General features: G+C 58.8%; 60 protein-coding genes (2 of these 60 only partly in view). 32 read left to right on the top strand and 28 right to left on the bottom strand.

The features are described from left to right. The 3 genes in view from GH975_RS01155 to GH975_RS01165 are tightly spaced (at most 43 nt apart) and all read right to left on the bottom strand, a layout consistent with a single transcriptional unit that may run on beyond the window. Positions 1 to 585 carry the 5' portion of a TonB family protein gene (locus tag GH975_RS01155; RefSeq protein WP_153712745.1) on the bottom strand. It extends 252 nt beyond the left edge of the window, so only the first 585 of its 837 coding nucleotides appear in the window; it begins with the start codon at positions 583 to 585; its stop codon lies beyond the left edge, outside the window. Continuing rightward, a complete protein-coding gene (gene gshB, locus GH975_RS01160; RefSeq protein ID WP_153712746.1) occupies positions 582 to 1,526 on the bottom strand; it encodes a glutathione synthase in 945 nt (314 codons plus the stop codon). The genes GH975_RS01155 and gshB overlap by 4 nt, the downstream gene beginning before the upstream one ends. 43 nt (positions 1,527 to 1,569) lie before the next feature. Then, complete coding sequence (locus GH975_RS01165) at positions 1,570 to 2,349, bottom strand: 16S rRNA (uracil(1498)-N(3))-methyltransferase (protein WP_153712747.1); 780 nt, start codon at positions 2,347 to 2,349, stop codon at positions 1,570 to 1,572. Between GH975_RS01165 and GH975_RS01170 the strand changes: the two genes are divergently transcribed. Next, the gene (locus GH975_RS01170; RefSeq protein ID WP_153712748.1) at positions 2,348 to 2,935 is read left to right on the top strand and encodes a tetratricopeptide repeat protein; all 588 of its coding nucleotides are present in this window, start codon (positions 2,348 to 2,350) and stop codon (positions 2,933 to 2,935) included. The genes GH975_RS01165 and GH975_RS01170 overlap by 2 nt on opposite strands. A gap of 8 nt (positions 2,936 to 2,943) precedes the next feature. Further along, positions 2,944 to 3,819 (top strand): DMT family transporter, encoded by an 876-nt coding sequence (locus GH975_RS01175; protein ID WP_153712749.1) that lies wholly within the window; start codon positions 2,944 to 2,946, stop codon positions 3,817 to 3,819. Here the strand turns inward: GH975_RS01175 and GH975_RS01180 are convergent. Next, complete coding sequence (locus GH975_RS01180) at positions 3,816 to 4,415, bottom strand: HNH endonuclease (RefSeq protein ID WP_153712750.1); 600 nt, start codon at positions 4,413 to 4,415, stop codon at positions 3,816 to 3,818. The genes GH975_RS01175 and GH975_RS01180 overlap by 4 nt on opposite strands. A gap of 253 nt (positions 4,416 to 4,668) precedes the next feature. On the opposite strand from GH975_RS01180, the gene GH975_RS12210 reads away from it, so the two are divergent. Next, positions 4,669 to 4,800: a hypothetical protein gene (locus GH975_RS12210; protein WP_272482787.1), complete on the top strand. Its 132-nt coding sequence runs from the start codon at positions 4,669 to 4,671 to the stop codon at positions 4,798 to 4,800. An 8-nt stretch (positions 4,801 to 4,808) separates the two neighbouring features. Here GH975_RS12210 and GH975_RS01185 read toward each other — a convergent pair whose 3' ends face one another. Further along, positions 4,809 to 5,453: a GntR family transcriptional regulator gene (locus tag GH975_RS01185; protein ID WP_153712751.1), complete on the bottom strand. Its 645-nt coding sequence runs from the start codon at positions 5,451 to 5,453 to the stop codon at positions 4,809 to 4,811. Between the two features lie 99 nt (positions 5,454 to 5,552). Between GH975_RS01185 and dctP the strand changes: the two genes are divergently transcribed. Genes dctP through GH975_RS01215 form a run of 6 tightly spaced genes read left to right on the top strand, consistent with a single transcriptional unit; the run spans position 5,553 to position 11,920 of the window. Next, entirely contained in the window at positions 5,553 to 6,536 is a 984-nt protein-coding gene (gene dctP / locus GH975_RS01190) for a TRAP transporter substrate-binding protein DctP (protein ID WP_153712752.1), read from the top strand. Positions 6,537 to 6,584: 48 nt separating this feature from the next. Continuing rightward, positions 6,585 to 7,100, top strand: a complete 516-nt coding sequence (locus tag GH975_RS01195; RefSeq protein WP_153712753.1) for a TRAP transporter small permease — start codon at positions 6,585 to 6,587, stop codon at positions 7,098 to 7,100. Continuing rightward, positions 7,100 to 8,416, top strand: coding sequence for a TRAP transporter large permease (locus GH975_RS01200; protein ID WP_153712754.1), 1,317 nt, complete (start codon positions 7,100 to 7,102; stop codon positions 8,414 to 8,416). The genes GH975_RS01195 and GH975_RS01200 overlap by 1 nt, the downstream gene beginning before the upstream one ends. Further along, complete coding sequence (locus tag GH975_RS01205; protein ID WP_153712755.1) at positions 8,413 to 9,180, top strand: maleate cis-trans isomerase family protein; 768 nt, start codon at positions 8,413 to 8,415, stop codon at positions 9,178 to 9,180. The genes GH975_RS01200 and GH975_RS01205 overlap by 4 nt, the downstream gene beginning before the upstream one ends. Beyond that, positions 9,177 to 10,427, top strand: a complete 1,251-nt coding sequence (locus tag GH975_RS01210) for a malonyl-CoA decarboxylase (RefSeq protein ID WP_153712756.1) — start codon at positions 9,177 to 9,179, stop codon at positions 10,425 to 10,427. Before GH975_RS01205 ends, GH975_RS01210 begins: the two co-directional genes overlap by 4 nt. Further along, positions 10,424 to 11,920, top strand: a complete 1,497-nt coding sequence (locus GH975_RS01215; protein ID WP_153712757.1) for an AMP-binding protein — start codon at positions 10,424 to 10,426, stop codon at positions 11,918 to 11,920. Before GH975_RS01210 ends, GH975_RS01215 begins: the two co-directional genes overlap by 4 nt. Here GH975_RS01215 and GH975_RS01220 read toward each other — a convergent pair. Beyond that, positions 11,917 to 13,173 carry a cytochrome-c peroxidase gene (locus GH975_RS01220; RefSeq protein ID WP_153712758.1) on the bottom strand — a complete coding sequence of 419 codons (1,257 nt, stop codon included), beginning with the start codon at positions 13,171 to 13,173 and terminating at the stop codon, positions 11,917 to 11,919. The genes GH975_RS01215 and GH975_RS01220 overlap by 4 nt on opposite strands. On the opposite strand from GH975_RS01220, the gene GH975_RS01225 reads away from it, so the two are divergent. After that, positions 13,163 to 13,636 carry a tetratricopeptide repeat protein gene (locus GH975_RS01225; RefSeq protein WP_153712759.1) on the top strand — a complete coding sequence of 158 codons (474 nt, stop codon included), beginning with the start codon at positions 13,163 to 13,165 and terminating at the stop codon, positions 13,634 to 13,636. The genes GH975_RS01220 and GH975_RS01225 overlap by 11 nt on opposite strands. A 30-nt stretch (positions 13,637 to 13,666) precedes the next feature. Here GH975_RS01225 and GH975_RS01230 read toward each other — a convergent pair whose 3' ends face one another. The 6 genes from GH975_RS01230 to GH975_RS01255 are packed head-to-tail and all read right to left on the bottom strand — an operon-like array spanning position 13,667 to position 19,148. Then, positions 13,667 to 14,731, bottom strand: a complete 1,065-nt coding sequence (locus GH975_RS01230; RefSeq protein WP_153712760.1) for a TRAP transporter substrate-binding protein — start codon at positions 14,729 to 14,731, stop codon at positions 13,667 to 13,669. Positions 14,732 to 14,784: 53 nt separating this feature from the next. Beyond that, the gene (locus GH975_RS01235) at positions 14,785 to 16,074 is read right to left on the bottom strand and encodes a TRAP transporter large permease (RefSeq protein ID WP_153712761.1); all 1,290 of its coding nucleotides are present in this window, start codon (positions 16,072 to 16,074) and stop codon (positions 14,785 to 14,787) included. Beyond that, on the bottom strand, positions 16,068 to 16,583 hold the full coding sequence (locus tag GH975_RS01240) for a TRAP transporter small permease (protein ID WP_153712762.1): 516 nt from the start codon (positions 16,581 to 16,583) through the stop codon (positions 16,068 to 16,070). Before GH975_RS01240 ends, GH975_RS01235 begins: the two co-directional genes overlap by 7 nt. A 38-nt stretch (positions 16,584 to 16,621) precedes the next feature. Further along, positions 16,622 to 17,092: a flavin reductase family protein gene (locus tag GH975_RS01245; RefSeq protein WP_153712763.1), complete on the bottom strand. Its 471-nt coding sequence runs from the start codon at positions 17,090 to 17,092 to the stop codon at positions 16,622 to 16,624. Beyond that, a complete protein-coding gene (locus tag GH975_RS01250; RefSeq protein WP_153712764.1) occupies positions 17,089 to 17,991 on the bottom strand; it encodes an aldo/keto reductase in 903 nt (300 codons plus the stop codon). The genes GH975_RS01245 and GH975_RS01250 overlap by 4 nt, the downstream gene beginning before the upstream one ends. Next, on the bottom strand, positions 17,991 to 19,148 hold the full coding sequence (locus tag GH975_RS01255) for an LLM class flavin-dependent oxidoreductase (protein WP_153712765.1): 1,158 nt from the start codon (positions 19,146 to 19,148) through the stop codon (positions 17,991 to 17,993). Before GH975_RS01255 ends, GH975_RS01250 begins: the two co-directional genes overlap by 1 nt. A gap of 62 nt (positions 19,149 to 19,210) precedes the next feature. Between GH975_RS01255 and GH975_RS01260 the strand changes: the two genes are divergently transcribed. From GH975_RS01260 to GH975_RS01290, 7 genes are all read left to right on the top strand, one after another. Beyond that, complete coding sequence (locus GH975_RS01260) at positions 19,211 to 19,864, top strand: GntR family transcriptional regulator (RefSeq protein WP_153712766.1); 654 nt, start codon at positions 19,211 to 19,213, stop codon at positions 19,862 to 19,864. Between the two features lie 15 nt (positions 19,865 to 19,879). Continuing rightward, positions 19,880 to 20,947, top strand: a complete 1,068-nt coding sequence (locus GH975_RS01265; RefSeq protein WP_153712767.1) for a Gfo/Idh/MocA family protein — start codon at positions 19,880 to 19,882, stop codon at positions 20,945 to 20,947. After that, positions 20,944 to 21,912, top strand: coding sequence for a YeiH family protein (locus tag GH975_RS01270; RefSeq protein ID WP_153712768.1), 969 nt, complete (start codon positions 20,944 to 20,946; stop codon positions 21,910 to 21,912). Before GH975_RS01265 ends, GH975_RS01270 begins: the two co-directional genes overlap by 4 nt. Before the next feature lie 72 nt (positions 21,913 to 21,984). After that, complete coding sequence (locus tag GH975_RS01275) at positions 21,985 to 22,845, top strand: formate dehydrogenase accessory sulfurtransferase FdhD (protein WP_153712769.1); 861 nt, start codon at positions 21,985 to 21,987, stop codon at positions 22,843 to 22,845. Continuing rightward, on the top strand, positions 22,842 to 23,444 hold the full coding sequence (gene mobA / locus GH975_RS01280; RefSeq protein WP_153712770.1) for a molybdenum cofactor guanylyltransferase MobA: 603 nt from the start codon (positions 22,842 to 22,844) through the stop codon (positions 23,442 to 23,444). Before GH975_RS01275 ends, mobA begins: the two co-directional genes overlap by 4 nt. Next, entirely contained in the window at positions 23,435 to 23,926 is a 492-nt protein-coding gene (mobB, locus tag GH975_RS01285; protein ID WP_153712771.1) for a molybdopterin-guanine dinucleotide biosynthesis protein B, read from the top strand. The genes mobA and mobB overlap by 10 nt, the downstream gene beginning before the upstream one ends. Beyond that, a complete protein-coding gene (locus GH975_RS01290) occupies positions 23,923 to 25,176 on the top strand; it encodes a molybdopterin-binding protein (RefSeq protein WP_153712772.1) in 1,254 nt (417 codons plus the stop codon). Before mobB ends, GH975_RS01290 begins: the two co-directional genes overlap by 4 nt. On the opposite strand, the gene GH975_RS01295 is transcribed toward GH975_RS01290, so the two are convergent. The 4 genes from GH975_RS01295 to GH975_RS01310 form a co-directional block, all read right to left on the bottom strand. Next, positions 25,177 to 25,653 carry a DUF6505 family protein gene (locus tag GH975_RS01295; protein ID WP_153712773.1) on the bottom strand — a complete coding sequence of 159 codons (477 nt, stop codon included), beginning with the start codon at positions 25,651 to 25,653 and terminating at the stop codon, positions 25,177 to 25,179. It abuts the gene before it with no gap. Then, positions 25,650 to 26,357 (bottom strand): biotin/lipoate--protein ligase family protein, encoded by a 708-nt coding sequence (locus GH975_RS01300; protein WP_153712774.1) that lies wholly within the window; start codon positions 26,355 to 26,357, stop codon positions 25,650 to 25,652. The genes GH975_RS01295 and GH975_RS01300 overlap by 4 nt, the downstream gene beginning before the upstream one ends. Further along, complete coding sequence (locus tag GH975_RS01305; RefSeq protein WP_211365860.1) at positions 26,354 to 27,166, bottom strand: Mrp/NBP35 family ATP-binding protein; 813 nt, start codon at positions 27,164 to 27,166, stop codon at positions 26,354 to 26,356. The genes GH975_RS01300 and GH975_RS01305 overlap by 4 nt, the downstream gene beginning before the upstream one ends. A 72-nt stretch (positions 27,167 to 27,238) precedes the next feature. Then, positions 27,239 to 29,215, bottom strand: coding sequence for a 4Fe-4S binding protein (locus GH975_RS01310; RefSeq protein ID WP_153712776.1), 1,977 nt, complete (start codon positions 29,213 to 29,215; stop codon positions 27,239 to 27,241). A gap of 133 nt (positions 29,216 to 29,348) precedes the next feature. Between GH975_RS01310 and GH975_RS01315 the strand changes: the two genes are divergently transcribed. From GH975_RS01315 to GH975_RS01350, 8 genes are all read left to right on the top strand, one after another. Continuing rightward, a complete protein-coding gene (locus GH975_RS01315; RefSeq protein WP_153712777.1) occupies positions 29,349 to 29,927 on the top strand; it encodes a DUF3305 domain-containing protein in 579 nt (192 codons plus the stop codon). Next, complete coding sequence (locus tag GH975_RS01320; protein WP_153712778.1) at positions 29,927 to 30,649, top strand: DUF3306 domain-containing protein; 723 nt, start codon at positions 29,927 to 29,929, stop codon at positions 30,647 to 30,649. The genes GH975_RS01315 and GH975_RS01320 overlap by 1 nt, the downstream gene beginning before the upstream one ends. 84 nt (positions 30,650 to 30,733) lie before the next feature. Then, positions 30,734 to 31,348: a TorD/DmsD family molecular chaperone gene (locus tag GH975_RS01325; RefSeq protein WP_153712779.1), complete on the top strand. Its 615-nt coding sequence runs from the start codon at positions 30,734 to 30,736 to the stop codon at positions 31,346 to 31,348. 312 nt (positions 31,349 to 31,660) lie between these two features. Then, complete coding sequence (locus tag GH975_RS01335) at positions 31,661 to 34,546, top strand: formate dehydrogenase subunit alpha (RefSeq protein ID WP_153712781.1); 2,886 nt, start codon at positions 31,661 to 31,663, stop codon at positions 34,544 to 34,546. A gap of 15 nt (positions 34,547 to 34,561) precedes the next feature. Further along, complete coding sequence (gene fdh3B / locus GH975_RS01340) at positions 34,562 to 35,170, top strand: formate dehydrogenase FDH3 subunit beta (RefSeq protein ID WP_153712782.1); 609 nt, start codon at positions 34,562 to 34,564, stop codon at positions 35,168 to 35,170. An 89-nt stretch (positions 35,171 to 35,259) separates the two neighbouring features. Continuing rightward, positions 35,260 to 36,432: a formate dehydrogenase subunit gamma gene (locus tag GH975_RS01345; RefSeq protein WP_153712783.1), complete on the top strand. Its 1,173-nt coding sequence runs from the start codon at positions 35,260 to 35,262 to the stop codon at positions 36,430 to 36,432. After that, complete coding sequence (locus tag GH975_RS12215) at positions 36,429 to 36,557, top strand: hypothetical protein (protein WP_272482788.1); 129 nt, start codon at positions 36,429 to 36,431, stop codon at positions 36,555 to 36,557. The genes GH975_RS01345 and GH975_RS12215 overlap by 4 nt, the downstream gene beginning before the upstream one ends. Next, complete coding sequence (locus GH975_RS01350) at positions 36,541 to 36,783, top strand: sulfurtransferase TusA family protein (RefSeq protein ID WP_153712784.1); 243 nt, start codon at positions 36,541 to 36,543, stop codon at positions 36,781 to 36,783. The genes GH975_RS12215 and GH975_RS01350 overlap by 17 nt, the downstream gene beginning before the upstream one ends. Here GH975_RS01350 and GH975_RS01355 read toward each other — a convergent pair. The 5 genes from GH975_RS01355 to GH975_RS01375 are packed head-to-tail and all read right to left on the bottom strand — an operon-like array spanning position 36,780 to position 40,190. Further along, the gene (locus GH975_RS01355) at positions 36,780 to 37,577 is read right to left on the bottom strand and encodes a substrate-binding domain-containing protein (RefSeq protein ID WP_153712785.1); all 798 of its coding nucleotides are present in this window, start codon (positions 37,575 to 37,577) and stop codon (positions 36,780 to 36,782) included. The genes GH975_RS01350 and GH975_RS01355 overlap by 4 nt on opposite strands. A 9-nt stretch (positions 37,578 to 37,586) precedes the next feature. After that, positions 37,587 to 38,297 carry an ATP-binding cassette domain-containing protein gene (locus tag GH975_RS01360; RefSeq protein ID WP_153712786.1) on the bottom strand — a complete coding sequence of 237 codons (711 nt, stop codon included), beginning with the start codon at positions 38,295 to 38,297 and terminating at the stop codon, positions 37,587 to 37,589. Continuing rightward, on the bottom strand, positions 38,290 to 38,985 hold the full coding sequence (locus GH975_RS01365; RefSeq protein WP_153712787.1) for an ABC transporter permease: 696 nt from the start codon (positions 38,983 to 38,985) through the stop codon (positions 38,290 to 38,292). The genes GH975_RS01360 and GH975_RS01365 overlap by 8 nt, the downstream gene beginning before the upstream one ends. 6 nt (positions 38,986 to 38,991) lie before the next feature. After that, entirely contained in the window at positions 38,992 to 39,282 is a 291-nt protein-coding gene (locus GH975_RS01370) for a hypothetical protein (RefSeq protein ID WP_153712788.1), read from the bottom strand. After that, the gene (locus GH975_RS01375) at positions 39,282 to 40,190 is read right to left on the bottom strand and encodes an SPFH domain-containing protein (protein WP_153712789.1); all 909 of its coding nucleotides are present in this window, start codon (positions 40,188 to 40,190) and stop codon (positions 39,282 to 39,284) included. Before GH975_RS01375 ends, GH975_RS01370 begins: the two co-directional genes overlap by 1 nt. A gap of 70 nt (positions 40,191 to 40,260) precedes the next feature. Here GH975_RS01375 and yjeH point away from each other — a divergent pair, with 70 nt between their 5' ends. Further along, on the top strand, positions 40,261 to 41,514 hold the full coding sequence (gene yjeH / locus GH975_RS01380) for an L-methionine/branched-chain amino acid transporter (RefSeq protein ID WP_153712790.1): 1,254 nt from the start codon (positions 40,261 to 40,263) through the stop codon (positions 41,512 to 41,514). Between the two features lie 258 nt (positions 41,515 to 41,772). Here yjeH and GH975_RS01385 read toward each other — a convergent pair whose 3' ends face one another. The 4 genes from GH975_RS01385 to GH975_RS01400 form a co-directional block, all read right to left on the bottom strand. Beyond that, entirely contained in the window at positions 41,773 to 42,009 is a 237-nt protein-coding gene (locus GH975_RS01385) for a hypothetical protein (protein ID WP_153712791.1), read from the bottom strand. A 176-nt stretch (positions 42,010 to 42,185) separates the two neighbouring features. Next, positions 42,186 to 43,577 carry an adenosylhomocysteinase gene (gene ahcY / locus GH975_RS01390; RefSeq protein WP_153712792.1) on the bottom strand — a complete coding sequence of 464 codons (1,392 nt, stop codon included), beginning with the start codon at positions 43,575 to 43,577 and terminating at the stop codon, positions 42,186 to 42,188. A gap of 10 nt (positions 43,578 to 43,587) precedes the next feature. Further along, a complete protein-coding gene (gene metK / locus GH975_RS01395; protein WP_153712793.1) occupies positions 43,588 to 44,748 on the bottom strand; it encodes a methionine adenosyltransferase in 1,161 nt (386 codons plus the stop codon). An 82-nt stretch (positions 44,749 to 44,830) separates the two neighbouring features. Continuing rightward, positions 44,831 to 45,052 (bottom strand): YgaP family membrane protein, encoded by a 222-nt coding sequence (locus tag GH975_RS01400; protein WP_211365822.1) that lies wholly within the window; start codon positions 45,050 to 45,052, stop codon positions 44,831 to 44,833. Positions 45,053 to 45,254: 202 nt separating this feature from the next. Between GH975_RS01400 and tkt the strand changes: the two genes are divergently transcribed. From tkt to GH975_RS01425, 5 genes are read left to right on the top strand one after another with little or no spacing between them, the layout of a single operon-like run. Continuing rightward, positions 45,255 to 47,249, top strand: a complete 1,995-nt coding sequence (tkt, locus tag GH975_RS01405) for a transketolase (RefSeq protein ID WP_153712794.1) — start codon at positions 45,255 to 45,257, stop codon at positions 47,247 to 47,249. Further along, entirely contained in the window at positions 47,246 to 48,271 is a 1,026-nt protein-coding gene (locus tag GH975_RS01410; RefSeq protein WP_153712795.1) for a type I glyceraldehyde-3-phosphate dehydrogenase, read from the top strand. Before tkt ends, GH975_RS01410 begins: the two co-directional genes overlap by 4 nt. Positions 48,272 to 48,276: 5 nt before the next feature. Beyond that, complete coding sequence (locus GH975_RS01415; RefSeq protein ID WP_153714751.1) at positions 48,277 to 49,425, top strand: phosphoglycerate kinase; 1,149 nt, start codon at positions 48,277 to 48,279, stop codon at positions 49,423 to 49,425. A gap of 26 nt (positions 49,426 to 49,451) precedes the next feature. Next, positions 49,452 to 50,516: a class II fructose-bisphosphate aldolase gene (gene fba / locus GH975_RS01420; protein ID WP_153712796.1), complete on the top strand. Its 1,065-nt coding sequence runs from the start codon at positions 49,452 to 49,454 to the stop codon at positions 50,514 to 50,516. A gap of 3 nt (positions 50,517 to 50,519) precedes the next feature. Beyond that, positions 50,520 to 51,437: an alpha/beta hydrolase gene (locus GH975_RS01425; protein ID WP_153712797.1), complete on the top strand. Its 918-nt coding sequence runs from the start codon at positions 50,520 to 50,522 to the stop codon at positions 51,435 to 51,437. On the opposite strand, the gene serA is transcribed toward GH975_RS01425, so the two are convergent. Further along, complete coding sequence (gene serA / locus GH975_RS01430) at positions 51,434 to 52,663, bottom strand: phosphoglycerate dehydrogenase (protein WP_153712798.1); 1,230 nt, start codon at positions 52,661 to 52,663, stop codon at positions 51,434 to 51,436. The genes GH975_RS01425 and serA overlap by 4 nt on opposite strands. A gap of 68 nt (positions 52,664 to 52,731) precedes the next feature. Next, the gene (gene rpiA / locus GH975_RS01435) at positions 52,732 to 53,403 is read right to left on the bottom strand and encodes a ribose-5-phosphate isomerase RpiA (protein ID WP_153712799.1); all 672 of its coding nucleotides are present in this window, start codon (positions 53,401 to 53,403) and stop codon (positions 52,732 to 52,734) included. Positions 53,404 to 53,465: 62 nt separating this feature from the next. On the opposite strand from rpiA, the gene ilvA reads away from it, so the two are divergent. Beyond that, positions 53,466 to 54,983, top strand: coding sequence for a threonine ammonia-lyase, biosynthetic (gene ilvA / locus GH975_RS01440; protein ID WP_153712800.1), 1,518 nt, complete (start codon positions 53,466 to 53,468; stop codon positions 54,981 to 54,983). Here ilvA and GH975_RS01445 read toward each other — a convergent pair. Continuing rightward, on the bottom strand, positions 54,972 to 55,307 hold the 3' portion of the coding sequence (locus GH975_RS01445) for a LuxR C-terminal-related transcriptional regulator (protein ID WP_153712801.1). Its footprint extends 315 nt past the window's final position; only the last 336 of its 651 coding nucleotides appear in the window; the start codon falls outside the window, past its right edge; its stop codon occupies positions 54,972 to 54,974. The two genes, ilvA and GH975_RS01445, sit on opposite strands and share 12 nt — an antisense overlap.

Consider the following 55,307-nt stretch of genomic DNA (forward strand, 5'->3'; position numbering starts at 1 on the left):
CCGTGTGCCGATGGTTTCGATGCGCTGGCGCCAGCGGTTAATGTACCCGGCCTGAGCGCTTTTGAAGGTCGCGACCTGTTGGCTATCGGCGTCGCCCATGCCACGCAGTTGCTCGGATAACAGGTCGTAGTCGGCCAGCACTTTTTGCTCGGCCTGGCTTTTGGCGGCGGTTTCGGCTTGGCTGTAAACCATCCACAGGTCGCCGGCACCGGTTTGGGTTTCAGCGTCGCCGGCGCGGGCCATGACACCGGCACTTTGCGCGCGGTCCGCGCCGCGATCACGACCATCAATATCGGTCGCCTCGGCGTCGGGTTCGGCGTCGCGGCCAATGTCGCCGCTGCGTAGGCGCTGATGGGTGGTCAGCTCGCCGCCACCGAGCTGTTGGGTGATCGACTGGAAACTGGCGTCATCGGGTCGTTGGTCGTGGCTGGGGTTGGCAATGGTAACGGCCATGTCGGCCCAGCGCAGGCTTTGAGCCGGCTTTGGATCGACCAAAAAGGGTACAATTAATGCGGCATGGGCGAGCGCGGCGATGCCCAGCCCGGCCCAGAGTGCTTTGTCAGTGTGCTCGATACTTAGGGTCACAGCAGTCCTGTTACCACCTCCAATAAATCACTCGCCAGGTCGCTGCCGGTGGCCGCATCGATCTCGCGCATGCACGTCGGCGAGGTCACATTGATTTCAGTCACTCGGTCGCCGATCACGTCCAGACCTACTAAATATAGTCCGCGTTCGCGAAGGTGCGGGCCAATGGTATTAGCCAGCGCGCGATCGCTGTCCGACAGGGGCTGGGTGACGCCACGGCCGCCGGCTGCGAGATTGCCGCGGGTCTCGCCTTGGCTGGGGATGCGGGCGAGGCAATGATCCGCCGGTTCGCCGTTAATCATCAGGATGCGTTTGTCACCCTCGACAATCGCCGGCAGGTATTTTTGCACCATGATGCTGTGGCGACCGCTGTCGGTCAGGCTTTCGATGACCGCACCCAGGTTCATGCCGTCCGCGCCAATGCGGAAAATTCCGCGTCCGCCCATGCCGTCCAGCGGCTTGAAGATGACGTCGCCGTGGTCTGCGTAAAATGCGCGCAGCTGGTCTTCGTTGCGGCTGACCAGCGTCGGCGCCATCAGGTCGGGGAACCAGGTCGCGAACAGTTTTTCATTGCAGTCGCGCACCGAGCTTGGGCGGTTGATGACTTTGACGCCCTGATTTTCTGCGATGTCCAGGATTTGGGTGGCGTACAGGTACTCGCTGTCAAACGGCGGGTCGGTTCGAATAAACAGCAGGTCCAGGTTACCCAGCGGCTTAAAGCTGGCGTCGCCGAGGGTATAAAAATCTTCGTTTTGGTCGCGCACGGTTAATGTCGCGCTGCGGCCGATGGCGATGCCGCGATCCAGCGACAGGTCCGCCGGGGTCAGGTAGTGCAGTGTGGCGCCGCGTTTTTGGGCCGCCAACAGGATGGCGAACGAAGTATCTTTATAGGGTTTGATGCCCTCGATCGGGTCCATCAAAATGCCAATGTTGAGGCTCACGCGCGGCTCCTAGCCTAAGGTAGTGGAGCGAGCAGAATACACCCTAGCCGAGGTCTCCGTAACGGCTTTGACAGAGGCTTGCGACGGTAACGGCTGCGGTTTCCGCGCGCAGTATGCGTGACCCCAGGCCAATGCCCTGATAACCCTGGGCTTGGGCCCATGCGATTTCGTCGTCGCTGAGCCCGCCCTCGGGCCCGATCAGCGCGCGCAGCGAACCGGGGCACTGGCTGGGCCAGGCCTGGCCCTGACCGGGTGCCAACACCAGCCCCAGAGTCGGCGCGGTGATGCTTGCCAACTCGGTGAGTTCAGACAGCGGTAAAAGCTGAGGCAGCACGGCGCGTTTGGACTGTTCGCAGGCGCTGACAATGATGCTGTGCCAGCGCGCCTCGCGCTTGCTGTGGCGCTCGGCGGACAGGCGCGCTTCGCTGCGCTCGCTGATAATCGGTTGAATACGTCGCGCGCCCAGCTCGGTGGCTTTCTGCAGCGCCCACTCGAAGCGCTCGCCTTTGGTCACCGACAATTCCAAGGTCAGGTCCAGCGGGCTTTCGTTGTCGACCCTAAGCACCGGTTCAAGCGCCAGAGTCAGGTCGCGCCGGCCGCGCTCGCTGACGCTGGCGGGCCACACGCTGCCGCTGCCATCGAACAATTCAAGGTGTTGGCCTGGCTTCACCCGCAGCACATTGAGCAAATAGTGAGCGTCATCGCCGCTCAGTGTTAGGGCGCTACTGTGCTGGGGGGCAGAGTGTGTAAAGATTCGAGGAATTCGGTTCATGCGCGAAACCTGCCACTGTGCCGGCATAAAAACAACACGGAGAAACCTCATGCGATTGTTAATGGCGCTGTTGATGACGGCCAGCGTGTCGGTTCATGCTGATTTGGGCGAGTTGATTCAAGCCTATGACCAAACCAGCTGGCAGACCCAAGATGCGGGCGCCAAGTTGAGCGAGTTAGAAGGCCATTTGGCGGCCGTCAACGCGATGGACGACTCCAGTGAAGTGTTGATGTGGCGCGGCGCAATCGGCGCGTCGGTGGCACGTGAAAAAGGCGGCGTCGGCGCGCTCGGTGCGATCAAGGCAGCCAAGAAATCTCTGCTGGCATCGCTGGAGGCGGACGGACAAAACCATATGGCACGCGCCATTTTGGCCAATTTGTTGGCCAAGGCGCCGGGCTGGCCGCTGTCGGTCGGTAATAAAAAAGAAGCCGCGGCGCTGTTTCAATCGGTCCTCAAGGCACAGCCAGACAACCTCATTGCGTTGCAGGGCTTTGGCGATCTGATGTTGGCCAAAAAGCAGCCGGACGAAGCCCGCGGTTACTATGCCGCGGCATTGCAGGCGGCGCCGCGTGTCGGTCGTGAGATGGCTGACATAGCCCGCCAGACCCAGATCAAAGCGCAGCTTGATGCACTCTAAGGTTGGCCATGCGACCCCACGATAAGTCCCTGTTTTTACTGACCGTATTGATTTGGGGTTCGACCTGGTACGCGATTAAATTTCAACTGGGCACGGTCGACCCGATGGTCAGCGTGGCCTGGCGTTTTTTGGCGGCGGCGGCGCTGATGCTACTGGGGTGTCGGCTGTTCGGGCTGTCGCTGCGGCTGCGTGGGCGTCAGCACCTGTGGGTGTTGGCTCAGGGTGTGACCTTATTTTCGGTCAATTACGCCCTGTTCTATATCGCCACCGGCTACCTGACCAGCGGCCTGATCGCGGTCATGTTCAGCACCATGGTGATCTGGAACGCGTTTGGCGCACGGGTTTTCCTCAAGGTCCCGGTGCCGCTGCGGGTCGTGGTCGGCGGCATTGTTGGGTTTTGTGGGTTGTCACTGTTGTTTATGCCCGACATCTTCAATCTGGCCTATGGGCCGGCCGAGGTCGGCGCGCTGCTGATTTGTGTGGTCGCGACCGTTTGTGCCAGCACCGGCAATATCATCAACGCACGCAATCAAAAGGCCGGGATTGGGCTGATGGCGGGCAATGCCTGGGGCATGCTGTATGGCGGCCTATTTACGCTGGCGCTGTGCCTGTTTTGGGGCAAACCCTTGGTGTTTGATTTCCGGGCGGACTATGTCGTCAGTTTTGCTTATTTGGTGGTATTCGGATCCATCGTGGCGTTCGCCGCCTACATGAAAATCATCCGCGACTGGGGCGCCGAACGTGCGGCCTTTTCAACCTTGCTGTTTCCGGTCGTGGCCTTGGCCATCAGCACCGTCTTTGAAGACTATCAGTGGACGCTGGAAGCCGTGATGGGCAGTGCACTGGTGGTATTTGGCAATTACATGGCGCTGCGCAAAGTCTAGGCCGTAATGGTCGGCTCGTCGCACTCTAGGGCGCCATCCCAATACAGGTAATCGGTCCAGCTGTGGTGTAAAAAATTCGGTGGGAACGAGCGCCCGTGTTGCTGCAGTTGCCACACCGTGGGCGCCTTGGCCGGGGTAATCGGGTGCATGCCAATTTTGTGCGGCAGTTTGTTGGCTTTGCGCCGGTTGCACTGTTGGCAGGCCGCCACGATGTTATCCCAGCTGGTTTTGCCGCCCAATGAGCGCGGAATGACATGATCAAAGGTCAGGGCCTTGGGCGGCAATCGCTCGGCACAGTACTGGCAGGTGAAGCGGTCGCGCAGGAACAAATTAAAGCGGGTAAAGGCGACGCTGCGTGATTGCGGGGCGTATTCGCGCAGTGCAATCACCGACGGCAAGGTCAAGGTGGTAGAGGGGCTGGCGACCTGATCGTCGTATTCTTCGACCACGCTGACTTTATCCAAGCACACCGCCTTAACCGCATCCTGCCAGCTCCACAGTGACAGCGGATAGTAGCTCAGCGGCCGAAAGTCGGCGTTCAACACCAGCACCGGCGAGTGCTGCCCCTTGTCGGGGGTGGGTAAGGCAACGTTCATAACTCAGTCCATCCAAGCGGTCTGCGAAAATAAGTGCGCTGTCTCTTTGTACACCATTTCAGTCGATTGTTTCAGCCTGACGACGATCGGCACAGGGTCGTTAGGGTGGGGCGCTATTTATGGATTAGTTTTTCTAACCCCGAAGGGACGAAATGTCTTTAGTCAGAATCGCGCAGTGTTCCTATAGTGAATCCACAAGAGGCGGCCAGTCGCCCCTCACCTTATTGACGCCAACGTGGCGGGAGTAAAGACCATGAAAAATTCATCTGTGACTATAGCTTGGTTTGAAAGCATGAGTGGCGCTTTGGCGGCTGCGTTTGGTTTCGGTGGGGTGGTAGCCGCACCGCGCAAGCAGCCTAGCCTGCACACCCAGTGGTTCGTCTAGTTTAGGGCTTATAGCTGCGCCATCAGGTCGGCAAAGCGTTCGCCCTGAACCGACACATGCGCCTTGGATAGCCGTTCAGCCGTCGCCGCGTCGCCGGCGACAATGGCCTCGATAATCGCGCTGTGTTCGCCTAACGATTGATTCATGCGTCCTCGGACGCGCAGTTGCAGGCGCCGGTACGATTTCAATCGGTGGCGAATTTGGCGGGTCTCATCCGCCAAAAAACGATTGCCGCATCCGTTATAAACAATTTCGTGAAAGTCCACGTTCAAGGCGTAATACAAATCCGGGTCATTGTTTTCGATCGCGGCATGACAGGCCTCGTTGGCTAGTTTGAGGCGTTCGATGTCCGCCGTGCGCATGCGCCGCGATGCTAACCGCGCACACATCCCTTCCAGTTCCGCCATCACTTCGAACATTTCAATCAGCCGTGTAATCGACGGGGCCGAGGCAAAATAGCCGCGCTGGCCATCCCGCTTTTCAATCAGATCCGATGCTGCCAAGCGTGCGAAGGCTTCGCGCACCGGGGTCCGCGACACGCCGAATTGCTCGGCGGCGGCGGTTTCGTCAATGCGCTCGCCACTTTTGATCGTGCCGGTGACGATGCGTTCTTCTAATGCCTCGAAAATTCGATCGGTGGCGTTCTTGCTCATCCGGTGGGGTTCCTATTGACTCGGGCGCTTTGAATACACTAACTTCATTTGTGCATACAAAAAAGCGTGCACCGAATAATTATAAAGAAGGAGTGTCTCATGAACACGAAAAAACTAGTGGCTGCAATGTTGGCTGCCGGCCTGGCCTCGTCCAGCGCCCTGGCGGCGGAACTGCGTTTGTCGCACCAATGGTCAACCAAAGACGTTCGCCACAAAGTCGCGCAAATGGTCGCCGATCATGTCAGCGCTGCGAATGTTGATTTGGATATCAAAATTTTCCCCGCTAAAGCCTTGTTCAAGCCGCGCGAGCAGTACAAGCCGCTGAGCCGTGGCCAGCTCGACATGACGGTGTTACCGCTGAGTTACGCCGGCGGTCAACAACCGGCGTATAACCTGACGCTGATGCCGGGTTTGGTTAAAAACCACGACCACGCAGCGCGCTTGAACGAATCGCCCTTTATGGACGCGATTGAAGAAGTGATGGCCGAAGACGACGTGATGGTGCTGGTCCACGGCTACCTGGCGGGCGGTTTTGTCGGTCGTGAAAAGTGCATCACCTCACCGGACGATATCAAGGGCCTTCAGACCCGTGCAGCGGGTAAAGCTTTTGAACAAATGCTGGTCGGCGCAGGCGCATCGATTGCATCCATGGCGTCCAGCGAGATCTACAACGCCATGCAAACCGGTGTGTTGGATGCGGCTAACACCTCATCATCGTCGTTTGTGTCATACCGCGTCTACGAGCAGGTCAGCTGCTACACCCCAGCCGGCGATACCGCGCTGTGGTTTATGTACCAGCCCTTGCTGATGAACAAAGGTGCGTTTGACGGTTTGAACAGTGCCCAGCAATCCGCACTGCGTGAAGGCGCGGCCAAAGCCGAAGCCTATTACCTGGCTGAAGCGAAAAAAGAAGACGCCAACTCGGTTGACGTCTATCGCAAGGCCGGTGTTCAGATCAAAGAAATGAGTCAGGGCGAGTTCAACGCCTGGCGTGATCTGGCTAAGGAAACGTCGTACAAAATGTTTGTTGAAGACTATCCGGAAGGTCAGCGCTTTTTGGACTTGGCGCTGGACGTCGAGTAGGTCCTACGGCGGGGTGCGTTCTGCGCCCCGTTTTTTCTGGAGAACGGCATGCGATTTTTCGTCACTTGGGTCAACCGAGTTAATCAGGTCGTCGGCGTCACGGCTGCGATGATGGTGGTAGTGGCGGTTGCGATTACCTGCCAAATGATTTTTATACGCTATGTATTGAACGGCTCGACTGCGTGGCAGACCGAGACCGTGATCTATCTAATTTTGGGCGCGACCATGCTGGGTATGGGCTATGTCCAACGCCTCAGAGGTCACGTCAACGTGGATTTGGTGGCCGTTATGTTGCCCCCGAGTTTGCGCAAAGGCCTGCTGATTGTGGCCGCCTTGGCCAGCATCGTGGTGGTCTCGATCATGGCATTTTATGGCTACGAAATGGCCCACATCGCCTGGGCTAAAAATTGGACCAGCGATACCGTCAATGCGGTCCCGCTGTGGATCCCATACAGCGTCATGCCGATTGGATTTGGGTTGTTTGCGCTGCAGTTGGTGGCGGACTTGATTGATACCGTCGATACGCCCGCCGAGGCGATTGAGTTGGCCGGAGGAGGCCACTAATGGATCCGTTATTGCTAGGGTTGATCGTCGCGGCGGTCACCATATTTGTATTGTTTTCTGGCGTCGCGGTGGCCAATGGCCTGCTGATTGTCTCGACCATATTTTTGCTCGTTTTTGACGGTGTGCGCTCGCTCGAGCTGATGCCGGAAATCTTATTTGGCAAGCTCGACAATTTCGCCTTGTTGTCGATTCCGATGTTTATCTTGATGGGCGCCTCGATTGCCTCGACCCGCGCCGGTGCTGACCTATATGAGGCATTGGATAGGTGGTTGACGCGCATTCCCGGTGGATTGGTGATCAGTAACTTGGGCGCCTGCGCGCTGTTTGCGGCGATGTCCGGTTCGTCGCCGGCGACCTGTGCGGCGATTGGTAAAATGGGCATCCCCGAGATGCGCAAACGCAACTATCCCGACACGGTGGCGACCGGCTCGATTGCCGCCGGCGGCACGCTGGGCATCCTAATCCCGCCGTCGGTGACCATGATTGTGTATGGCATCGCCACCGAAACCTCGATTGGGCGCTTGTTCCTGTCCGGTGTCGTGCCGGGCCTGTTGCTGGTGGGCTTGTTTATGGCCTGGTCGGTGTATTCGACCTGGAAGCAGGGCGGCGTCGACGCCCTGGGCGGCCGCAGCTTTACGTGGAAGCAACGCTTTGAGGTATTGCCGCGTGTGTTGCCATTTTTGGCGGTCATCGTCGGAGTTCTGTACGCGCTGTATGGCGGTGTCGCGACGCCGTCGGAAACCGCGGCGGTGGGTGCGCTGCTGTGCTTGCTGCTGGCGATCATTATTTACCGGATGACGGACTTTTCGCAGCTGTGGGTGATGTTGCGCGACTCGACTAAAGAGTCGGTGATGATCCTGTTAATCATCGGCGCCGCCGGCGTGTTTAGTTACATGCTGTCCAGCCTGTTCATTACCCAGGCCATTGCCGAGTGGATCGGCACGCTGGACGTCAATCGCTGGGTGCTGATGTTGTACGTCAACCTGTTCTTGCTGGTGGCGGGCTTCTTCTTGCCACCGGTCGCGGTGATTTTGATGGCGGCGCCGATTTTGCTGCCGATCATTTTGGCGGCCGGCTTTGACCCTTACTGGTTCGCGGTGATTTTGACCATCAACATGGAAATCGGTTTGATCTCGCCCCCGGTTGGTTTGAACCTCTATGTGATCAACGGTATCGCGCCGGAAATTCCGCTGAAAACAATCCTTAAAGGCTCGGCGCCCTACGTGGGCTGCATGGTGCTGGCGATTTTGATCCTCAGCGTGTTCCCGGGCATCGTGACCTGGTTGCCGGATCTGATGATGGGGACCGCGGTATGAGCAAGCGCAGTTACCGTATCGGTCAAATTGTGCCCAGCTCCAACGTCACCATGGAGACCGAAATACCGGCGATTTTTCGTCAGCGCGAAGGTCAGTACAGCGAGCGGTTTACCTTTCATTCATCGCGCATGCGCATGAAGCACGTGACGCCTGAAGCCTTGGCGGCGATGGACGTGGAAAGTGACCGCTGTGCGCTGGAACTGAGCGACGCCGCGGTCGACGTCATGGGCTATGCCTGTCTAGTTGCGATCATGGCCCAGGGGCTGGGTTACCACCGCGTCAGCCAAGCCCGGTTGGAAAACCAAGCCTTGAGTAACGACAGCGCGGCACCCGTGATTACCTCGGCCGGTGCGCTGGTCGATGGACTGCACGCCATGGGCGCGAAAAAAGTCGCGATCATTACGCCGTATATGAAGCCGTTGACGGCCAAGGTGGTGGCGTACCTGGAACACGAGGGGATCGAAGTGCAGGAGGCGCTGTCATTGGAAATTGCGGACAACCTTGAAGTGGCTGCACAAAACCCGCTGCAGCCGCTGGCGCTGGCGCAAAAGCTGGCGTTGAACAATGTTGATGCGATCGTCGGTTCGGCGTGCGTGCAAATGCCGTCACTGCCGTCGATCCAACTGATCCAAGATAAAACTGGGGTGCCGACCCTCAGCGCGGCGCTGGCGACTGGGGCTGCGATGATGCAGGCCTTGGGATTGGCCGGTGCGGTACCGGGGCTGGGTGCATTATTCGAAACCTGTCGGGCGGACGTGGCATGAGCCCAACGATTTCGGGGCTGCTGAACCAGATCTCGCGCAAGGCGCGGGAGCTGTTGGAAAGTCGTGAAGGGACCGCGGTTGAGCGCCTGTTGCAGCGCTGTCACGAACTGGTCTCCAGTCGCGGCGAAGCCAGCGGCCTGGCCCTGGCCAGTGACGTGTTTGAAGCCTATGCCGCCTTTGATGACACCGAGCGGTTGGAATTTTGGTTGGCCACGGAGGCCCAGCTGGGCGTCGACCGCAGCGCCTTGTTGGGTGCGATTGACGATTATCAGGCCGACCCTGAGGCCGATCCGGTGTGGGTCCACAACGCCAGTGAGCCGCGTCGCCAAGAGCTGTTTCGGCGGTTGAATTCGGCCCCGGACGGCACCGTGTCCTTAATCCGCATGCGCGAGTCCTTGCGCGGGCTGGCGCTGCCGGCGGCCACTGCAAAGCGCATTCACTCGGATTTTGTGCATCTGTTTTCAAGCTGGTTTAACAAGGGCTTTTTGGAGTTGCGCCAAATCAGCTGGCAAACCCCGGCGGATGTGCTGGAAAAGCTGATTCGGTACGAGTCGGTCCACGAAATTCAGGGCTGGGACGATCTACGCCGGCGCCTGGCCAAGGATCGCCGCTGCTTTGGATATTTTCACCCGGCGATGCCGGACGAGCCGCTGATCTTTGTTGAAGTGGCCTTGGTCAAAGGCATGTCAGGGGCAATCGAGCCGTTACTGAGTGCCGGCGAAATCGATCCCGAGGACGCTGATACCGCGGTTTTCTATTCGATCAACAACTGCCAGGCCGGCTTGGCTCAGGTGTCCTTTGGCAACTTTTTGATCAAGCAGGTGGTCGAGGTGATGCGCCACACCACGCCGCAAATCAAAACCTTTGTGACCTTGTCGCCGATTCCGGGGCTGAAACGCTGGGTCGACAGCGACCCCGAACGTTGCGCGCGTCAGCAAGCTGGCGACGAGCCCTTTGTGGGGCTGTGCATCGAGTACCTCACCAGCTTTGAACGTGGCCGCTTGATCGACCCGGTGGCGCGATTCCACCTGGGCAATGGGGCGCGTTTGGAGCGCATCAATCTATCGGCCGATTCAAGCGAGGCTGGCCAATCACGCAGCTTTGGCGCCATGGTCAACTACCTCTACGAAGCGGACACCATTGTTAAAAACCACGAGGCGTTAATGGCCCGTGGCGAGGTCGCGGTGTCGCCTAAATTGAAATCCCACCGGCGCGCGCCGGTGGCTGCGTTAAGGACCAAAACATGAGCTCAAATTTATTTAGTCACATCGAAACCGCGCTGGCCCGTGACCCGGATTCGGTGATTCTGGAAACCCTAGATGGTACTGAAACCCGTGCCGAGGCGCTGTTGGAAGCGGTCGATCGGATGGCCAGTTTGCTGGCCAGCTTGGGCTTGAAGCCGGGCGAGCGATTGTCAGCGCAGGTCGACAAGGATGCCATGAACGTGGTGCTGTACCTGGCCTGCTTAAAGGCCGGTGGTGTCTACTTGCCGCTGAACTCGGGCTACACGGACAGCGAAATTGAGTACTTCTTGAGTGACGCCGAACCCGTCATTCACGTCTGCACGACGTCGCGTCAAGCCGGTGCCGAGGCCATTGCCGCGCGTCTGGGCGGTCTCCAGGTCCAGACTTTGGATTTGGACGGCGGCTCGCTGCGGGCCGCGTTCGAGGCCCACACAGGGCGCTTTGGTGCCACGGTTGCGCGTGCGCCATCGGACTTGGCATCGTTTTTGTACACCTCGGGGACCACGGGCAAGCCCAAGGGCGCGATGCTGACCCACAACAACCTATTGTCGAATGCGCAGATGCTGACCCAGGCCTGGGATTACAGCACCGAGGACACGCTGTTGCATGCGCTGCCGCTGTTTCATGTGCACGGCTTGTTCGTGGCCTTGAACTTGGCTTTGGTCAACGCGGCCAAGGTGATTTTGCTGCCGAAATACGAGGTTGAGGCGGTCTTGCAGGCATTGCCGCGGACCCGGGTGATGATGGGCGTGCCGACTTACTACACGCGACTGTTGAGTGAGGCACGTTTTGACCGCGCGTTGACTGGCCACATGCGATTGTTCATATCCGGCAGCGCGCCATTGTTAGTGGAAACCTCGGATCAGTTTTTCGAGCGCACCGGCCAGCGCATTCTGGAGCGTTACGGCATGACCGAAACCGGCATGAGCTGCTCCAATCCGCTCAATGGAGATCGCCGGGCCGGTTCGGTTGGGCCCGCGCTACCGGGCGTTCAGGCCCGTATTGTCAGCGAGGATGGCGCCCCCAGTGCGGCCGGCGAAATTGGCTCGCTACAGGTTAAGGGCGATCACGTGTTTGCCGGCTACTGGAAACTGCCGGAAAAAACCGCGTCGGAGTTTACCGATGACGGGTTCTTTGTGACCGGTGATTTAGCGACGCTGTCCGACGACGGCTATGTATCGATCGTCGGCCGCGGCAAGGATTTGATTATTACCGGCGGGCTCAACGTCTACCCCAAGGAAATCGAGGACGTGTTGAATGACATGCCGGGGATCAAAGAGAGTGCGGTGATTGGCGTGCCGCACCCAGACTTTGGTGAAGGCATTGTGGCGGTCTTGGTGGCCGAGGATACGCTCGATTTAGACGCGGTCAAAGCGGCCTGCCGTGTCGCCATGGCGGCGTTTAAATTGCCGCGAACGTGGCACATTGTTGACGAATTGCCGCGCAACACCATGGGCAAAGTGCAGAAAAATCTGCTGCGCGAGCGCTTTGGTTAGTCTTCCGAATCCAGCAGCCCCAAAAAGGCAATCAGATCGTCAATGTCTTGGGCCGATAACCCCATCGGCTCGACTTGGATAGAGTCGCGCAAACGCGCCATTTCCCGGGCATTTTCGAAACCGATCCAGTCAATCCGTTCAAGGTGCGCAGCGTCGGCCAAGATGGCCTGGCTGCGATCGTAGCGATCCAGCGCCGCGCGCGGATCGTTATGGTGTTCGATTATCCCGCGCAGCGTTGCATAGGCACCGTTGTGGCCGTAGGGGGCGGTTTTTCCGACGTTGCGTAGCGAGGGTACCCGAAACGCGTAGCGGTCGTTCCAGTCATTGGAGTGGGCCATGCGCCCCAAATCACGGGCCACCGGGTCCCAGGGCCGCGTGCGGCCGGGGCCCATTGGTGGCAACCCCAGCGAGACAAAGGACTGGTTGGTCATCAATGGCCCGGAATGGCACTGGGCACAACTGCCGTCTTGATAAAACAATGCTAGGCCGCGTTGCTCACTGTCGCTTAACTGGACCGCCTGGCCGCGTGCAATGCGGTCGATCGGGGCATCGAGCGTGCGAAATTCAAGGTTGATAAAGTCGCCAATGGCATTCGCCAGGTGGCTGATATCGACATCCCGGCGCCGCGTTAACTCGGGGTACGCGGCTTGCAACAGCTCCCAGTAGTAGTCAAACCCAATAATGCGCTCGACGATCACCGGCCAGGCCCAGTCAATGCGTTGGCGGGCGGCGCCGATGACTTCGTTTTCACCGGTGTTGCCGGCCATTTCAAACTGCGCCGTCAGCGGCAATACGGCCTGGGCGGCCAGCAGGGAATTAAGCCCCTGCGGCAGGCGGTCCTCGGCCGGGCTGTCAAAGCCGCTGGGTGCCTTGGGGTCAATCGACAGCCGGCCATCCCAAAACATCTGGGTCACCGAGCGGTGCCCCAAATTCCACAGCGGCGGGGCGTGGCGCGGCACGCGTTTTTTGATGCCGGCGTTGGCGGTCCGCTTGGGGCCCTCGCCAATGCCGCCTTCGCCAACGCTTAACGACACGCCGTCGGCGCTGCCGAATTCGGGCAAATGACAGGTTTGGCAGCTGATGTTGAAATTACCGCTGAGGACGGGATCCTTGAACAACTGACGCCCCAGCTCGACCCGGGCCGGGTCGACGGGCAAAAAGTCATCCGCCGACAGCGGCGCCCAGGGCACGCTGGTGGCGAAGGCTGGTAAGCTGGTGAGCAACAAAAATAAAGGGGTCCACATGCGTTTCATTCCAGTCCTAGCACTAGCCTTGTCGTTTCTCGCACACGCAGGCGACGTTGAGGATGCAAAAAATATGATGGAACGCGGCGAGTATGCGGCCGCGTTTGTGCAGCTGTATCCCATGGCCCAAACTGGCAATGCTGACGCCGAAGAATTGATCGGCAGCATGTATGCCTTGGGGCTGGGGGTCGAACGCGACGATATTCGCGCGTTTGAATGGTATTTGCGTGCCAGTATGCGCGGCCATGCGGGCGCCCAAAGCGGCATCGGGTGGTATTACGAAGTCGGCCGAGGCCTGACCGGTATTGACTTGGTTCGTGGCTATGCCTGGTACACCATTTCCGCCATTGGGGGCGATCCGGATGCGGCAATTAGCCAAGAAGAAATTGTTAAAAAAATGAGCCCGGCTCAAATTGAGCAGTCCCAGAAGCTGGTCAAAGACTATCGGGCTCATCTGTTTCCTTTCGAATAACCCAGGCCGCCCGAGGGCGGCCCGGTCGCCTTACATCAAGTCGCGCGCGTACTCGGCGTCAAACTTAGCTTCGGCGTCTTTGGAGGCCTTTTGGAAGGCATTGAAGAAACGCTCGCCCTCGCGCACGTTGCCTTTGAACCAGTCATAAACCGGTGCCGCGGCCGCTGCTAACTGCGCTTTTTCAGACGGAGTGGGCACGTACAGTTCGCCGCCGATTTCCTTGAACTCCTGGTAGGCCTGGATCGACTTACGCTTGGGGCTGGCGAAGGTCGCCTGCTGCAGTGCGGCAAAGCCATCGACCATGACCCGGCGCAGGTCAGTCGGCATGTTCATGAACACTTCGTTGTTCATCATCCACAGCGCTGCCATGTAGGCGTGGCCGTCCAGCGTCACGTACTTCAAGCCGGCTTCGGGGAATTTCATGCCCATGATGTCGGTGATGCCGTTTTTAGAGCCCTCGACCACACCGGTCTGGAAGCTAGAGAACAGCTCAGGCCAGGGGATCGGAGTCGGGCTGGCGCCCAAGGCCTTGACCAGTTCCTGGGGCAAGTCCGCAACGACGGTGCGAATTTTCAGGCCTTCAAAGTCAGCCGGTGTACGCAGGGTGCGCTTGGTGTTAGCAAAGTTACGCCAGCCGCCGGTGTTGCCCACGGTCATCAAGCGCACCACGTTGTCCGAATCCGACAGCATTTGGCTACGCAGGTCGGCCACAAAGGGGCCGCTTAAGACGTCTTCGGCGACACGGTCGTTGGACATGACGTAGGGCAAATCAAACATTTGCACGTACGGGAAGGTCGATGCGACACCGCCGGACGTTGACACGTAAATGTCGACACTGCCGTCCTCGATTGCCTGTAGGCACTCGGTGCCGTTCGCGCACAGCTGGGTGCCGATAAACAAATCCACTTTAATGGCGCCGTTGCTGGCCGCTTCGACGTAGTCCTTAAAGACCACCAGGCCGTCATAGTCTTCGTCGTTTTCGTTGGAGTTGGCGACCGCGCGCAGGTTGAAATCCGCCGCGCTGGCCACGCCCGCCACCGCAATGCTGGCGCCGATCAGGGCCGCGGTGATTAGGTTTTTCGACTGTTTAAACATGTTGAACCTCATTTTTGTTATTGATACATCGTGCGGAATTCCCGCCTTCCAGGTCAAGTCACCAGACCTAACCACCTCGGAACTGTTAACGAAATTGCCGGGACAAAGGTGATCAACAAGATCACCAGTATTTCGACCGCCAAAAACGGCAAGATCGCACGGCTAATCGTTTCAACCTTTTCGCCGGACACGGAGCTTGCGACAAATAGCACCAAGCCCATCGGCGGTGTCGCCAACCCGACCGTCAAGTTGACGCTCATGATCATGGCGAAGTGCACGGGATCGACGCCCATGTCGATAAATACCGGCCCTAAAATTGGGCCCAAAATAATAATCGCCGGGCCCGCGTCCAAAAACATCCCGACAATGAACAACAGAATATTGATCAGGAACAACAGCACGTAGCTGGACGACGACAGCGCCAACACCCAAGTCGCCAAATCTTCGGCCACATGCGATAGGCTGACCACGGTCTTAAAGGCAATCGCCGCGCCGACCAATAACAGCACCACGGCGCTGGCCATGGCCGCCTTGTTAAAGATTTCCGGCAGCTCCTTAAAGGTCAAGGTGCGGGTCACAAATAGGCTCAGTACCAAGGCGTAGGCCACGGCCACGGCGCTGGCTTCGGTGGGGGTGAAAATGCCGCCCAAGATACCGCCTAAAATGATCACCGGGGTCAGCAGTGGCAAGAACGCGGATTTAGCGGCGCCGCCGCGTTGACGCCAGCTCGCCCGTTCGCTGGCGACTGGGAAATCGTAGCGCTTGGCCATGACGCTGGTAATTGCCATCAGTGCGCCACCGACCAAAATGCCCGGCACGATGCCGGCGGCAAACAAGGCCGCCACCGACACTTCCATGGTGTAGGCATAGATAATCATGATGCCGCTGGGGGGGATAATCGGGCCGATAACGGAGCTGGCGGCGGTAATGGCGGCGGCGAACTTGCGCGAATAACCGTTCTTTTCCATCGCCGGTATCAGCATCGAGCCCAGCGCGCTGGTATCGGCCACGGCGCTGCCTGATAGGCCGGCAAACAGCATGGAGCTGAAAATGTTGACGTGGGCCAGGCCGCCGCGGATGTGCCCGAGTAAGGATTGACTGAAATTGATCAGCGCCAGCGTGATGCCGCCACGGTTCATCAATTCCCCGGCCAACATAAAGAACGGGATGGCCATCAACGGAAAGCTATCGATGCCGTTGTAGATGTTACGAAACAGCAGCGGAATGTCCCGGTCCATGTCCAGCAACAACAGCAGCGAACCCGGTGCCGCCAGCATGGCGAAAAAGACCGGCATGCCGATTAAAATTAGCAGCAAAAACAGCGGTAAAAACCATGTCAGCATGGGGTTTTTCCCGTCAAGGTTAGGCGCAGGTGGCGCAGCGTCAGTTCCAGCATCACCGCCAACATCGAGAAGTAACACACCCCCATGGCCAGGTAGATCCATGCCCGGGGCAGGTTAAAGCTGGCGGCGCGGGTACGAAATCCGCGCTGGAAAAAGTCAATCGACAGGTCGCTAAGCAAAAACAAAATCGCACAGCAAAACAGCATCAACACCAGGTTTAATAGTTGTCCCAGTCGAACGGGCAGCGAATCGGGTAACAGCGTAATGGCGACAAAGTCGCCTTTGCGCAAGGCCGGGGCCGCGACCAGCGCCATCATCCAAATCATCAGCGCGCGGGCGACTTCTTCGGGCCAGGGCAGGGCGTGGTTGACCACGTAGCGCATGAACACCTGCAACAAAATGGTGCCCACCATCAGGGACACCAGCACCCATGCGATGTTCAGGCCGAGTCGCCCGAAGGCGTTGTTGAGGTGGTTCAGCGCCTTGAGCGGCGCGTCAATCCAAAGCATGTTCCGTCCTGTCGTTATTGTTGTCGGATCGGTGAGGTCTACAGGGCGTCCAGTCGTCCTAACTTGCCCTGTCCAAATAAAACCGGTGGTGCCGATTGATGGGCGAAGTCGTTGACCTGGCCCAGCAAAATGTCGTGATCCCCGGCGCCAATGACCTTGTGCAGGTCACAATCGAACCAGGCCAAGGCGTTGGTCAGTCGTGCCCGCCCGGACGGCAGCCGAGTTAAATCGACGCCGTTAAAGCGCTCGGCGTGCTCGCCTTTGGTGAATTTCCAGACCAGGTCAGCGTCGTCCTCGGTCAAGATGTTGACACAATAGCCACCGCCTTCAGTGAAGGCTTCATAGCAGTTCGAGCTGTGCTGAATTGACCATAGCACCAGCGCCGGGTCTAGCGACACCGACGCGAAGCTGTTGCAGGTTAAGCCAATGTCTTGATCGTTTTGGCGCGCGGTGACGATGGCGACGCCAGTCGCCCATTGCCCGAGGGCGTCGCGTAATGCTCGGCTCACGGTACTTCCTGGCCGGTGGCCGCTTGGTAAATTTCGAACCATTGCTGGCGGTCGATGCTGACGCGTGTGGCGTCGGACAGGCGAGCGATGCGCTCGAGGTTGTTGGTGCCCAAAACCGGCAAAATCCCCGCCGGGTGAGCCAGCAACCAAGCCACGGCGACCGCATCAATGCCAACGTTCGCGTTGTCGGCGATCGGCTGCATCACAGCGCGCAGTTCAAGTGCGCGGGCGCTGTCGCCAAACAAAGCGCCGCCGGCGAGCGGTGACCACGCCATGGGTTTGATCCCCATCGTTTGGGCTTTGGCAATGTCGCCATTGACGAAGCAATCCACTGCCATCGGGTTAATTTCAATCTGGTTGGTCACCAGCGGGTGGTGCATGTGGGCCTGTAACAAATCCAGGTCCCAGGGCTTGAAGTTGCTGACGCCGCAGGCTTTGACTTTGCCGCTGTCGATTAATGAATCCAACGCCCGTCCGGTCTCGGTGGGGTCCATAAAGGGGTCGGGACGGTGAATCAGCAACAGATCCAAGGCATCAATACCCAGCCGGCTGAGGCTGGTTTCAGCGGACTCAATAACGTGGACGGCGCTGGTGTCGTAATGTTTGACCCGCCGGTCCGGGTAGTGATCCGATAACAACATGACGTCGCATTTGCTGATGTGCTGGCAGGCGTCCTTGAGGTCCGGACGCGCTTTCAGGGCGCGGCCAAATAGCGCTTCACAGGCGTAGTCGCCATAGATGTTGGCGTGATCCAGTGTGGTGATGCCTTGTTCCAGGCACTTTTCAACCTTGGCAATGACCTGGCCGTCGGACGTGTCGCTGTCGTCGGCTAAGCGCCACATGCCATAAACCAAGCGGCTAAATAGCGGTAAGCTGTCGTGTAGGGAAACCATTTCCATTAGCGGCGTTCTCCGATGCCTAGCGGCGTCTGTGGGGTGGATGAGGGTACGCGGCCGTACTCTACCGGAAGCGAACAGGTTTTGAGTTCCGGAAGCACCTTGGTACCGAATATCTCGCATTCTTGCAGGTGTGGATAGCCGCTGAAAATAAATGCCCGGATGCCCATTTTTCGGTAGTTCTCAATTTTCGATAGGACTTGATCGACGCTGCCGACCAGTGCCGCTCCACAGCCACTGCGGGCGCGGCCGACGCCGGTCCACAGATTCGATTCGGTGTAGCCCTTGGCATCCGCCAGCATGCGGTTTTGGACCTGTAAGTTGACGCCCATGGTTTTCGCATCCAAGGCGCGTTGCTTGATCATCTCGCCTTGCTCATCGTTGAGTTGGCTGACCAGGTGATCGGCGTAGTCGCGGGCTTCGGCTTCGGTGTCGCGCACGATCATGTGCACGCGCAATCCGTAGTCCAGCACCCGGCCGTGGGCCTCGGCACGGGCGTGCACGGCGCGCATGCGATCGGCTAAGTTGGCCTCGATTTCCGGCCACATCAGGTAGACATCGCAGTGGCGGCCGCACAATTCTAGCGCCGGCGGGCTGTAGCCACCGAAGTACAGCAACGGGCCACCGTTTTGTTGATAGGGGCGGACCGGATCGGTGCTCAAGCCTTTGAGCTGATAGATCTCGCCGTCGTAGTTAATTTCGTCCTGGGTCCAGGCCTGCTTCAAAATTTCGACCACTTCGTGGCTGCGCTGATAGCGCAACTCGGCGCTGGCGTCTTCGCCTGGGAAATTTGAGCTGATCACGTTCAGAGTCAGGCGGCCTTTGAGCATGTGATCCAGCGTCGCAACCGTGCGTGCCAACATCGCCGGGTGCAGCTCGCCGCAACGGATCGCGGCCAACAGGTTGATCTGTTGTGTCAGCGGCGCCATGCCGCTGGCAAAGGTCAGGGTGTCTTGGCCGACTTGGTAGCTGGAGGGGCACAGGACATTGCGAAAACCCAGCTGATCGGCGCGTTTAACGATGGCGCTGGTGTTTTCCCAGTTTGAGCGAAGCTCTGGATTCGGAACACCGAGCAGGTCATAGTCATCCGAGCACAGCGGTGCAAACCAGGATACTTCGCTGGCGTCTAACGCTTGGCTTTTGATGGGCACGATCGACATAGGGCTCTCCGTTATTTCCAGCGAATGTATCAATGATAAATCAATCTGTATAGACTGCCGCCATGAATGAGTTGCCGCTTTACCTCCAAATTGCTGATTACTTGCGCCGTGAATTGGCCGGCGGCCGCTATCGTGTCGGCCAGAAACTACCCACCGAGGCGGCGTTTGGGCGCGAACTCTGTGTCGCTGTCGGCACGCTGCGAAAATCCTTGCTGGCGCTGGAAACCGAGGGCTTGCTGGAGCGCCGCCAGGGCAGTGGCACCTATGTCAAAGCGCTGCCGGAGGCTGGCAAGTACCCACTGTTTCACCTCGAATTGAACGGCGGTGGCGGCGAACCCAGCGGCGAGATACTGGGCTTGAATCTGGCCCCGACCACGCAGCTATCGCCGGCTCAGCACATTCGCCGGCGGCGTCGGCTGGACGACACCTGGGTCGCGGTTGAGGACATTTGGGTGCGCACGCCCGACACCTTGCAACTGGACTGGATTACGCCGGCGCTCTACCAGATGTACCGTGAGCGGTTACAGCTCTGGGTGGCGCGCGTCGAAGACAAAGTCGGTTTGGCGCCGGTCCCGGCGCACGTCGGTGAGTACATCGAACCGGCGCACGCGGCCTATGTCGAGCGCTTTGGCTTGGATCACGAAGGTCAATTGATTGAATATTCCCAGACTTGGTTCGACAGCCAGGTGTGTCATTACAACGCTCGTTGGAGCTAGAACAATAAGAACGCTATGAAACGATACGGATTTATTGGCTGCGGCATGATGGGGCAGGAGCACCTGCGCAATTTGGCGTTGTTGCCAGCGGTCGCGGTGGTTGGGTTTATCGAACCGGATGACGCCATGGCCGCGGCGACCCAGGGGCTGATCCCAAATGCCCAGCGCGTCGACGATGTCCAGGCGTTGCTGGCCTTGGGCTTGGATGCTGCGGTGATCACCAGTCCGAATTACTGTCACGCCAAACAATTACAGCAATTGGCGGCGGCCGACATTGCGGTGTTGGTCGAAAAACCCCTGTGTACCGACCCGGCCGACTTGGCGCCGCTGGCCGCGTTGGCCGCGGACAAGCGCTGGTGGGTGGCCATGGAATACCGCTACATGCCGCCGATTCAGGCGCTGATCGAGCTGTCGCGCGGCGATACGCTGGGCACGATTCATACGCTCAGCATCCGCGAGCATCGGTTCCCGTTTTTGCCCAAGGTCGGCGATTGGAACCGTTTCAATCGCAACACCGGCGGGACCTTGGTCGAAAAGTGTTGCCACTTCTTTGACCTGATGCGCCACCTATTGCAGTCCGACCCGGTTCGCGTTTATGCATCCGGCGCGCAAAGCGTCAACCATCTGGACGAGGTCTACGACGGCCAGACCCCGGACATTTTGGACAACGCCATGGTCGTGGTCGACTTTGCCAGCGGTCAGCGCGCCAGCCTGGAGCTGTGCATGTTTGCCGAGGGTAGTCGCTACCAAGAAGAAATTTGCCTGGTCGGTTCCAAGGCCAAAGTCGAGGCCCGTGTGCCGGGCCCGACACGCTTTTGGAATGCCGAATCCGGCGCGCCGCCGGTGCCGGTGGTCGAACTGAGCCCGCGTAACGCGCCGCCGACCCAGTGGCCGGTGCCGGTTGATCCGGCGTTGCTGGCGGCCGGGGACCATAACGGCTCGACCTTTTACCAGCACCAAGGCTTTTTGGCGTCACTGGATGGCGCTCCCATCGAAGTCACGGTAGCCGATGGCGCCTGGGCCGTGCGCATGGGCATGGCGGCTCAGCAAAGCATCCAAACGGGGCGTGCGATCGAACTGTGAGAGCACTACTTCAAACCGCCCCGGGGGTCGCGGTCGCGGCCCTGATCGGCACGATCGCCTACACCCTGGGCAGCCACTACGGTGCTCCGGTGATGCTGTTTGCGTTGCTGCTGGGCATGGCGGCCAGCTTCCTCGCGGCGCGGCCGCGCTATCAACGTGGCGTGACCTTTGCTTCCAAGGGGCTGCTGCGGATTGGCGTGGCACTGCTGGGGTTGCGGCTTAGCTTTGACGACATTTTAAGCCTGGGGTGGGGCCCGATGGCCGGGACCGCGGGGTTGTTGGCATTGACCCTGGTGTGCGGCGTGGTGCTGGCCAAATTGTTGGGTAAAAGCCTCGCATTTGGGGTGTTGGCGGGCGGTGCGGTGGCCATTTGTGGGGCCTCGGCGGCGTTGGCTATTGCCGCGGTGTTGCCCATGAACCAGCGCAGCGAACGCGATATTTTATTCACCGTGGCCGGCGTTACCAGCCTGTCGACCATCGCCATGATCGTCTATCCCTGGCTGTTTATTGAACTGGGGTTCACGCCCTTTCAGTCCGGATTTTTGATTGGCGCAACTATTCACGATGTCGCCCAGGTGGTCGGAGCGGGCTATACCTTGGGTCACGAGGCCGGCGACATTGCGACCTTTGTGAAGTTGCAGCGGGTGGCGTTATTGCCGGTGGTGTTGGCGGTGGTGATGTTTGCCTTTCGCGGCCAAAGTGGCGGTCAAATTCAGTTACCGTGGTTTTTGCTCGGGTTTGTTTGGCTCATGTTGGTGGGCAATTTGATGCCGATTCCGGACTGGATTCGCGGCGCGGTCAATTCGGCCTCATCGGCGGCCTTGGTGGTCGCCATCAGCGCCCTGGGCATGCGCACGTCGCTGAAACAAATGGCCGATTTGGGGTGGGGTCATGCGTTTTTATTGGTCGCGACCACGCTGGTGCTATTGGCCGCGGCACTGGGCTTTGCCGCTTGGTATTTTTAGCGCGTTTGCGTCTCGCCTTTGGCGCCGTGGCGCGCTAGGGTATTGGGCTACTCCAATAACAAGCACACACCCATGGCAGCTATCTTTCCCAACCCGAATGACCCCAAATTGTCGCGTCGCCTGCAAGGGATCGACGAGCGCGGTCATCCTTACGAAACCTCGGTGATCGAGGAGCGTCCGCTGACGATTTACTTGAATCGCCAGGAAATTGTCACCGCCATGACCATTGGTGACTACCCGGAATATCTAGCCCTCGGCTTTTTATTGAACCAAGGCATGTTGGGGGCGGCCGATCGTGTCACCGCGATCGACTTTGATCCGGAACTCGAAGTAGTCGTGGTGCGCACGGCTGGACCGACCGACGTCGAAGACAAGCTTGAAAAGAAAACCCGCACATCGGGGTGCGCCGTCGGGACCGTATTTGGCGACATGATGGCAGGCCTGGACGGCCTGGTGCTGGCGCAAACGGCGGTCAAAACCAGTTCGTTTTACGATCTGAGCTACAAAATTAACCACACCCCCAGCCTGTATATGGAAACCGGTGCCATCCACGGCACCGCCCTGTGCCAGGGAAGCGAGGTGCTGGCCTATATGGAAGACGTTGGACGTCACAATGCGGTCGACAAGATCGCCGGCTGGATGCGCATGAATGACATCAGCGCGCACGACAAAGTGCTCTACACGACTGGCCGACTGACTTCGGAAATGGTCATTAAGACAGCCTTGATGGGCATCCCAACCTTGATCAGTCGCTCCGGATTTACCGCCTGGGGTGTCGACATTGCCCGCCAGGTCGGGCTGACACTGGTGGGTCGCATGCGCGGGCGTAAATTTACCTGTTTAAGTGGCCAGCAGCGCCTGGAATTTGATCAGGACCTGGACCAGGTCGCGGACGAAAGCCGCGGCATGCGCCGCAAGGGCGCCGAATCATGAACGAGGTCGGCGTGATTTTGGCGGGCGGCCAAGCCCGACGCATGGGCGGCGGTGACAAGGGCCGACTGCGGCTGGGGTCGACCAGCCTAATCGAGCAGGTGATCGCGCGCGCCGAGCCTCAGCTTGATCGACTTATTTTGAATGCCAACGGCGACCTCGGCCGCTTTGACGACCTCGGTTTGGTCTGCGTGGCCGACAGCATCGGCGACTACCCGGGGCCGCTGGCCGGCGTTTTGGCGGCCATGGACTGGGCCGCCGAGCACCAAGTCGAGTGGGTCGTCAGCGTCGCCGCCGACACACCATTTTTCCCCTTGGATTTGGTCGAGCGTCTGCGTGCAACCGGGGCGCCGGTGACCTTGGCGGCGACACCGGATCCACAGCGCGGGCGCCTGCCACAGCCAACCTTTGGCCGCTGGCGCGTGGATTTGCGCGACGATTTGCGCGCCGCGCTGAACGACGGGGTGCGCAAAATTCGCCAATGGACCCAGCGCCACGGCGAGGCATTGGTCGTGTTTGAGACCGATCCGATGGACCCATTTTTCAACATCAATACCCAGGCGGACTTGGCGCGGGCATCGGAGCTGCTGGCATGCAAATAATCGGCGTGGTCGGCTGGAAAAATTGCGGCAAGACGACTCTGGCTACGCGGCTGATCACGGCGTTGTCTGAGCGTGGGCTGCGCGTTAGCAGCATTAAACACGCTCACCACGCGGTCGATGTCGACCAGCCAGGGACCGACAGTTACCGCCATCGCCAAGCCGGCGCCGGCGAAGTAATTTTGGCCAGCGCTAACCGCGTGGCCCTGATGCAAGAGCTAGGCGATGCGCCGGAACCGGATCTGGACGAATTGGTCGCGCGATTGTCGCCCTGCGACTGGGTCGTGGTCGAGGGCTACAAGGCCGGCAGCCATGCCAAGATCGAAGCCTATCGCAGCCTGTGTTCGCACCGGCCCTTGTATCTAAACGACCCCGCTGTGGTTGCGGTCGCCAGTGATCATGCGACCGACTATGCGGGTCAGACTTTTGATTTGGACGATATTGAAGCCATGGTTGGCTGGCTATTAACGCGGGATCCACGATGAGCGCAGCACCGTTACGAAATGATTGTTTTGCCCTACCACCGGGCGTTAATTGGACGCCGTTAAACGAGGCGTTGGAGCGGTTGGCAGCGCGCCTGCACCCGGTTGTCGAATCGGCTGGGGCTGTTGCTCTGGCGGATGCGGTCGGCCGTGTTCTGGCGGTTGACGCCGTGGCCCAGCGGGCTCACCCACCCAGCAGTAATTCGGCGGTCGACGGTTACGCATTTTTAGGACCTATTAGCGAAGTGCCGACACGTCTTCCTTTAATCGATGGTCGCAGCGCCGCGGGCGTTCCTTACGACGGCACGGTGGCGGCCGGCCAGGCTATCCGCATTTTGACCGGCGCGGTGATGCCGACGGGCACCGACACCGTGGCGTTGGACGAAGACAGCGAGCTGGTTGACGGCGGTTTGCTGTTGCGCGGCACCTTAAAGGCGGGCGCCAATCGGCGCAAAGCCGGCGAGGACATTCAGGTTGGCGATGTTATCGTCGCCGCCGGCACGCGCTTGAATGCCACGCACATAGCAGTCTTGGCCAGTGTCGGCATGGGCGCGGTCGAGGTCTATCGGCCACTACGCGTGGGGGTGCTGTCGACCGGCGACGAGGTCAAGCCGGTCGGCGCTGCGGTCAGCGACCACCAAATTTACGACGCAAACCGGCCGATGTTGCACGCCTTGGTCGCGCGCCTGGGTTACCAGGTGGTCGACTTGGGTCATGCCATGGATCGCGCAGAGGACGTTCAGGCGGCCTTGGATCGTGGCGCTGAGCAGTGTGATTTGGTGCTGACCTCGGGCGGTATTTCGGCCGGCGACGAGGACCACGTGTCGAGAGTGTTAAAGCGCGACGGCGAAATTAGTAACTGGCGTATCGCGCTGAAACCCGGGCGTCCGCTGGCGTTGGCTATGTACCGCCAAACCCCGGTGGTCGGTTTGCCCGGCAATCCGGTGGCCGCGTGGGTGTGTGCGTTGCGATTTGGTGCGCCGGCGATGTCGGTGTTGGCCGGCGCAGGCTGGTTTGAACCGACCAGTTTCATGGTGCCGGCGGCCTTTAGTAAGCGCAAAAAGCCCGGGCGCAGTGAATTTTTGCGCGCGCGTATGGTTCAGGGTTCGGCCGAGGCCTTTGGGTCTGAAGGGTCCGGCCGAGTGACCGGGCTGGCCTGGTCGGACGGTTTGGTGGAATTGGACGAGGGTGCCGATCAAATTGAACCGGGCACCCCCGTGCGTTATATCCCCTACACCAGCTTTGGGCTGTAGTTAGTCGTAGCTGCCGTGGACCGCGAAGGCCTCCAGCGAGGCCGACTCGGGGGCGCGGCTGCGGTAGGTTTCTTCGACGCCGGTCTCGGTCAGTTCGCGGCTGACCATCAACAAGGTGTTGTCCTCAAAGTCCTCGCACATCTCGCTCATCTGCTGAATTTCTTCGCAGGCGACCGGGTAGGCGGCGTCGATGTCCGGGGCGCCGTAAATTTCGACAAAGGTTTGGGCCAACGTCCGGCGCAGTGTTTCCAGCTCGTTTTCGGTGATGCTGGTAACGCCAACGAAGCTGGCGCGGCCGGCGGATTCTACGCTGTACCACCCATTCGAGAAGGCCTGCTTGGCTTTGCCTGTCAGTTCGCTGGGCTGCCAGTTTGAAAACTCAAAGCCACCGGAAATAGCCCATTCGCCGCTGGCGGCGGGGTTTTCGAAGACGTTTTGATCCGACACATCCAGCCGGAGAGTGCGAGCGAGTTTCATGCGGGCTCCGCGTAATCAATCAGGCTCAGGGTTTGGGTCATGCCGCCCTGACGCATCAACATATGGCCGTCCTCGTCCAAGCCCACTAGTGTGCCGCTGAGGGGGTACTCGGTGTCGTGACCGAGGGTGTCACAGCGCGGGCGCCATTCGTTATGAACGCGCTCGAACCCGCTGTTGATGTAGTAGGTCAGCCATAGCAACGTGTGCTTTGACCAGCTTTCCAGCAGCGCCATCGGCGTCACTTCCCCACAGCCTTCGTCGTGCAAGGTGGTTTGGTCCGGGGTTGCGCCGGGTTCGGTTCGGGTGTTTAAAAAAGGCACGTCGATGCCGATTACCAGCCAGTTCGGATTGGAATCCGCTTCGGTGGTTTCTGCGGCAAAGCGCACGCGCCCACACAGCGCACCGTTAACCTTGATCCGGTCGGGCCAGACAAAGTGAATGGGCACCTCGGGTGGGGCCAGGGCGCCGAGGCTCTCAGCCAGGCCGATCTGAGCCACGTAGACGGCCTGCATGGCCTCGGTCAGGTTACCTTCCGGGGCCAGTACTAACGCCGCTTTTAAGCAGTCGATCGCTTCGGAATAAAAAATAGACCCCGAATCGACGCCGGCTACCGCACGCGAGATCGCTTTGGCAAAGGGGTCAACGCCGGGCTTGACCGCTTCGCCGCGCAGCAGCGGCGGAAACAGTGGGCTGTCGGTATTCATAGGATGGCCTGGGCGTAGGTTTCAGATGCGACGATAGCGTCAGCCAGGTCTTGAAAGGCTTTCGACTGAGGGCTGTCGGGTTTGGATACGACAATAGGGACGCCGCCATCCGACCCGATCCGGATGTCCAAATCTAATGGAATTTCGCCCAGGAAGGGCGCGCCGATCTTTTCGGCCTCGGCACGTGCGCCGCCGGATCCAAAGGGGTGGTGCGTTTTGCCGCAGCCGTCACACACGAACGAGGCCATGTTTTCAATCAGGCCAAATAGCGGCACTTCTAAGCGTTTGAACATGTCGATGCCCTTGCGCGCGTCCATCAGCGCGATGTCCTGGGGCGTGGACACGACCACGGCGCCGGCGACAAAAAACTTTTGGCTCAGGGTCATTTGGACGTCGCCAGTGCCCGGCGGCAGATCGACCAACAATACGTCCAGCTTGCCCCAGTCGACCTGGTTCATCATTTGCTCCAGCGCGCCCATCAGCATCGGCCCACGCCAGATGATGGCTTCGTCGTCCGGCGTCATCAGCCCGAGCGACATCAGTGTGACGCCATGGTTACGCAGGGGCAAAATGGTGTGCCCGTCAGGGCTGGATGGCCGGCCCGAAACGCCCAACATGCGCGGTTGGCTGGGTCCGTAAACGTCGGCATCGAGCAAGCCGACTTTCAGGCCTTTGGAGGCTAGGGCAACGGCCAAATTTGATGACACTGTTGATTTACCAACGCCGCCCTTGCCCGAGGCAATGGCGATGATACGGTCGATCCCTTCGGGATTTTTGTCCTGCGGACGCGGTGCGTCGGTTGCGATCATGTTGTCGTTGGCGCCGGTGCTGGCGTCGGTGAACTGAACCATGGTGTTTCCTTAAATTCTGAGCGGTCTAAGTTAGCTGTCTAGGTAGTCGTCCGTGGTCCGCACGCGCGGCCGGGTGCCGGCAGCCATGGGCGAGTTTTCGCTGTGGTACTGGGCTTTGACGCGGCAGTTATCACACATTTTGACCAGCTGAACGTTATCCGAGTTGGTGAACATCCAGTGCTTGTCTTCGAGCTTTTCAACAATCCTGTTGATGGTGCTGGCGACGCCGAATGGAACCCCGCAGCCGATACATTCAAAGGGCTCCTCGCCGTGCAGTGCACGATGATTCAGGGCGTCTTTGGACAGATCCAGTTGCGGTTGCAAGGTGATAGCATTTTCAGGGCAGGTGCTTTCGCACACACCGCACTGGACGCAGGCGTTCTCGGTGAACTGAATTTCCGGTCGCTCCGGGTGATCGCCCAAGGCGCCGGTCGGGCACAGCGAAACACAGGCCAGGCACAGGGTGCAGGCGTCGGCATTGACGTTGATGGCGCCATAGGGCGCGCCCAGCGGCAGCGCGATCGGTGCGGCATCGGAGGGCGCCATGGCGGCCACCGCGACCCGGGTGATGTCGCGCCGGCCACCGACCAGCAACACCGGATCACCGGTACGTGAGCTGTGGGTGGCGGCAACGCTGAGTTGTTCGGCGGTAACAATCTGCAGGCGTGTGCGCGCTTGGCCGGCGCCTTCAATCATGGCCTGAGCCAGCGCCAGCTGTGGCGCCAAGGCGGCGCTGTCGGTGTCGGCGTCGGTCAAAATCAGCACTTCGCTGAATCCCGCCGCCAGTGCCGCCAGCATTTCAGCGTGACCGATGCCATCGACGTGCTCCATGCCCAGTGCAATCAGGTCATCCGCCAGTCCGTCGCCGTAGCGAGCGTTGTGTTGGATGGCTTTTTCGCCGGCTGGGGTGTGCAGCAACAAACGTGGGTTTTCGCCGCACTGGTCGCGGTAAGTTTTGGCCAGGGTGTCCATGGCTCGGGTCAGGTTTTCAAAGGGTGTTTCGGTCATCTTGACCGCTTGGGTCGGGCAGACCGCGGCGCATGAGCCGCACCCTGCACAGATATTAGAGTCGATTTCGACGAAATCGCCGGCTGAAAAAATGGCCTCGGTCGGGCACACGTCCAGGCACCGGGTGCAACCGGATTGCTTGGCCCGTGAGTGGGCGCACAGTGCCGTCTCGAGTTTGAAATAGACGGTCTTTTCAAAGGTCCCGACGCGTTCACGCGCGGTCAGGGCAATGCGTTCCAGTTCACCATCCAGGCTGGGATCGGCCCAAAAATAGCCGTTGCGCTTGTGGTGTGCGGGGAATGCGGGTTGCGTGCCGCGCAGGTCAATCAGCACGTCACAACTGGATTTGGCACTGGCTTGCACGGCTTCGGGGCGCAGTGCGCCACGGCCGGCCGGGTTCAGGGTCTCTAAGTTGGTAAATGACAGTTCAAAGCCACCCAGTGCGCCACTGGCATCGCTGAGCTGGCCGCGTGCGACATCGTAGGCGTCGGACGGCAATTGGATCGGGCCGCCATCGCTGACTACGCAGCTGACACCCAGGTCATCCTTTAATAGCTCGGCCATGGCGATGGCGCGGTCGGTCGGCCCAACGATGCAGCAAATGCCGGCGGATTCGATGGTTTTGATCGGCGCCATGGCCTGGGGCAGTTGCGCCGCAGCCAACAGGGCCGCTTGTTTGGCGTGGATCCGCGCCGGTTTGGCATCGCCGGCGCTCCAGCCGGCGCGGTCGCGCAAATCAATGGTGTAGAGCGACGCGCTATGCCCCGTTTCGTCCTGGATTTCGTCGGCCAGGCGTTCAAACAGCGCCGTCTGTTGGCCGCAACCGATAATGATGTCGTTGGTGGCGCTCAGGTGTTCGGCCGCCAGCTTCATGTCGTCTGTGCACAGGTTATCGACAGACAGCACCTGTTCGGCGCCGGCAATAATCTTGAGTTGCTCGGGGCTGAAGGTTTGGCTTTGGTCGCACGAGCAGAGCAAGAGGGTTTTTCTAGCTGACATCTGCGGGGGTCTCATTCATAGTTATAGTTGATTGAGTCGAGAATGCCACAACCAGGTGGTGGCTGACGAGTGCGAATAGGTCGCAACACGTTTAATGCCGTATATTTGCCAAATAAGAAAAAAGAGCAGACGCATGAGTAGTCGAACCGCAAATTGGAAACGCGAGTTGCCCGTCGGGGTCATCGTACGAAAAAGTCCTGGCGTGACCCAATGGGTGCGTGAAATTTGGACCCCGATCGGGGTAATCCCGGGTGCGCCGGACGAGCATTGGAAAGTCTTGGTCGACGACGAGGTCAATACCGACTTTCACGCCGGAACCGTGACGATGGAGCTGCACCGTGCCGACGTTGAGGCCTACTTGGTGTCGCTGAATATGGCGCGGCCGTCGGTGTGGGTCGTTTTGGACAAAGACGAAACCGATCAGTCTCCCAGCGGATGGTTTGTCAGTGCGGTAACCGCCAGTGCTTACGAGGCTCAGGATTCGCTGGACAGCGGTGAGAGCATTGTCGAGGCGGTGCCGATCCCTGAGTCTTTGGCGGCCTGGATCCAGGAGTTTGTTGATCTGCATTACATCGAAGAGCCGTTTAAAAAGCGCAAGCGTGATAAGCATCGGGTCGATTTGGTCGAGGACGGCAAGGGTGACGCGCGTATCGCGCAGGTCAGTGACGTGTTTCGGGCTCCTGGCACACAGAAAAAGAACCGGTTGCACTGATGAGTGAGTCACGTTTCTCGCGCTGGTCGCGCCGCAAAACCGAGGCTCGGGTCGAGCAGGCCCGGGATCCGGCCGAGATCGCCGCCGAACAGGCAGAGGTTGAGGCCCAAGCCGCCGAGGCCGAGGCGGTTAAGAGCGAGCTTGAGATCAATGAGAGCCTCAGCGACGCCGAGGTCATAGAGAAGTACGCCTTGCCTGACCCGGACGCGCTGGAGTTGGGGTCGGACATTACTGGGTTTTTGCGTCAGGAGGTGCCGGAGCTGTTGCGCCGGCGTGCGCTGCGGGCGTTTTGGAAGACCAACCCCGTGTTGGCGTGCCTGGACGGTCTTAACGACTACGACGAAGACTTTACCGACGCGGCGACCGCGATGAAGGGGTTCCAGACCATCTATAAAGTCGGCGAAGGGCTGGTCGACAAGTCCAAAACCAAGGCTTTAGCTGCTGAAGCAGAAGCCGCCAGAATTGAAGCCGAAGCTGCCAGAATTGAAGTGGAGGCTGTCAACCTTGAGGCGCAGCCGGCGGCGTTGGCGCAGTCCGAGTCCGAGTCCGAGTCCGAGTCCGAGTCCGAGTCCGAGTCCGAGTCCGAGTCCGAGTCCGATCGTGTCGGCGCGATGGCGGAGGCCGCCCCGGCTTTCCCAGCCAAGAGCGACGGGGTTGAGCGGGACGAGATAGAAGGTGATGTGGCGCCGCGTTATCGGCCGCGTATGCGCTTCACGCCATAGCGAAAACGCTTGAATCTGTCTTTGAGTGCGGGTAAAAACAAGTTGTCGAGTTGTAACTGTATAAAAACTAATAAGGATTGACCCTTGGCTGAATCTGCCGTCCAGACCCATTGCCCACGCTCCGTGAGCGACGAAGACCGTGCTCGCGCACAGGTTTATCGGCTACTGGCAGCCCTGTTAAGTGAGTCACCGAGCGATGAGTTATTGACCGGATTGGCGGCATTGAGCGGCGATGACACGGCCTTGGGCCGCGCGTCCCAGGATGTCGCGCGACTGGCCGGACGCTCCAAAGCGGTCGACGTGAACCTTGAATTTAATGCCTTGTTCGTCGGCCTCGGGCGCGGCGAACTGTTGCCCTACGCCAGTTATTACCTGACCGGCTTTTTAAACGAAAAGCCGCTCGCGGACCTGCGCACGGATTTGATGAACCGCGGCGTTAAAAGCCGTGATGAGGTGGTCGAGCCCGAAGATCATATTGGCACGCTGTGCGAAATCATGGCCGGCTTGATCACTGATGAATATGCCTGCGACAGCGACGTCGCCTCTCAAAAAGCCTTCTTCGATGCGCACATCGCAGCTTGGGCGAAACTGTTTTTTACCGATTTGGAAGGAGCGCAAAACGCCGTCTTTTATGGCCCGGTGGGATCACTGGGTCGCGTCTTTATGGACGTGGAAGCCGACGCTTTTGCAATTCAATAACGGGGAATTTCCCCATCATCAGGTGGAGGTGTCCAATGGACGACCAGAAGCGTGAAAATAGCCGGCGCAATTTTTTGCGTTTGGCAGCAACGGCCGCCCCGGCAGCCGTCGCAGTGGCGGTAGCGCCCAAGGCAGCAGCAGCGGTTCAACCCGCAGTTAAGAGCAGCGGCCTGCGCGACACTGAGCACACACGTAAGTACTTGGAATCAGCTCGTTTTTGATTAATTAACCTACCGGGCATTAGGTTGCGAAAGGCTCTATTACCCGGCGTTATTTGACCAACGAGATAACTAAAACATTGAGGAATCGATCATGTTAAGGAAGAAAACCAACGGGGTTGCGAAAGGCTCCCGTGCGGGCTCTTTGCTTTCATCACTCGGCGCCAAGACTGTCGACCGTCGTGCTTTCTTAAGCGCATCCGGTGTGGCAGTGGGTGGATTGGCAGCGTTGTCGCTGACATCAACTCGCGTACAGGCAGCAACGCCCGTCACAGGCGGCGGCGACGTCGTCCGTAAGAAAACCGTTTGTACCCACTGCTCGGTCGGTTGTACCGTCGAAGCGGAAGTTCAAAACGGCGTCTGGACCGGTCAAGAACCGGGTTGGGACAGCCCCTTCAACTTGGGCGCCCACTGTGCCAAAGGCGCAGCGGTTCGCGAAGCAGCACACAGCGAACGCCGTCTGAAGCACCCGATGAAATTGGTCGACGGCCAATGGCAAAAGATCTCGTGGGATCAGGCCATTAACGAAGTCGGCGACAAGATGTTGGACATCCGCGAGAAAAGCGGGCCGGACAGCGTGTACTGGTTGGGTTCAGCCAAGTTCTCGAACGAGCAGGCGTACCTGTATCGCAAGTTCGCGGCGTACTGGGGCACTAACAACGTTGACCACCAGGCGCGTATTTGTCACTCGACCACGGTTGCTGGCGTTGCCAACACCTGGGGCTACGGGGCGATGACTAACTCGTACAACGACATTCACAAATCGAAAGCGATTTTCTTGATCGGTGGTAACCCCGCCGAAGCGCACCCGGTTTCGTTGCTGCACATCCTGAAAGCCAAAGAAGAAAACAACGCTCCCGTCATCGTTTGTGACCCGCGCTTCACGCGCACGGCCGCTCACGCTGATGAATACGTTCGTTTCCGTCCGGGCTCAGACGTTGCATTGGTCTGGGGCATCCTGTGGCACATCTTCGAAAACGGCTGGGAAGACAAAGAATTCATCCGTACCCGCGTTTACGGCATGGACGATATCCGTGACGAAGTCGCGCGTTGGAATCCCGAAGAAGTCGAGCGGGTAACCGGTGCGCCGGGTGCTCAGCTTGAGCGCGTTGCTCGCACGCTGGCCAACAACCGTCCGGGCACCGTGATTTGGTGTATGGGTGGTACTCAGCACACCAACGGCAACAACAACACCCGTGCTTACTGCATCTTGCAGCTTGCGCTGGGCAACATGGGTGTCGCCGGTGGCGGTACTAACATCTTCCGTGGCCACTGCAACGTTCAGGGTGCGACGGATTTGGGTGTTCTAGCCGACACGCTGCCGGGTTACTACGGTTTGGCCGCGGGCTCTTGGGCTCACTGGGCACGTGTTTGGGACGAAGACCTGGACTGGATGAAAGGCCGCTTCGCGACCATGGACAAGGACGGCAAGTCCAAGCCCATGATGAACGAAAAAGGTATCCCGGTTTCGCGTTGGATCGACGGTGTTTTGGAAGCCAAGGAAAACCTAGGCCAGCCGGACAACACGCGCGCTATGGTGCTGTGGGGCCACGCGCCCAACTCGCAGACCCGTATGCTGGAAATGAAGGAAGCCATGGAGAAACTCGACCTGTTGGTTGTAGTCGATCCCTTCCCGACCGTGTCTGCGGTATTGCATGACCGCAAAGACGGCGCGTACTTGCTGCCCTCGACGACTCAGTTCGAGAACGCAGGTTCTGTGACCGCGTCGAACCGCTCGCTCCAGTGGCGTGAGAAAATCGTCGAGCCGCTGTTTGACTCCAAGGTTGACCACGAAATCATCAAGTTGTTCGCGGACAAATTTGGTTTCACCGATCGGATGTTCCGTAACATTGCCATTGAAGGCGATATTCCGGTGACCGAAGACATCACCCGTGAATTCAACGGCGGTATGTGGACAATCGGTTACACCGGTCAGTCGCCCGAGCGCATTAAGAAGCACATGGCTAACCAGCACCATTTCGATCGCACCACCTTGCGTGCGGTAGGCGGACCCTGCGATGGCGACATCTACGGTATGCCATGGCCTTGCTGGGGCACCGCGGAAATGAACCACCCGGGTACACCGAACCTGTACGACATGTCGTTGCCGGTTTCTGAGGGTGGCTTGACCTTCCGTGCGCGTTTCGGTGTCGAACGTGATGGCACCAACTTGTTGGCCGATGGGGTTTACTCCAAGAACTCGGACATCAAAGACGGTTACCCGGAATTCACCATGCAAATGCTGATGGATTTGGGTTGGGATTCTGAGTTGACTGCCGATGAACGCGCCAGCATTGACGCCGTAGCCGGTCCTAAGACTAACTGGAAGACTGACTTGTCCGGTGGCATCCAGCGTGTTGCGATCAAGCACGAGTGTGCTCCCTTTGGTAATGCCAAAGCGCGCGCCGTGGTTTGGAACTTCCCGGATCCGGTCCCGGTTCACCGCGAGCCGCTGTACACCAACCGTCGCGATTTGGTCGAAGATTACCCGACCTACGCCGACAAGAGCTTCTGGCGTGTCCCGACCTTGTATGAGTCCATCCAAAAGAAGGACTTTTCTAAGGAATTCCCCATCATCCTGACATCCGGCCGTTTGGTCGAATACGAAGGCGGTGGTGACGAGTCACGTTCGAACCCGTGGTTGGCTGAATTGCAGCAGGAAATGTTCATCGAGGTGAATACGCGTGATGCGAATAACCTGAACATTCGTGACGGCAAGGACGTTTGGGTCTCCGGTCCCGAAGGCGGTCGAATCAAAGTTAAAGCGATGGTCACAGAGCGGGTTGGCGAGGGCGTTGCCTTCATGCCGTTCCACTTCGGTGGTCACTTAGAGGGCAAGGATTTGCGGGATAAGTACCCGACAGGTTCTGATCCGATCGTGCTGGGTGAATCCACCAACACGATTCAAACTTACGGGTACGACTCGGTCACGCAAATGCAAGAGACCAAGGCAACCCTGTGCGCAATCATGCCCGCCTAATAGGAGATGTAGACCATGGCACTTGAAGGACAAGCACGCGCAAAGTTCCTTTGCGACGCTGAACGCTGCATCGAATGTAATGCTTGCGTAACAGCCTGTAAAAACGAGCACGAAGTACCCTGGGGTATCAATCGTCGCCGTGTGGTCACCGTCGAAGACGGTAAGCCCGGCGAACGGTCGATCTCGGTGGCCTGTATGCACTGTTCCGACGCACCCTGCATGGCAGTGTGCCCGGTGGATTGCTTCTACCAGACCGATGACGGTGTGGTATTGCACTCCAAAGACCTGTGTATTGGTTGTGGTTACTGCTTCTACGCTTGCCCATTTGGCGCGCCTCAGTTCCCGCAAGCGGGTAACTTTGGATCACGCGGCAAGATGGACAAATGCACATTCTGTGCAGGTGGACCGGAAGAAGACAACTCAACGGTTGAGTTCGCGAAATACGGACGTAACCGCATCGCAGAGGGCAAATTGCCGATCTGTGCCGAGATGTGTTCAACCAAGGCATTGCTGGCCGGCGACGGCAACGACGTCTCGGACATCTATCGCCAGCGTGTCGTGAACCGTGGTTTCGGTTCGGGCGCATGGGGATGGGGTACGGCCTACGAGAAGAAGGGCGGCTGATTTAGCCTCTCTATTATCGGGGCCTTCGGGCCCCGGTATGCAAGGACGCCACCGAACCCTTTTTTTTTGAAACCTACTGGGTATCAAACATGAGTATTAAATTATTCGGTGCGGCAGTGCTTGCACTGTTCACCATTGTGTCCAGCCCTAGCTGGGCGGAAGACGCAGCTGTTGTCGACCGTAGCTCAACTGGCGGCGCACAAAACCTGCAAGATATTATGGCCCGTCAGGCTCAGATCAAGGTTGATGAAACCTTCCGATCTGGCAACCTGGGCGATGCCAATCAAGCGGCCTCAACCACACAATCGTTGGGCACCAACGGCGGTCGATCCGACGCCGATATTTATCGTGGGATTCGTTATAACGAAGCCGATATCACCCTACAAAATAAAGCCGCGGCTGCTGAGGTCTTGATCCAAGACGGCGGCATGAAGTGGTACGAAGTGCGCCAAGGCCCGCTGATCACATACGGTGGCGGTGCATTGCTGGGCATTATCGCGTTACTGGTTGTGTTCTATTTTGCACGCGGGCGCATAATGATCGACGGTGGTCCTGCCGGCACCACGATTCAGCGTTTCAAAGCGATTGAACGTTTTGGCCACTGGCTATTAGCCGGTTCCTTTGTCGCGCTGGGCGTAACGGGTTTGTTGACCTTGATGGGGCGCAGCTTCCTGATCCCGGTCATGGGCCACGATGCCTTTGCGGCCATGGCGTCGGTGTCCAAGTGGGTGCATAACAACATTGCCTGGGCTTTTATGCTGGGTCTGGTGATGACCTTTGTCATGTGGGTGGCACACAACATTCCGAACAAATTGGACTGGGCATGGATCAAGGCGGGTGGCGGTATTTTTACCAAGTCACACCCCTCGGCTAAGAAATTTAACGCCGGCCAAAAGATTATCTTTTGGACCGTAATGCTACTCGGATTCTCGGTGTCGCTATCTGGTTTGTCGCTGTTGTTCCCGTTCGAAATCCACATGTTCGCCAAGACCTTTGCGCTGATTAACAGCGTGATCGGAACTGAACTACCGACGGTGTTGGCACCGCACGAAGAAATGCAGATGGCCAACATTTGGCACTCGATTGTGGCCTTTGTAATGATGGTGGCGATTATCGCTCACATCTACATCGGTTCGGTCGGCATGGAAGGCGCGTACGACGCCATGGGCAACGGTCAGGTCGATTTGGAATGGGCCCGCCAGCACCACGACTTGTGGGTCGCCGAAGTCGAAGCTGAACAGGCTAAAGGGGACAAGTCATGAAGGTGATGCTGTCGGCGTTTATCGCTGCGTTTGTGATTGCCTACGGCGCCACTGTGGTGCTTGGGGAACTGGGTTGGTCGTCCGCTGAGCAGACCTCGTCTGCGACCAGTGTCCGACTCGACTGATGAAGTGGCATTGCAGGTCGACGCGGTCGGCCTGCTGTGCCCCTTGCCTATCTTGCGGCTGGTCAAGCGTACCCGCGGCTTAGCCGCGGGCACATTAGTCGATTTTCTGGCCGATGATCCAAGTGGTCGCAAGGATTTGGACGTGCTGTGCCAGCTTCGCGGGCACCAGTTAGAACAGATCGAAACACGCGACGGTGTGACCACCTATCGCGTGCGTTTAGGCTAGTTCGCGTTCGGAAAGAACAGCGGCTTGCCGTCAACCTGGTAGGCCGCAATCGCGGCCTGTCCTTTGTCTGAAATCAACCAATCACGGAATCGAATAGCCCCGTCTTTGTTGACGCTGGGACAGGTCACTGGATTGACCGGTATCACCCCGTATTGGTTGAACAGCGCCGCGTCGCCTTCGAATTGAATCTGGGCGTCTTGCTTGTTTCCAAATTTAAGCCAGGTGGCACGGTCGGTCATGACGTAAGCACCGACGCCGATGCCGGTGTTCAGGGTTGCGCCCATGCCGCTGCCGGTTTCCAAGTACCAATCACCTGATCCGGGCAAGGGGTCAATGCCCGCGGCGCGCCATAGCGCTTGTTCTTTTTTATGGGTGCCGGAGTCGTCACCGCGTGACGCGAACTTGGCGCCACTCGCTTGAATCCGATTTAGGGCATCAGCCGCATCGGCGGCATTTGCCAAGCCCGCCGGATCGCCTGCGGGGCCAATGATGACAAAATCGTTGTACATCAGATTGTGGCGTTCGAGGCCGTAGCCCTCGCTGACGAACTTTTCTTCAGCAGCCTTGGCGTGGACCAATAACACGTCGCCATCGCAGCGCATGGCGTTTTTAATCGCTTGCCCGGTGCCGACTGCGACGACATTGACCGTCAGGCCAAGATCACGCTGAATCAATGGCAGCAGGTAGTCGTAAAGTCCTGAATTTTTGGTTGAGGTGGTCGATTGAACAATGATCGACTCAGCCGCAGCACCAGTGCTGATCAGCACAGATAGTGCGATGACAGAGGGTTTCATGGTGGCTCCTTAGATCATGATTTTACCGGCCAGGTAGGCCTTGGCTTCATCGCTGCCGGGGGCACTAAAAAAGCCACGTGCCGAGCGCTGCTCGACCACACGGCCGTGACAAAGGAATATCACTTCGTCCGCCAAGCGTCGAGCTTGACCTTGGTCGTGGCTGACGAAAACCACCTTGGTACCTAGAAGATTTTGCTGTTTGACCAGGGACTCGATCAGGTAAACCGAGGCGGGATCCAGGCTGGCGGTGGCTTCATCGAGCAACAACAGCCCCGGCTTGCGCAGCAGCGCCCGTGCCAGTGCCAGACGCTGTTGCTCGCCGCCGGATAACATGCGTGCCGGCTGGTGCGCACGCGCGCCTAAATTGACTTTTTCGAGCGCGACCAGCAATGCCGCCGGATCTTGGGCGGCTAAGTCGGGCGCGGCGAACTCTAAATTCTGTAGCGCCGTTCGGCGCAGCAGCACCGGGTGTTGGAACACCATGGCCTGGGACTGACGGCGTTCCGCGAGCGGGCGGTTGGCCAGGTGGATAGTGCCGCTATCGGGACTGATTAGGCCATGAATACAGCGCAATAACAGGCTCTTGCCGGCGCCATTGGGGCCCATGATCATGCTGATCCCGGGTTCGCGAATGGTCAGGTTGATGTCGTCCAGCAAACGCCGTTCGCCCTTGGTTAACGACAGTCCTTGAACGCGAATAGGCAGCGACTGTTCACGCATACTGGCGGGTCCGGGCAAATTCTTTGATCGCACCGACAGCGGCGTTCACGATCAGCGACAGCAGCAGCAAAATAATGCCCAGCCCAAGGGCTAAATCGAGGTTGCCGCGGGAGGTTTCCAGCGCAATGGTCGTGGTCATGACCCGGGTCAGGTGATCGATGTTGCCGCCGACGATAATGACCGCGCCAACTTCGGAAATAGCGCGCCCGAAGCCGGCCAAGATACAGGTCGTGAGGGCGTAGCGGGCGTCCCATAAATAGGCGCGGATGGCACGCCAGCCGCGTACCCCCAAGGACGTAAAGGTGTCGCGGTATTCGTTTTCCAAGTTCTCAATGACTTGGAAGGTCAAGGACACGATGATTGGTGTAATCAAAAAGACCTGAGCGATGATCATGGCCGTTGGTGTATACAGCAAACCCAGGACCCCAAGCGGCCCGGAACGGGACAGCAGTAAATACACCAATAGCCCGACCGCCACAGGGGGCATACCCATCATGGCGTTGGTCATGATGATCAGTGGGCGCCGCCCCGGGAAGTCATTGATCGCCAGATAGGTCCCCAGCGGTAAACCGACCAGGGTCGCCACCAATAGTGACATCAGGCTGACCCGGATCGATAACCACAGAATCTCGAACAAATCGGCGTCAAATCCGACAATTAAGGCGACCGCTTCGCGTAGGGCGTCCATGGCGTTTTAGTAGTCGTTAATGTCGGGCTGGTCGTCTTTGAGTTGGGCCACAATCGGCCGAATCGCTAAGACACAAATCAAGGCATAGACCCCGTACAGCACCACCAGAGTTTTCCAGTCCGCCAAGTCCATAAAACCAAAGGTCAGGCCAAAAGCCAGATTAATGGCGACGAAAAACGCGGCAAAGCCAAAGGGCAGCAGCATATATGCCAGCCCAAGTCCCATATCAGCGATCAGCGCTGCCAGTCCTGCCACGGTCCACACTTCCCAGTAATAGACCCACTCGCCCCCCAGCATCAGGCGTCGCCCTTCAATTGGTCGACCAGCGTCGACAGGCTGCCCAAAGTTTTGGTCACATCGGTCGGCATGATCAGGGTCTTGGCATTGTTCGACGAGGCCAGGGTTGCGATTGCGTCGACCTGGCGCTTGAGCACTTCGAACTCGACCGCGGCGCGACCATTTTGGTTGATCGCTTCGGCAATCAGTCGGGTTTGTTCGGCCTCGGCGTCGGCCGCGATCTTGACCGAGTAGGCGTCGGCGTCGGCTTCAACGCGGATGGCTTCGGCGGCACGCTGGGACTCATACAGGCGGGCGTCTGCGGCCAACTCGGTGGCTCGTTTAGCACCCTCGGCGGCGGCGATTTGAGCGCGACGTTGGCGTTCGGCGTTGAGCTGCTGGCGCTGGGCTTCTTTGGTTTGCTCGTCGACCATGATGTCGGTGACTTCGGTACGGGTGACTTCAATACCCCAGACCCCCGCGGCTTCGCCCAGGTTTGAGCTGATTTCAGTGTTCATGCTTTCACGGCTGGATTGCAGTTCGTCCAATTCGAGACGGCCGGCGGCGGAACGAACAATCGAAGTCGCCGCGGTAAACAGCGCCTTGTCGATTTCGCGGATTCGGTACACCGTAGCCGCGGCGTCAATCACGCGAAAAAACACGGTGGCCTTCAAATCCACTTCGACGTTGTCTTTGGTGATGACGGAAATGGTGAATTCCGGTAGTTGGCGCTCCAATATCGACACTTTATGGGCGACGCGGTTAACCAGCGGCACAATAAAGCTGACCCCGGCGGTTAGGGTTTGGGTATATTTACCGAATCGCTCGACCACAAAGACGTCCGATTGGGGCACGATCTTAAAGCCCATCAGTACAAATAAGACCGCCAGCGTCAAAACCAGCAGCGCAATAATCGATAGTAAGTCCATGGGGTACCTCGTTGATTGACTGTCATTGAACCCGCTTTGGCGCGGCGTAACAAGCGCATAAGGAAACTGTATGTCCCGATCCACCCCTCAGGTTGGCCTGCTTGGCGCATTGGTCATGTTGGCGACGTCGCTACTGGGCTCCAGCGTGTTCGTGGTGCCGGTGCTGGGCGTCCAGTTGGCCGGCCAAGCGTCGCTGGTGTCGTGGTTGCTGTTGATTGCCTTCATGTTGCCGATGGCCATGGTGTTTGGGCGTCTGGGTCGCGCGTTTCCGCATGCCGGCGGTGTCAGTCATTGGGCCAGTCGTGCCTTTGGTGGTCGCTTGGAATGGGTCTCAGCTTTGCTGCTGGTCGGCGTCATCCCAGTCGGTTTGCCGGCGGCGTTGCTGCTGACCATGGTGTTTGTGAACTATGCTTTTGCGCTTGATGGCACGGCCTCGTTGGTCGCCCAGTTGGCGGTGCTCGGCGCGGTGTATGGCCTCAATCGTGCGGGGGTGCGGGCCTCGGCGTGGGTGCAAACGCTGATTATTGTCGCAACCTTAGGCTTCATTGCTGTGCTGGCCTGGCGTACGCCGATCACGGTTGGCGCGTTGATTCCGGTGGCGACGCCCTCGGACCTGGGCGCTATTGCCGGCGCTGCCGGGTTGATGCTGTGGTGTTTTTTGGGGCTGGAAATTGTCGCCAACTTGGCCGAGGAATTTCGTAACCCCAGCCGTGATATTCCGCTCAGTGTGATTGGCGGCGTGACGCTGGCCGGCGCGGTTTACTACCTCTGTGCCAGCACCGTATTGGCGGCGGGCTTTGATCGCGTGCCGACGGATGCGTTGCTGGTGATTGCGGCGGATCGACTGGGGCCGGTCGGCGTTTACCTGTTGGCGCTGTTTGGCTTTTTGGCCTGTTTTGCCTCGCTCAACACCTACATCAATGGCTTTAGTCGTCAATTGTGGTCGTTGGCGGATGAGGGCAAATTGCCAGTGTGGTTAGCGACACGACGCGCGGGTGTGCCAACCGTCGCACTGAATTGCGTGATTGGTGTGTGTGCGCTGTCGACCCTGGTGTTCCATGCCGGTTGGTTGGATTTAAGCCAGCTCATTCGCTTGGCCAATAGCCACTTTGTGTTGATCTATGGTGTCGCCATGGCCAGCGCCGTGGTGCTGCTAAACGGGGTCGGGCGGGTGATTGCGTGGGCCGGTGCGCTGGCCTGTGGACTTGGGTTTTTGACCCTGGGCTGGGCGGCGGTATATGGCGTGGCGGTGTTTGCCGGGCTTTGGTGGATTGCACCGCAATCCAATAAAAAGGCGAGTTGGATAGCAACTACGAAGTCATAGATGGGCTGAGTCGTCCGCGCTTAATCGCTGGCAATAAAAAAGGGACCTATTCAAGTCCCTTTTCGTGATGGGTGCTTCAACGTGACCGCCGTATAGGCGAGTTTTACGAAGTACCGAGCGGCGTTACTCCGCGAAGTGCCTCGAAAAACCAACGTCACCCTGAATCATCGCCAAATCACTAGACATCAGATCACCTCCTATCATTTCGCCGCTAAAGACTGAGTAAACGTACCTCAGCTTTTCAGCGATGTGAAGGGCCTAAGCCGCGGGTCGGCTAAAGGTCTTGATCAGGGCCTCGCTGAACCCAGATTGACGCAGCTCGGCTTGGTGCGCCGCGCCACGGTGCTGGTCCCAGTCGGCAATTAAGGCTTGGATTTCAGCCTCTGAACCGAGCGCATGCACGCGTCCACTCAGATAGCGTGAACTGGGGGTTATGCCACGGCTGTAAAGGGCTTCGCATTCGTCAAATACCCAACGTTCCAGTGCAGTTTTCATAACAAAACTCCAAACAACCTCGTCGACTGGAAGCATAGTGCCACCATATTACAAAGCTGTGAATTTGATCATTAAACGCGGACTGAGATGTCAGCACCTTTGTGCCCACAAAAAAAGGGCCGCGGTCGAAACCTGGGCCCTTTATCGATGGCCGGCGCGAGCGCCGGTGGTATCGCCTAGTACTTGTAGCTTTCGGGCTTGAACGGGCCGGCAACCGGCACGTTGATGTACTTGGCTTGGTCGTCGGTCAGTTTGGTGATGACGCCACCGAACCCTTCGACCATAGCCTGGGCAACTTCTTCGTCCAGCTTCTTAGGCAACACTTCAACCGTGATTGCGGCGGCTTTCTGATCCGCCGGCAGGTTGGCGAAGTCGCGGTTGACCATTTCGATCTGGGCCAATACCTGGTTGGCAAACGAGCCGTCCATGATGCGGCTGGGGTGGCCGGTGGCGCAGCCCAGGTTGATCAGACGACCTTCGGCCAATACCAACAAATAGTCGCCGTCGGCGTCGCTACGGAAGACCTGGTGGACCTGGGGCTTGACCTCTTCCCAGCGCCAGTTGGCGCGCATGTACGCGGTGTCGATTTCGTTATCGAAGTGGCCGATGTTGCACACTAGCGCACCTTTTTTGATACCGGTCAGCATGGCGCTGTCGCACACGTTGACGTTGCCGGTGGTGGTCACCAGGATGTCGGTGTCGTTAAGCAGCGCATGGTTTAAGTCTTCGACGCGACCGGTGACGTTGCCGCCCTGGTAAGCCGAGACCAGCTCAAACCCGTCCATGCACGCCTGCATCGCACAGATCGGATCGGATTCGGTGACTCGCACGATCATGCCTTCTTGGCGCAGCGACTGGGCCGATCCTTTGCCGACGTCACCGTAGCCAATGACCAGCGCGCGCTTGCCTGACATCAGCATATCCGTGGCGCGTTTGATGCCGTCGTTCAGGCTGTGGCGGCAACCGTATTTGTTGTCGTTTTTGGCTTTGGTAACCGAGTCGTTGACGTTGATGGCGGGCACTTTAAGGGTGCCGGCTTCCAACATTTCGATCAGGCGATGAACACCGGTGGTGGTTTCTTCGGTGATGCCGTGGATTGAATCCAGCATCGCCGGGAATTTTTCGTGAACCATGCCGGTCAGGTCGCCGCCGTCGTCCAGTAGCACCGTCGCGTTCCACGGCTGGCCATCTTTAAGAATGGTCTGCTCGATGCACCACTCGCTTTCTTCGTTGGTTTGGCCTTTCCACGCGTAGGTCGGGATGCCGGCGGCAACCATGGCCGCGGCGGCGTGGTCTTGGGTGCTGAAAATGTTACAGCTGGACCAGCGAATTTCAGCGCCCAGTTCAACCAGCGTTTCCATCAGCACAGCGGTCTGAATGGTCATGTGGATGCAACCAATAATCCGTTGATTGGCCAGCGGCTGGCTGTCACGGTATTTGGCGCGCAATGCCATCAGGGCGGGCATTTCGCGCTCGGCCAGGGCGATTTCGCGACGGCCGTAGTCGGCCTGGCTAAGGTCGGCAACTTTGTAGTCACCATTCAATAGGTCTTGGGGGCGTGCGTTCATCATGCTCTCCTTAGAGGCCGGCGCTTTGGCGCAGGGCAGTGGCTTTGTCTGTTTTTTCCCAGCTCAGATCCAAGTCCGCACGGCCAAAGTGGCCATACGCAGCGGTCGGCTGGTAAATCGGGCGCTTCAGGTCCAGCATCGCGATCAGTCCGCGCGGGCGCAGGTCGAAGTGTTCGCGCACCAGTGCTTCCAGTGTAGCGTGCGAAACTTTTTCCGTGCCGAAGGTTTCAACGCTGATGCTGGTCGGTTCGGCAACGCCAATGGCGTAGCTGACCTGAACTTCGCAACGATCGGCGAGGCCGGCTGCGACAATATTTTTGGCCACGTAGCGGGCGGCATAAGCGGCGCTGCGGTCGACCTTTGAGGGGTCTTTGCCGCTGAATGCGCCACCGCCGTGACGGGCCATGCCGCCGTAGGTGTCGACAATAATTTTACGGCCCGTCAGGCCACAGTCGCCGACTGGGCCGCCAATCACAAATCGCCCGGTGGGGTTGATGTGATACAGGGTGTCTTCGTGCAGCCACTCGGCCGGTACGACCTTTTCGATGATTTCGGACTTAACCGCGGCCTGCAAGTCGGCCAAGCTGACGTCTTCGTCGTGCTGGGTTGATAACACGACGGCGTCAACGCCGACGATCTTGCCGTCTTCGTAGCGAAACGTCAGCTGGCTTTTGGCATCCGGGCGCAAAAATGGCAGCGCGCCGGACTTGCGGACTTGCGCTTGCTTGCGGACCAATTCATGGGCGTAATAAATCGGCGCTGGCATCAGCGACTCGGTTTCGTTGGTTGCGTAGCCAAACATTAGGCCCTGGTCGCCGGCGCCCTGGTCTTTGTTTTCGGCTTCGTCAACGCCAACGGCGATGTCGGCGGACTGTTTGCCGATACCGTTTAGGACGGCACAAGTATTGCCATCAAAGCCAAGCTCGCTGCTGTCATAGCCAATTTTCGTAACCACGTCGCGAACGATTTCTTCGATATCGACCCAGGCGTTGGTGCGGACTTCGCCGGCGACCATGACCAAACCGGTTTTAACCAGGGTTTCGACCGCAATCCGCGAATCGGTGTCTTCGGTTAACAGTGCGTCGACAATGGCGTCTGAGATTTGGTCGGCGACTTTGTCGGGGTGGCCCTCGGAAACAGATTCCGAGGTAAACAAGGTGGTGTCGGTCATGACTGGGCCTGCTCAATATGGACATCAAGACATTAATATATAAGCAAGTCTTTATGTTTGCAATTTTATGCCGCTGAAAATGTCAGGACTTCGGCGACTCCAGCGGGCAGGTATTGATGCCCAATAGGGTGTAAAGCCCACACCAGCCCGTGATTGCGGTCACCAGTGAAACCGCTGCAACAATGCCAAGCACCCATAGCAATGTGCCGCTTAACAGGCCGCCGGCCCAGGCTACAAAAAACACTACGGCGGGCACCAGCCGCAGCCTGCGATCAACGCTGCCGATGTTTTTAGTCAGTTTCATCGTTAATCTTCCTTAATTCTCGTTTGATTAGTATGCGCCGGTCAGCGTGGTCCTTGATACGGTCGATTGGGCAGTTTTTGGCGCGGATTGGCGCAAAATTTTCTCGCCTTATTTAAATCCTTGGTCGTGTCAGCAGGATTAGCCATTGAGACCCCCGCCGCGTTTTGGGACAATGCGCGCCTTCATTAAATGGGATCAACAAATGACCGATCGTCGTGAGCTCGCCAATGCCATCCGCGCGTTGAGCATGGATGCTGTTCAACAAGCCAATTCAGGTCACCCGGGGGCGCCCATGGGGATGGCAGATATCGCCGAAGTGCTGTGGCGTGACCACCTGCGCCATGACCCCAGCGACCCGAACTGGCCGAACCGCGATCGTTTCGTGCTGTCCAATGGCCACGGCTCGATGCTGTTGTACAGCTTGTTGCACCTGACCGGCTACGATCTGGGCATCGACGAGCTGAAACAGTTCCGTCAACTGCACTCGCGCACTCCCGGTCACCCGGAATTCGGTTATGCGCCGGGCGTTGAAACCACCACCGGGCCGCTTGGGCAGGGCATTGCAAACGCGGTCGGTATGGCGCTGGCGGAACAGGTCCTGGCGGCCCAGTTCAACCAAGACGGCCACGCCGTGGTTGATCATAATACCTATGTGTTTGCCGGCGACGGCTGTTTGATGGAAGGCATCAGCCACGAAGTGTGCTCGCTGGCCGGCACCCTGGGCTTGGGTAAGCTGGTGATGTTTTACGATGACAACGGCATCTCGATCGACGGCGACGTTGAGGGCTGGTTCACCGACGACACCAACAAGCGCTTTGAAGCCTATAACTGGCAGGTCATTGGCCCGATCGATGGCCATGACGCGGCCGCCATTGACGCCGCCATTGTCCAGGCCAAAGCCGAAACCGGCCGCCCGACCCTGATCCGCTGCAAGACCAAAATCGGGTTTGGCTCACCGAACAAAGAAGGCAAGGAAAGCAGCCACGGCGCGCCGCTGGGTGCCGACGAAATCATTGCCACCAAAGCGGCATTGGGCTGGAAGCACGGCCCGTTTGAAGTGCCCGCCAACATTTATGCGGCCTGGGACATGCGCGAAAAAGGCGAAAGCCTGCACGGTGCATGGGCTGAATCCATGGCCGACTACCGCAAGGCGCACCTGGCGCTGTCGGAAGAATTGGACCGTCGTTTGTCGGGCGATTTGAACGTCGATATCGAAGTCGAGGCGATGGCCTATGCGCGCCAATTGCAAAACGAAGCGCCCAAGGTGGCCACTCGTAAGGCCAGTCAGATGGCGCTGGATCATTTCGGTCCGATGGTGCCGGAGCTGTTGGGCGGCAGTGCTGACTTGGCCGGTTCCAACCTGACCATTTGGAAGGGCAGTCAGTCGATTGCGGCCGGCCAGTCTGGCGGTAACTACATCCACTATGGTGTTCGCGAGTTCGGCATGGCGGCGATGATGAACGGCATCGCACTGCACGGTGGGTTCGTGCCCTACGGCGGTACCTTCCTGATCTTTATGGAATACATGCGCAACGCCATCCGTATGGCCGCGCTGATGAAGCAGCGCGCGATTCACGTATTGACCCACGACTCGATTGGTTTGGGCGAAGACGGCCCGACCCACCAGCCGGTCGAACAAATTGCCAGCTTGCGCGGCACGCCGAACTGCGACTTGTGGCGCCCCGCGGACGCCGTAGAGACAGCGGTGGCATGGGGATCGGCAATTGCACGCGAAGATGGCCCGACCTGTTTAGCGCTTAGCCGCCAAGGGCTGCCGACATTGGCACGTCGCAATGTCGATGACATCGCCAAGGGCGCCTACGTGTTGGTGGATTGCGAGGGTGAACCGGACGTGATTTTGATCGCCACCGGTTCGGAAGTTGAATTGGCGGTGGCCGCGGCCGAGCGCACCGACGCGCGCGTTCGTGTCGTCTCGATGCCGTGCGCCGAAGCCTTTGAGCGTCAGAGCATGGAATACCGTGAGGCGGTCTTGCCCAGCGAAGTCAGCGCACGTTTGGCGATCGAAGCCAGCCACCGTGACTGGTGGTACAAGTACGTCGGTTTGGACGGCGAGATCATCGGCATGGACAGCTTCGGTGAAAGCGCACCGGCTGGCGCATTGTACGAGCACTTCGGCATTACCGTTGAGGCTGCGTTGGACTCGATTGAGCGTTTGACCGAACAGTTCGACGAGTGAGCGCAGGCGCGCCATTACGCTTCGGCATCAATGGTTTCGGTCGAATCGGCCGCTGTGTGTTTTGGGCGCTTCACCAGCGCGGGCTAAGCGATAGGCTGCACCTGGTCCAGATCAATGATCCGGGCGAGTTGGACACGCTGCGCTTGCTCGCGCGGTACGACAGTACGCACGGTCGTTTTGATGTGCCGGTGGCGCCAACCGACGACGGTTTTGAAGTCGCCGGTTTGCGTACGCGTTTTTCCAAAGCCGAATCGGTCAGCGACATTCGTTGGGACGATTTGGATTTGGTCATGGAGTGTTCCGGGCGCGATCCGGATCGTGCCCGGGCGCAGGGTCACTTGGCTCAAGGCGCCCGTCGGGTTCAGGTCGGTGCGCCGGCCGGCGCTGATATGCCGCTGACGTTGATTCGTGGCATCAACCACGACCAGCTAACCGATCAAACCCACTATTCCCTGGGGTCGTGTACGACCAATTGCTTGGGCGTGGTGTTTCAGGCGCTCAGGGGTATCGGCATTGACGCTGGCACCTACACCACCATTCATAGCTACACCAACGACCAGGTCCTGGTCGATGTAGCACACCGCGACCCCCGCCGTGCCAGGGCTGCGGCTCACTCGATGGTCCCGACCAGCACCAACGCACTGAACGCCTTGGAATGGGTGATGCCGACCATTGCCGGCAAGGTGGTGGGCTACTCGATGCGCGTCCCGACCCTCAACGTTAGTTGCGTGGACATGACGCTCCAACTCGATCAGCCTATGTCGCGTGACGAGATACAGTCGCGTTTCGTGGCGGCCGCGAACGGTGCCCTAAAGGGCCTGTTGGCGATCACCGACGAACCGTTGGTGAGCATTGATTTCTGTGGCCATCCCGCCAGCGCCATCGTTGACCTGGGCTTGCTCCAGGTGACCGGCAGTCTGGTCCGGATCGTGGCTTGGTATGACAACGAATGGGGCTATGCCAACCGCATGCTCGACACCGCTTTACAGCTACACGAATTAAACGCCAAGGAGTTTGCGTGAAACGAATGATCGACCTGGACCTCGCCGGCCAGCGAGTGCTGATCCGCCAAGACCTCAATGTGCCGATCAAAGATGGCGTGGTCACCTCTGACGCGCGGATTCGAGCGGCCCTGCCGACGCTGCGCCGGGCCTTGGATGCGGGTGCCGCGGTCATGGTCATGTCGCACCTAGGTCGCCCCGTTGAAGGCCAAGTGGCGGACGAATTTAGCCTGGCCCCGGTTGCCACGCAACTGGCTGGGCTACTGGGCCAGTCGGTGCGTTTGGCGCGCGACTGGATCGATGGCGTTGACGTCGCCCCGGGCGAAATCGTGCTGTGCGAAAACGTCCGGTTTTTGGCCGGTGAAAAGGCTGACGATGCTGATTTGGCAGCCAAAATGGCCGCCCTATGCGACGTGTATGTGATGGACGCCTTTGGTACGGCGCATCGCGCCCAGGCCTCGACTCACGGGGTCGGACTGAAAGCCAAGGTGGCCTGCGCGGGGCCCTTGTTGGCCGGCGAGCTGGACGCGCTCGAACAGGCCTTGGCGGCGCCAGCTCGGCCGCTGTACGCCGTGGTCGGTGGCTCCAAAGTCTCGACCAAGCTGGACGTGCTCAATCGTTTGTCTGAGTTGTGCGATGGCTTGATCTTGGGTGGCGGCATTGCCAATACGTTTTTGGCCGCGGCCGGTCATCCGGTCGGTGCCAGTCTGTACGAAGCGGACCTGATTCCGACCGCTCAGGCGCTGATGGCGAAAACCGATATCCCGTTGCCGACGGACGTACGTGTGGCCAAGTCGTTCTCGGCGGACGAACCGGCGGTCATCAAAGCGGTTGATCAGGTCAGTGATGACGACCAGATTTTGGACATTGGTCCAGACAGTGAGGTCCAATTACGTGCTCAGATCATGCAGGCGGGCACGGTCTTGTGGAATGGCCCGTTGGGCGTGTTTGAGTTTGCCAACTTCGCATCGGGAACCGAGGCTTTGGGCCGGGCGATTGCTGACAGTGATGCATATTCACTGGCCGGCGGTGGCGACACCTTGGCGGCGATTGATCAATTTGGTTTGGCCGATCATATTTCGTACATTTCGACCGGTGGCGGCGCGTTTTTAGAATACGTCGAAGGCAAGACGCTTCCGGCTGTGGCGATGTTGACTCAGCGCGCTCACGATTAACGGAACATTTTGTAAAGGACTCAGTCATGGCTCTTATTAGTTTGCGTCAATTGTTGGATCACGCCGCCGAACGCGGCTATGGCGTGCCGGCTTTCAACGTTAATAACCTTGAACAAATGCGCGCCATCATGGAAGGCGCTCACCACACCAACAGCCCGGTCATCGTCCAGGCCAGCGCGGGGGCACGTAAATACGCCGGCTCAAACTTTCTGCGCCATATGATTTTGGCGGCGATTGAAGAGTTCCCGCATATCCCGGTCTGCATGCACCAAGATCACGGCGCGTCGCCGGCCTCGTGCCAGCGCTCGATCCAGCTCGGTTTCAGCTCGGTGATGATGGACGGCAGTTTGCTGGAGGACCAGAAAACACCGTCCAGCTACGACTACAACCTGGATGTGACCCGGCGCACGGTCGAGATGGCGCATGCTTGCGGTGTTTCGGTCGAGGGCGAGTTGGGGTGTCTGGGTAGCCTGGAAACCGGCCAGGCTGGCGAAGAAGACGGTGTTGGCGCCGTCGGTACGCTCAGCCACGAACAAATGCTAACCGACCCCGAAGAGGCGGCGGATTTCGTCAAGCGGACCGGTGTCGATGCGTTGGCGATTGCCATTGGCACCAGTCACGGCGCCTACAAGTTCACGCGGCCGCCGACTGGCGATGTATTGGCGATCGAGCGGATCAAAGCGATTAACGCGCGGATCCCCGGCACACACCTGGTCATGCACGGCTCGTCCAGCGTGCCCCAAGAGTGGTTAGCCGTGATCAACGAGCATGGCGGCGACATTGCCGAAACCTACGGTGTGCCGGTCTCGGAAATCCAAGAGGGCATCAAGCACGGCGTGCGCAAGGTCAATATCGACACAGACTTGCGGTTGGCCTCGACCGGCGCCATACGCCAGTTCATGGCGGCTAATCCGAGCGAGTTTGACCCGCGCAAGTTCCTCAAAGCGTCGATCGATGCCATGCGTGACATCGTGATTGCACGTTACGAGGCCTTTGGCACCGCGGGCAATGCGGACCGCATTCAGGCGCTTGGCTTGGAAGCCATGGCGGATCGGTACCAAACCGGTGCGCTGGATCCGACGGTTAATTAAGCCGTGAGCCGGGTCCAGGCGCGTCCGTTTGATCCGGCCAAGCTGCGCTCGGCACTGGCACCATTTCCGGCGCCGCCACCGGCGGTGCTGGCCGATTTTTTGCAGCACTATCAGCTAAAACCCATCGCTATGGGCGTGGTCAGCGCCCCCCATCATGACCTGGTCAGTTACCGCTTCGAGGCGGCGACCCCGAAAGCTGAGTTGTTGTTTGTGATCGGCTATTTGGACCACGTCGGGCTATTTTCTAGCCTGATCGATCAGTGCGTCGCCATGGGCTACAACGTCACCGCCTTTGATCTGCCCGGCCAAGGGCTGTCCTCGGGCGCGCGCATGTGTGTGGATGACTTTGCACGCTATCGTGAGGCGCTTCAGCGGATGGTTCAGGTGTTGCCGGATGCCGACTTGCCGCGCTATGCGATGGGTCAATCGACCGGCGGTGGCGCGTTGTTGGATTTACTCAAAAGCCAGGGCAGGGCCCCGTTTCAACGCGTGCTGCTGCTGAACCCGTTGGTTCGTCCGTATGGCTGGTCGTATTTGCGCTGTGTGCACTGGGCGCTGAAACCCTGGTTGGCGGAAATTCCGCGGGCTCGCAGTGATGGCACTCATGACCCGGCGTTTAACGAGTTTCTGCAGCACGGCGATGGTCTCAAAAGCGCGGTGATACCGACCGCCTGGTTAACCGCGATGGTCGCCAATATGCACGCGTTTTTGGCCATGAAACCCTGCGATGGCGAGGGTGTGGTGGTGTTCCAGGGGACCGACGAGCGGACCGTGGATGCGCCGTGGAACCTTAAGCAAATCGTGCGCAAGTTTCCCGGAGTCCGGGTTCATTGGATTGACGGCGCGCGCCATCATTTGGCTAACGAGGCGCCGCAGTTTCGCCAACCCGTATTGGACGAGCTGGCGAAACAGTTGCCCTAAAACAGGCGGCGTACGCGGATGGTGTGATCAATGCTTTGCAGGCGATCCATGGCTTCTTCGGAATTTGACGCGTCGACATCGATGACCACATAGCCGATGGCGTCGTCGGTCTGTAGGAACTGCGAGCCGATGTTTATGCCGGCTTCGGCAAACACCGAGTTGATTGCGCTAAGTACGCCCGGCACGTTTTCGTGCACGTGCAGCAAGCGGTGGTGGTTCGGGTGCGGTGGCAGCGCCACCTCGGGAAAGTTAACGCTGGTCAGGGTCGAGCCGTTGTCCGAATAGCGGATCAGCTTTTCGGCCACTTCGATGCCGATGTTGACTTGGGCTTCCATGGTCGAGCCGCCAACATGGGGCGTTAGCAGGGCGTTGTCGAATGCGCGCAGGGGGCTGATGAACTCGTCGTCGTTGCCCTTGGGCTCGATCGGGAAAACGTCGACCGCCGTGCCCAACATGCGCTTTTCACGCAGCGCGTCAGCCAGGGCGTCGATATCGACCACGGTGCCGCGGCTGGCGTTGATCAGCACCGATGTGGCTTTCATCTTGGCAATTTCAGCCGCCCCGATCATGTTCTTGGTGCTGTCCAATTCGGGCACGTGCAGTGACACCACGTCGGATTTGGCGAGCAGGCTGTCGAGCGGGACTTGGCTTGCGTTACCCAGCGGCAATTTGGACACCATGTCGTGAAAAATCACACGCATGCCCAGCGACTCCGCCAGCACCGACAGCTGCGACCCGATTGAGCCGTAACCAATGATGCCCAAGGTTTTGCCGCGTATTTCGAAGCTGTTTTTGGCCGACTTTAACCAGCCGCCACGGTGGGCCACCGCGTTCTTTTCGGGAATGCCACGCAACAGGATGATGGCCTCGGCCAAGACCAATTCCGCCACTGAACGGGTGTTCGAATAGGGCGCGTTAAAGACCACCACGGCGTTGCGTTTGGCCGCGTCTAGGTCGACCTGGTTGGTGCCGATGCAAAAGCAGCCGGCGGCGATCAAACGATCAGCCGCATTCAGGACCTTGGCCGTCAATTGGGTGCGCGAGCGAATGCCGATGAAGTGAACGCCCTGTATTTTTTTGATCAGGTCGTCTTCGTTGAGTGCGGTGGGCAGCAATTCAACGTTGTGATAGCCGGCATCATGAAAGGCCTGGGCGGCGCTTTGATGGATGCCTTCTAACAACAGAATTTTGACTCGATCTTTGGCAAATGAGACGGGCGCGTTCATCGGATTCCTTGGGCTGGTCGAAAAAATCGGTGTCTCATATTAACAGATCAAAGTCGCGATCCGACAGCCTAAATCGAAAGGCTTTGGACCCCATCCGGCGTGCCCATCAACACCACATCGGCCCCGCGCAGGGCAAACAAACCGTTGCACACAACGCCGGGCAAATTGTTGATCGCCGCTTCCAAGCCTTTGGGGTCGGTGATGCTGAGGTTGTGGACATCTAAAATGACATTGCCGTTGTCGGTGATCACGCCTTCGCGGTAAACCGGATCACCGCCGAGCTTGACCAACTCGCGTGCCACCAGCGAGCGCGCCATCGGGATCACCTCCACCGGCAGCGGAAAGTTACCCAGCACGGGGACCTGTTTGCTGCCGTCGACAATGCAGATGAATTGCTGGCTGGCTTGGGCGACGATTTTTTCGCGGGTCAGGGCTGCGCCGCCGCCCTTGATTAGATTAAAACGTGGATCGAACTCATCGGCCCCGTCAACGTAGACTGGCAGTGTTCCGGCGGAGTTTAATTCTAAGACGTCGACGCCGTTGGCCTTGAGGCGTTGTGCACTGGCGTCGGAACTGGCGACCGCGCCCAAAAAATCATTGGCGTAGGGTTTCAACGCATCGATGAAGTGGTTGGCGGTGGAGCCGGTGCCAATTCCGATCACGACGTCCGCCGCCAGCATCGGTTTGACCAAGTCCAGTGCGGCCATAGCCACGGCTTTCTTCATTTCATCGGCAGTCATATCTGTCCCTCAGTGCGATTAGTCGAGGCAGGCTGTATGATGCGCCCTCGACAGGAGCCAGCATGCACAGCGAAACCATTAAGCGAATTCTTCAGGCGCGAGTATACGACGTTGCGATTCAAACGCCCGTAGATTCCTCACGATTTTTAGGGGCGCGTTTGGGTAACGAGGTGCTGTACAAGCGCGAGGACCTGCAACCGGTCTACTCATTTAAGAACCGCGGCGCCTATAACAAGCTGGTTAACCTAAGTGATGCCGAGCGCGCCGCCGGGGTAATTGCCGCCAGCGCCGGCAACCATGCCCAAGGTGTGGCCAAAGGCGCGACCGCGCTGGGCGTGCGCAGCACCATCGTGATGCCGCGTCCGACCCCGGCGATCAAGGTTGATTCGGTGCGCTCGCTCGGCGGCCAGGTTGTGCTGCACGGGGACACCTTCGACGAGGCCGCCGCGCATGCGCGCAAGCTGTGCGCTGAGCAGGGGCTGACCTTTATTCACCCCTTTGACGATCCCTTCACCATTGCTGGGCAAGGCACGATCGGCATGGAAATCATGCGCCAGGTCAACCACCCGATTGATGCGGTGTTTGTTCCCGTCGGTGGGGGTGGCATCGCCGCCGGCGTCAGTGCCTATATTAAGTACCTGAGCCCCGAGACCAAAATCATCGCGGTCGAAGCCGAAGACAGCGCGTGCTTAAAGGCGGCGATGGCAGCGGGTAAGCCGGTCACGCTGCCCGAAATCGGTATTTTTGCGGATGGCGTTGCGGTTGCCACCGTCGGCACGCACACCTTCGAGATCCTGAAAGACACGGTCGACGAGGTGGTGACCTGCACCACCGACGAAATGTGCGCGGCGATCAAGGATGTGTATGACGACCTGCGCTGCATTACCGAGCCGGCCGGCGCCTTGGCCGTCGCCGGCATGAAAAAGTACGTGGAGGCGCATGCCATTCAGGGCCAGCGTTTAGTCGCGGTGGTGTCCGGCGCCAATGTTAATTTCGATCGTTTGCGCCATGTCAGTGAACGCGCGGAAATTGGCGAGCGCCGGGAGGCGATTTTATCGGTCGCGATTCCCGAGACGGCCGGCAGTTTCCGGCGTTTTTGTTCGATGATTGGTGATCGCAACATCACCGAATTTAACTACCGTTTTGCGCGCGCCGACCAGGCCCAAATTTTCGTCGGCTTGTCGTTGGACCCGGTCAGTGGTGACCGCGAGGCGTTGATTGCGGATTTAAACGCGGCCGGTCTTAAGGTCACTGATCTGACTGATAACGAAGTTGCCAAGGTGCATATTCGGCACATGGTCGGCGGGCACGCGCCCCAGGCCGGCAGCGAGCGTTGCTACCGCTTTCAGTTCCCGGAACGGCCGGGCGCGCTGCTGAAGTTTTTGGATCGGTTGGGCGGGCGTTGGAATATCAGTGCATTCCATTACCGTAATCACGGCGCCGCCTATGGCCGTGTGCTGGCGGCACTGCAGGCGGACGCCAGTGAAGTGGCTGAGCTCGAGCATTACCTAGCGGATGTTGGCTATCAGTTCTGGGACGAAACCGACAACCCGGCCTTTACTCAGTTCCTAGGAAGCTGACAGCTCGGGTTGTGCTGGGGCGGCAATGGTATCGGCATCGAGCATTTGTTGGCCGTCGATACCGGCGTGGTACAGCGCTTGGATTAACCGGCGGTAGCGCACCACGATGTCGCGAAAGGTACCGTCGTTCAGTTTACGCGTGACGTTGTAGCGGTGGGCTTCAACCGTGCGCGGGCTGGAATGATTCATGGCGGCCAAGTCGTTGGCGGAATCATAAATCAGCGAGCCGCGAATGATGCTGCGCTCTTTTTTGGTCAGTCGCGTCCAGTTGTACACCAGTGAGCCGTGCTGGCTCATGATCTCTGAGATGGCGGCTGCGCGCGA

It is taken from the genome of Litorivicinus lipolyticus (assembly GCF_009650135.1).
Lineage (GTDB): Bacteria > Pseudomonadota > Gammaproteobacteria > Pseudomonadales > Litorivicinaceae > Litorivicinus > Litorivicinus lipolyticus.

Bases quoted from the DNA above. Each gene is read 5' to 3' on its own strand.
- GH975_RS01305 (WP_211365860.1), bottom strand. From the start codon at position 27,166: ATGATCGCAACCGACGCACCGCGTCCGCAGGACAAAAATCCCGAAGGG.
- mobA (WP_153712770.1), top strand. From the start codon at position 22,842: ATGAACGAGGTCGGCGTGATTTTGGCGGGCGGCCAAGCCCGACGCATG.
- GH975_RS01210 (WP_153712756.1), top strand. From the start codon at position 9,177: ATGAGCCCAACGATTTCGGGGCTGCTGAACCAGATCTCGCGCAAGGCG.
- GH975_RS01315 (WP_153712777.1), top strand. From the start codon at position 29,349: ATGAGTAGTCGAACCGCAAATTGGAAACGCGAGTTGCCCGTCGGGGTC.
- GH975_RS01345 (WP_153712783.1), top strand. From the start codon at position 35,260: ATGAGTATTAAATTATTCGGTGCGGCAGTGCTTGCACTGTTCACCATT.
- GH975_RS01255 (WP_153712765.1), bottom strand. From the start codon at position 19,148: ATGTCGATCGTGCCCATCAAAAGCCAAGCGTTAGACGCCAGCGAAGTA.
- serA (WP_153712798.1), bottom strand. From the start codon at position 52,663: ATGAACGCGCCCGTCTCATTTGCCAAAGATCGAGTCAAAATTCTGTTG.
- GH975_RS01200 (WP_153712754.1), top strand. From the start codon at position 7,100: ATGGATCCGTTATTGCTAGGGTTGATCGTCGCGGCGGTCACCATATTT.
- GH975_RS01170 (WP_153712748.1), top strand. From the start codon at position 2,348: ATGCGATTGTTAATGGCGCTGTTGATGACGGCCAGCGTGTCGGTTCAT.
- GH975_RS01220 (WP_153712758.1), bottom strand. From the start codon at position 13,173: ATGAAACGCATGTGGACCCCTTTATTTTTGTTGCTCACCAGCTTACCA.
- GH975_RS01310 (WP_153712776.1), bottom strand. From the start codon at position 29,215: ATGTCAGCTAGAAAAACCCTCTTGCTCTGCTCGTGCGACCAAAGCCAA.
- GH975_RS01205 (WP_153712755.1), top strand. From the start codon at position 8,413: ATGAGCAAGCGCAGTTACCGTATCGGTCAAATTGTGCCCAGCTCCAAC.
- metK (WP_153712793.1), bottom strand. From the start codon at position 44,748: ATGACCGACACCACCTTGTTTACCTCGGAATCTGTTTCCGAGGGCCAC.
- ilvA (WP_153712800.1), top strand. From the start codon at position 53,466: ATGCACAGCGAAACCATTAAGCGAATTCTTCAGGCGCGAGTATACGAC.
- GH975_RS01365 (WP_153712787.1), bottom strand. From the start codon at position 38,985: ATGGACGCCCTACGCGAAGCGGTCGCCTTAATTGTCGGATTTGACGCC.
- GH975_RS01240 (WP_153712762.1), bottom strand. From the start codon at position 16,583: ATGCTTTGGATTGACGCGCCGCTCAAGGCGCTGAACCACCTCAACAAC.
- GH975_RS01385 (WP_153712791.1), bottom strand. From the start codon at position 42,009: ATGAAAACTGCACTGGAACGTTGGGTATTTGACGAATGCGAAGCCCTT.
- GH975_RS01290 (WP_153712772.1), top strand. From the start codon at position 23,923: ATGAGCGCAGCACCGTTACGAAATGATTGTTTTGCCCTACCACCGGGC.
- GH975_RS01260 (WP_153712766.1), top strand. From the start codon at position 19,211: ATGAATGAGTTGCCGCTTTACCTCCAAATTGCTGATTACTTGCGCCGT.
- GH975_RS01175 (WP_153712749.1), top strand. From the start codon at position 2,944: ATGCGACCCCACGATAAGTCCCTGTTTTTACTGACCGTATTGATTTGG.
- GH975_RS01235 (WP_153712761.1), bottom strand. From the start codon at position 16,074: ATGCTGACATGGTTTTTACCGCTGTTTTTGCTGCTAATTTTAATCGGC.
- GH975_RS01225 (WP_153712759.1), top strand. From the start codon at position 13,163: ATGCGTTTCATTCCAGTCCTAGCACTAGCCTTGTCGTTTCTCGCACAC.
- GH975_RS01180 (WP_153712750.1), bottom strand. From the start codon at position 4,415: ATGAACGTTGCCTTACCCACCCCCGACAAGGGGCAGCACTCGCCGGTG.
- fdh3B (WP_153712782.1), top strand. From the start codon at position 34,562: ATGGCACTTGAAGGACAAGCACGCGCAAAGTTCCTTTGCGACGCTGAA.
- GH975_RS01335 (WP_153712781.1), top strand. From the start codon at position 31,661: ATGTTAAGGAAGAAAACCAACGGGGTTGCGAAAGGCTCCCGTGCGGGC.
- GH975_RS01415 (WP_153714751.1), top strand. From the start codon at position 48,277: ATGATCGACCTGGACCTCGCCGGCCAGCGAGTGCTGATCCGCCAAGAC.
- GH975_RS01300 (WP_153712774.1), bottom strand. From the start codon at position 26,357: ATGAATACCGACAGCCCACTGTTTCCGCCGCTGCTGCGCGGCGAAGCG.
- GH975_RS12215 (WP_272482788.1), top strand. From the start codon at position 36,429: ATGAAGGTGATGCTGTCGGCGTTTATCGCTGCGTTTGTGATTGCCTAC.
- GH975_RS01215 (WP_153712757.1), top strand. From the start codon at position 10,424: ATGAGCTCAAATTTATTTAGTCACATCGAAACCGCGCTGGCCCGTGAC.
- GH975_RS01355 (WP_153712785.1), bottom strand. From the start codon at position 37,577: ATGAAACCCTCTGTCATCGCACTATCTGTGCTGATCAGCACTGGTGCT.
- GH975_RS12210 (WP_272482787.1), top strand. From the start codon at position 4,669: ATGAAAAATTCATCTGTGACTATAGCTTGGTTTGAAAGCATGAGTGGC.
- GH975_RS01320 (WP_153712778.1), top strand. From the start codon at position 29,927: ATGAGTGAGTCACGTTTCTCGCGCTGGTCGCGCCGCAAAACCGAGGCT.
- GH975_RS01360 (WP_153712786.1), bottom strand. From the start codon at position 38,297: ATGCGTGAACAGTCGCTGCCTATTCGCGTTCAAGGACTGTCGTTAACC.
- tkt (WP_153712794.1), top strand. From the start codon at position 45,255: ATGACCGATCGTCGTGAGCTCGCCAATGCCATCCGCGCGTTGAGCATG.
- GH975_RS01185 (WP_153712751.1), bottom strand. From the start codon at position 5,453: ATGAGCAAGAACGCCACCGATCGAATTTTCGAGGCATTAGAAGAACGC.
- GH975_RS01250 (WP_153712764.1), bottom strand. From the start codon at position 17,991: ATGGAAATGGTTTCCCTACACGACAGCTTACCGCTATTTAGCCGCTTG.
- GH975_RS01370 (WP_153712788.1), bottom strand. From the start codon at position 39,282: ATGCTGGGGGGCGAGTGGGTCTATTACTGGGAAGTGTGGACCGTGGCA.
- GH975_RS01165 (WP_153712747.1), bottom strand. From the start codon at position 2,349: ATGAGGTTTCTCCGTGTTGTTTTTATGCCGGCACAGTGGCAGGTTTCG.
- GH975_RS01400 (WP_211365822.1), bottom strand. From the start codon at position 45,052: ATGAAACTGACTAAAAACATCGGCAGCGTTGATCGCAGGCTGCGGCTG.
- GH975_RS01195 (WP_153712753.1), top strand. From the start codon at position 6,585: ATGCGATTTTTCGTCACTTGGGTCAACCGAGTTAATCAGGTCGTCGGC.
- GH975_RS01265 (WP_153712767.1), top strand. From the start codon at position 19,880: ATGAAACGATACGGATTTATTGGCTGCGGCATGATGGGGCAGGAGCAC.
- GH975_RS01375 (WP_153712789.1), bottom strand. From the start codon at position 40,190: ATGGACTTACTATCGATTATTGCGCTGCTGGTTTTGACGCTGGCGGTC.
- fba (WP_153712796.1), top strand. From the start codon at position 49,452: ATGGCTCTTATTAGTTTGCGTCAATTGTTGGATCACGCCGCCGAACGC.
- GH975_RS01230 (WP_153712760.1), bottom strand. From the start codon at position 14,731: ATGTTTAAACAGTCGAAAAACCTAATCACCGCGGCCCTGATCGGCGCC.
- rpiA (WP_153712799.1), bottom strand. From the start codon at position 53,403: ATGACTGCCGATGAAATGAAGAAAGCCGTGGCTATGGCCGCACTGGAC.
- yjeH (WP_153712790.1), top strand. From the start codon at position 40,261: ATGTCCCGATCCACCCCTCAGGTTGGCCTGCTTGGCGCATTGGTCATG.
- GH975_RS01295 (WP_153712773.1), bottom strand. From the start codon at position 25,653: ATGAAACTCGCTCGCACTCTCCGGCTGGATGTGTCGGATCAAAACGTC.
- GH975_RS01275 (WP_153712769.1), top strand. From the start codon at position 21,985: ATGGCAGCTATCTTTCCCAACCCGAATGACCCCAAATTGTCGCGTCGC.
- mobB (WP_153712771.1), top strand. From the start codon at position 23,435: ATGCAAATAATCGGCGTGGTCGGCTGGAAAAATTGCGGCAAGACGACT.
- ahcY (WP_153712792.1), bottom strand. From the start codon at position 43,577: ATGAACGCACGCCCCCAAGACCTATTGAATGGTGACTACAAAGTTGCC.
- dctP (WP_153712752.1), top strand. From the start codon at position 5,553: ATGAACACGAAAAAACTAGTGGCTGCAATGTTGGCTGCCGGCCTGGCC.